This window comes from Rhodococcus sp. A14 (assembly GCF_011603105.1).
In the GTDB taxonomy this organism is placed as follows: Bacteria; Actinomycetota; Actinomycetes; order Mycobacteriales; family Mycobacteriaceae; genus Rhodococcus_F; species Rhodococcus_F opacus.
In genome coordinates this window covers 1-40634 of the sequence record NZ_JAAOQS010000085.1, presented here as the reverse complement: position 1 = coordinate 40634, position 40634 = coordinate 1, and the positions used below count along the sequence as shown (strand labels likewise).

Below are 40634 nucleotides of genomic sequence, written 5' to 3'. Positions count from 1 at the left end.
ACCGACACCCGGCCGGAGTCCATTCGGGCGCCCTCGTTGAAGGTCATGTGTCGTCGCTTTCTCGTGAGTTTTCCGGTGCGTGCCGATCGAGCCTCGCACGTGAAGCGGGTATGCGTTTCCGCTCACGCACGGTGTCTCCGTAGGATCTCAGCCAACGAAGTAGCTTGCCCCATGTTTCGAAAGGAATCCCGTGCTGCGCACACATCTCGCCGGTTCATTGCGAGCCGAGCAGGCCCAGCAGACCGTAACCCTCACCGGTTGGGTTGCCAGGCGTCGTGATCACGGCGGGGTGATCTTCATCGATCTACGTGACGCGTCGGGTGTCTCCCAGGTGGTGTTCCGGGAGGGCGCCGCCGCCGAGCAGGCTCACCGTCTGCGCGCGGAGTACTGCGTCAAGGTGACCGGTGTGGTCGAGGTGCGTCCCGAGGGCAACCAGAACTTCGAGATCCCCACCGGGGCCATCGAGGTCAACGTCACCGATCTCGAGGTCCTCAACGAGAGCGCGCCGCTGCCGTTCCAGCTGGACGATCAGGCCGGTGAGGAAGCGCGCCTGAAGTACCGCTACCTGGACCTGCGCCGTGAGGGACCCGGTCACGCCATCCGGTTGCGGTCCAAGGTCAACGCCGCGGCGCGCGCCGTGCTCGCGCATCACGAGTTCGTCGAGGTCGAGACACCCACGTTGACGCGGTCGACGCCGGAGGGCGCCCGCGACTTCCTGGTTCCCGCGCGACTGCAGCCGGGCAGCTTCTACGCGTTGCCGCAGAGCCCGCAGCTGTTCAAGCAGCTGCTCATGGTCGGTGGCATCGAGCGCTACTACCAGATCGCGCGCTGCTACCGCGACGAGGACTTCCGCGCGGACCGCCAGCCCGAGTTCACTCAGCTCGACATCGAGATGAGCTTCGTCAACCAGGACGACGTCATCCTCCTCGCCGAGGAGGTGCTGTCGTCGCTGTGGAAGCTGGTCGGGCACGAGATCAAGACGCCGATCGCGCGGATGACCTACGCGGAGGCGATGCGACGCTACGGCTCCGACAAGCCGGACCTGCGTTTCGGTGTCGAACTGGTGGAGTGCGCCGAGTTCTTCAAGGACACCACGTTCCGGGTCTTCCAGCAGGAATACGTCGGCGCTGTGGTCATGCCCGGCGGTGCGAGCCAGCCGCGTAAGCAGCTCGACGCCTGGCAGGAATGGGCGAAGCAGCGCGGGGCCAAGGGCCTGGCGTACGTGCTCGTCGGCGAGGACGGCACGCTCGGCGGACCGGTGGCCAAGAACCTCACCGACGCCGAACGCGAGGGGCTCGCCGCGCACGTCGGCGCGAAGCCGGGCGACTGCATCTTCTTCGCCGCCGGCGCCACCAAGTCGTCCCGTGCGCTGCTCGGCGCCGCGCGTGGCGAGATCGCCCGCAAGCAGAACCTCATCGACCCGGACGCGTGGGCGTTCGTGTGGATCGTCGACGCACCGCTGTTCGAGCCGACCGCGGACGCCACCGCGAGCGGCGACGTCGCGCTCGGCTACAGCGCCTGGACGGCGGTGCACCACGCGTTCACCTCGCCCAAGCCGGAGTCTTTCGACACGTTCGACACCGACCCGGGTTCCGCGCTGGCGTACGCCTACGACATCGTCTGCAACGGCAACGAGATCGGTGGCGGCAGTATCCGTATCCACCGCAAGGACATTCAGGAGCGAGTGTTCAAGGTGATGGGCATCTCCCACGAGGAGGCCGAGGAGAAGTTCGGCTTTCTGCTCGACGCGTTCGCTTTCGGCGCCCCGCCGCACGGCGGCATCGCGTTCGGCTGGGACCGCATCACCGCCCTGCTGGCCGGTGTCGACTCGATCCGTGAGGTCATCGCGTTCCCGAAGTCGGGCGGCGGCGTCGATCCCCTGACCAGTGCTCCGGCTCCGATCACCGCGCAGCAGCGCAAGGAGTCCGGGGTGGACGCCAAGCCGGAGCCGAAGGGCGAGGCCGCGGCGGCCAAGCTCGACGCACCCGCAGCCAAGTAGGCGGGCCCGCCGGCGCGATCTGCCGGCGGGACTCGATTGACCGGACGATGCGGAACAGCCGGGGGACACCATGTTGCACCTGCGAGTGATCTGTCCGGCCGAGCGCACCGAGGACGTCCTCGGTGTGCTCGCCGCGGAGCCTGGCGCCACCCACGTGGTGGTGCTGCGCGCCGCCGCGATCGACCCCGCCGGTGACGCGATCCAGACCGACGTGGCCCGCGAGGCCGCGAACGACGTGATCGACGCGCTCGAGGCCCTGGGAATCGACCGCACCGGTGCGATCACGGTGGAGCCCGTCGACACGGTGCTGTCGAAATCCGCACACGACGCGGAGAAGGCGGCTCCGGGTGATCCCGCGGACAGCGTCGTGTGGGAGGAACTGGTCAGCCGGACGCGCGAGGAGTCGACCCTCAACGGCACGTTCCTCGCGTTCCTCACCATCGCCTGCCTGCTGGCCGCGGTGGGGGTGGTGACCGACTCGCCGATCACTGTCGTCGGGGCCATGGTGGTGGGGCCGGAGTTCGGTCCGCTCGCCGCACTCGCCGTCGCGCTGATGAGGCGCAAGCTCGGTCTGGCCCGGCGGTCGCTGATCGCCCTGCTCTTCGGTTTCCCGTTCGCGATGGTGGCGACGCTGGTCGCGACGCTGCTGATGGAGCGGGTCGGCTGGATGGAGTTCGAGAGCATCGAGTCCCTCGACCAGGTCGATTTCATCTACCGGGTCGGACCGCTCTCACTGATCGTCGCGCTCCTCGCCGGCGCGGCCGGCATGCTCGCGCTCGTGTCCGCGAAGTCGGCGGCACTCGTCGGGGTCTTCATCTCGGTCACCACCGTTCCCGCGGCGGGATTCGCCGTCGTCGCGGTCACCGTGGGCGAATGGCGCGTCGCGGCGCTGGCGGCGCTCCAACTCGGCGTCAACATGGTGGGCATCGTGATTGCAGGCGTTCTGGTTCTGGCACTGCGATTGCGCAGCGGCGGCGATCCGCGCCGGCTCCTCGAACAGGCACGGAAAGAGCGCTCGCCGGCACAGAGGCGGAGGGCCTGATGATCGTCTCACCGCACGACGGCGCGGGCTACGACGAACTCTTCGACGACGGCGGCGACGTCCGGGAACCGTGGGCGGAGTTGGCGCAGGACTTCACCGGCGGCGGGCCGGACTCCGTCCGCCGCCTGCAGTCCCGCATCCGGCTTCTCGTCGACAATCACGGGATCACCTACAACCCCCTCGACGGGTCGGACGCCCCGACCGCGCCGCCGCGGTGGGAGATCGACGCGGTCCCGCTGATCGTCGCGGCCGAGGAGTGGGAGCAGCTCGCGGCGGGCTTCGTGCAGCGCTCCCGCCTCCTCGACGCGGTCCTCGCCGATCTGTACGGACCGATGGCGCTCGTCCGGAGCGGCGCCGTGCCGGCCCGCACGGTGTTCGGGCACCCGGGTTACGTCCGTGCGGCGCACGGCATCACGGTGCCGGGCCGCCATCAACTGTTCCTGCACGGACTCGACGTCGGCCGCGGGGCGGACGGCACCTTCCACGCGCTGCGCGACCACACGCAGTCCCCGGCAGGCGCCGGCTACGCGATGGCGGACCGCCGCGTCGTCGCCAGGGCGATGCCCGGCATCTACGAGACGGTGGGCCCGCGCCCGCTGTCCTCGTTCGCCCAGTCGATGCGGCTCGCGGCGATCGATGCCGCCCCCGCGGGCACCGAGGACCCCCTGGTCGTGGTCCTCAGCCCTCGTACCCGGTCCGAGGCGGCATTCGATCAGGCGTATCTCGCGACAGTCCTCGGCTTCCCGCTCGTGGAGAGCGCAGACCTGGTCGTCCGCGACGGCCACGTGTGGATGCGCTCCCTCGGCAATCTGGAACGTGTCGACGTCATCGTCCGGCGGGTGGACGCCGACCTCGCCGACCCGCTCGACCTGCGCCCCGACTCCCGGTCCGGCGTGGTCGGGCTCGTCGAGGTGCTGCGCCGGGGAGCGGTGACCGTCGTCAACCCCCTCGGCAGCGGAATCCTCGAGAACCCGGCCCTCACCCGGCTGCTCCCGGACCTGTGCCGTCGTCTCTTCGACGAGGACCTGCTGCTGCCGTCCGTGCCGAGTTTCTGGGGTGGCGACCGGTCGGAGCTGTCGCACATCCTCGCGAATGCCTCGTCGATGGTGCTGCGTGCGGTGCACGGGGGTTCGCCGATCGTGCCCGCCGAGCTCGGTGACGCCGACCGGGACACCCTGCTGGACCGGGTGCGGGCCGAACCCGAGCGGTGGGTCGGGCAGATCGTGCCGGACCCCTCGTATGCGCCCGCGGCCGACGGATCCGGGGACGTCTTCCTCGCACCGGTCGGGATGCGGCTGTTCGGTGTCGCGCAGCAGGTGGGATTCACTCCGATGGCCGGAGGTCTCGGGACGTCCCTCGTTCCCGGGGCCGAGCGCGGGGACCGGCGCCACGCCGGTGCGAAAGACGTCTGGATCCGGCTGGCCCAGCGCACCGCGTCCACCGATCCGGGGGACGGCGCCGACCGGGACGGGGAAGCCCTGCCCACGTATGCGGCGACGACGTCCGATCTGATGACGTCGCCGCGCGCACTGACCGAACTGTTCTGGATGGGCCGGTTCGCCGAGCGCGCCGAGGGTGCGGCGCGCCTGATGACCGCCGTCGGCGAGAAGTACCGCGACTACCGCCTGCGACCGTGGCTCGCGGGCGGGGGAAGCCTCCCGATCCTGCTGGACACGGTCCTGCGGGTCGCCGACGCCGGGAAACGCCCGGAGGGGCCCGGTCACGGCGCCGACTCCGGCTCGGATCCGGCCGCCGACCAGCGACGGGTGCGCTCGGAATTCCGTTCGCTGACGATCGACCCCGACCGGGACGGGTCGCTCGCGCACGCGGTCCGCGGCGTCGAGCAGGCCGCGCGGGCCGTGCGCGGGCAATTGTCGAACGACATCTGGGCCGTCCTCAGTTCCGTCGAACGCGCGCTCGGACAGGTCGCCGCCGACACGGTCGACGACGGGTCCGTGCTGTTCGAGGCGCAGTCCGCGGTGCTCGGCGGGATGCTCGCCCTGTCGGGAGTCGCTGCGGAATCACTGGTCCGGGACACCGGCTGGCACGTCATGGACATCGGCAAACGGATCGAACGGGCATCCACCCTGATCGCGCTGGTGGAGTCCACGCTGCGACGGAAGACGGATCCGGCGACCGAGCGGGCGGTGATCGAATCGCTTCTCGTCGCCACCGAGAGTTCCGTCGTCTACCGCCGCCGCAATCGGAGCATCCGCCCGGCCGCCGTGGCCGAGTTGCTGCTGTTCGACGTGAAGAACCCGCGGTCGCTGGCGTTCCAGCTCGAGGCGCTCCGTGCGAATCTGGCCGCACTGCCGGACGCCTCGGGTGCGTCGCGTGCGGAGCGGCTCGTCGAGGACATGGTCAATACCGTGCGACGCGTCGACCCCGCTCGACTCGAATCGGTGGACGCGAACGGGTCCCGGAAGGAGCTGGGTGGGCTGACGACCACGATGCGCGCACTGCTGAGCGAACTGTCCGACGTGATGCTGAAAGGTCAGCTGTCGCTGCCGGGTGGCACCCAGCCGCTGTGGGGCAGCGGGACGACGTGGAGCGCCTCGCAGGGAGGGGTTCCCGCATGACCGACGCGTCGCCCCGTACGGACGAGGTAGCGGAACGGCCGGTGCTGCGCCGATACAAGATCACCCACCGCACCACGTACACGTACTCGGGGCCGGTGTCCTCGTCGTACGGCCGGGGTTACCTCCTGCCCCGTGACACCGAGGAACAGCGGTGCGTGAGTTCGATCGTCGACATCTCGCCGGTGCCCGCGGACCGCTCCACCGGGTCCGACGTCTACGGCAACCGGGACCTGTACTTCCAGGTGAGCGCGCCGCACGAGGAACTGGTCGTGGCGGCCGAGTCCGAGATCGAGGTGTACGGTCCGGACAAGACCAGGCTCGCCGCCGCACCGGCGAACGCGCCGTGGGAGTTGTCCCGCCCCGTGGGAACCGAGGGGGCGATGGCGCAGCAGTTCGTGCTGGACCTCGAACCCCCCGAGATCAGCGATGCGGTCCGCGAGTACGCGGCGCCGAGTTTCCCGCCGGAACGGCCCCTCGTCGACGCGGTGGTCGATCTCACCACTCGCATCCACCGCGACTTCCAGTACAAGTCGGGCTCGACGTCGATCTCCACGCGTGTCGCGGAGGTGCTGGAGAAGCGGTCGGGGGTGTGCCAGGACTTCGCCCGGCTCGCCATCGCCTGCCTGCGGTCGCGCGGACTCGCGGCCCGGTACGTGTCCGGTTATCTGGCGACGCAGCCGCCGCCCGGCAAGGAACGGATGATCGGCGTCGACGCGACCCACGCCTGGGCGGCCGTGTGGATGCCGGGGGACCGGTGGCTCGCCTTCGACCCCACCAACGACCAGCTGGTCGACGAGCGGTACACCGTGGTCGCGTGGGGTCGGGACTACGCTGACGTGCCGCCGCTGCGGGGTGTCATATACACAGAGGCACGAAACAGCACCATTGCGGTGTCGGTTGACGTGGCGCCGATCGAAGTGCTCGCGCCGGATCAGCCGAAATGCTGAAATTCATCCGGGCTTCCGGTGGAGGACTCGATGATCCGTGTCACTAGCAGGTAAGTTGGTCCGCGATGACTGCAATACTGGCAGACCCCGTTTCAGAGGTAGTTGCCGCAGCCGAGAAGCTGCTCACCCGTCGCACAGGGGCACCCGTGACACTGGTGGATCCCGTGGATCTCGGCGGTAGTGGCCGCACCATCGTGCTTCGTGTGCGCGTGGCGGAGAATCCGTTCTCCCTGCCGCGGACGTTGGTGATCAAGCAGGTCCGTGAGGAGTCCGGGGTGTCCGGCGCGCGGGCCGTCGATCCCGACGATCTCGCCGGCGACAGCCGCAGCGCCTTCCTCCGGGAGGCCGTCTCGTACCAGTTCGCCACGGCGCTGGCGACGGACAGCCGCCCCGGAGCCGAACTGCTCGCCTCCGACCTCGACGCCCGGCTCCTCGTGCTCAGCGACCTCGGGGACGCCACCCCGATCAGCGCCCTCCTCGAGCACTCCGACTCCGACACCGTCACGAACACCTTGATGGCCATGGCCCAGGCACTTGGGCGCATGCACGCGGCCACCGTGGGCCGCGAGGAGGACTTCACCGCGCTGCTGCGCCGCGCCGAGGTGGCGCACTGCGACGACACCGTGGCCGAGCAGGTGGAGCGTGCGGTGCCCGCCGTGCCCGGCCTGCTGTCCGAGATCCTCCGCGTCGACGTCTCGCCGGACCTGACCGATCAGGTGGCGCGTGCCGCGAAGCTATTCGAGAGCGGCCGGTTCCGGGCGTTCAGCCCGTCCGACCTGTGCCCGGACAACATCATCGTCAACGACGAGGGCGTGCGGTTCCTCGACTACGAGTGGGGCGGTTTCCGCGACGCCATGCTCGACATCGCGTACGCGCTGGTCTCGTTCCCCGGCTGCCTGTGCAGCATCGACCTGTCCGAGGACCGGACGCAGGCGATGATCGAGGCCTGGCGCGCGGAGGTCGTGGGGATGTGGCCCGCGCTCGCCGACGACAACGTGCTCGCCGCCCGCATGGTCGAGGCGCAACTGATCTGGGTGTGGCTCAGCACCTACCTGTTCCTGCCGGAGAACCACACGCGGATCGCCGCCGTCCGCGAGCACCACCTGTCCGTGCCGCGGTCCGAGGCGCTGACCCAGCGCTGGGACAAGCTGGCGCGTTCGGCGGATCACGCCGGGAACACGGTGGTCGCTCACCACGCCCGCGTCATCGCCGACAAGATCCGGGGACTGTCCGTCGGCTGACCCGCGGTCCGGCCGGACTGGGTCGGACGGTGCGGTTCCAGTAGCGTCGAACTTGTGAGCGATCTTTTCGGTTCGGATGTCGGCGAGGACGAGTCGGCAGGCCTGTTCGAGACGGCGCAGCCCGACGAGGCGGCGGCCCCGCGATCGATTCCCGGTCCGGTGTCGGTCGACCACCACGCACCGCTGGCCGTGCGCATGCGTCCCCGCACGCTCGGCGAGGTGGTCGGGCAGCAGCATCTCCTGGGCCCCGGTGCGCCGCTGCGACGCCTCGTGGAGGGGTCGGGGGCCGCGTCCGTCCTCCTGTACGGTCCGCCCGGCACGGGCAAGACCACGTTGGCGTCGCTGATCTCGGGGGCCACCGGCCGCCGCTTCGAGGCGCTGTCCGCGCTGTCCGCCGGGGTGAAGGAAGTGCGCGGTGTCATCGAACTGGCACGCCGCCGCCTCCTCGCGGGCGAGCAGACGGTGCTGTTCATCGACGAGGTGCACCGCTTCTCCAAGACCCAGCAGGACGCCCTGCTGGCGGCGGTGGAGAACCGGATAGTGCTGCTCGTGGCCGCCACCACCGAAAACCCCTCGTTCTCCGTGGTGTCCCCGCTGCTGTCCCGCTCGCTCGTCCTGCAACTGCAGTCGCTGACGGCGGACGACATCGAGAACCTCTTGGAGCGGGCCCGCACCGACGAGCGGGGTCTCGGCGGGGAGATCGACATCGCGGGTGACGCGATGGATCATCTGGTGCGCCTCGCGGCCGGCGACGCCCGCCGGGCGCTCACCGCGCTCGAGGCGGCGGCGGGTGCTGCGCTCGACCAGGCCGGTGACGCGGACCGTCCGGTGCTGCTGGACCTCGCGACCGTGGAGGCGAGCGTCGACAAGGCGGCCGTCCGCTACGACCGCGACGGCGATCAGCACTACGACGTGATCAGCGCCTTCATCAAGTCGATCCGCGGCTCGGACGTCGACGCCGCCCTGCACTACCTGGCGCGGATGCTGACCGCGGGCGAGGACCCCCGCTTCATCGCGAGGCGCTTGGTGGTCCATGCCAGCGAGGACATCGGGATGGCCGACCCCACCGCGTTGCAGACGGCGACCGCCGCGGCGCAGGCGGTGCAGCTGATCGGTATGCCCGAGGCCCGCCTGGCCCTCGCGCAGGCCACGATCCACCTCGCGACCGCTCCCAAATCGGGGGCCGTCATCGCCGCGCTCGGCGCCGCGATGGCGGACGTCGCCGCCGGAAACGCCGGACTCGTCCCGCCGCATCTGCGCGACGGCCACTACGCGGGGGCGGCGAAACTCGGCAACGCCGTCGGGTACCGCTATCCCCACGACCACCCCGACGGGGTACTGGCGCAGCAGTATCCGCCGGACGAGCTGGTCGGTGTCGACTACTACCAGCCCACCACTCACGGCGGTGAGCGGGACATCGCGGGGCGCGTGGACAAGTTGCGCGCCATCGTCCGCGGCACGAACCGTCAGGGTGGCCGGTTAAGCTGAATGTGGCCGAACCGCCGGGTGTGCCCGGCTGCCCGGCGACCGCACCCCAGCGGCTGGACCCCGGTTCGACCCTGTAGTTCGACCCATCGTTGCCCTCGAGACAGACAATAAGGATCACTGACGTGCAGACCCACGAGATTCGCCGGCGCTTCCTCGACCATTTCGTCAAGGCAGGCCACACCGAGGTACCCAGCGCCTCGCTGATTCTCGACGATCCGAACCTGCTGTTCGTCAACGCCGGGATGGTGCAGTTCGTGCCGTTCTTCCTCGGCCAGCAGACGCCGCCGTACCCGAGGGCGACCAGTGTCCAGAAGTGTGTGCGCACCCTCGACATCGAGAATGTGGGCATCACCACACGGCACAACACGTTCTTCCAGATGGCAGGCAACTTCTCGTTCGGCGACTACTTCAAGCGCGACGCGATCAAGCACGCGTGGTCGCTGCTGACCTCGAGCGTCGACGACGGGGGTTACGGCTTCGATCCCGAGCGCATCTGGGTGACGGTCTACCTCGACGACGACGAGGCCCGCGACATCTGGCGCGACGAGGTCGGCGTTCCCGAATCGCGAATCCAGCGCCGCGGCATGGCCGACAACTACTGGTCCATGGGCATTCCCGGCCCCTGCGGCCCGTGCTCGGAGATCTACTACGACCGCGGCCCCGAGTACGGCAAGGAAGGCGGCCCGGAGGCCGACGAGGACCGCTACATCGAGATCTGGAATCTCGTGTTCATGCAGAACGAGCGTGGCCTCGGCATCAGCAAGGACAACTTCGAGATCCTCGGCCCGCTGCCGAAGCAGAACATCGACACCGGCATGGGCGTCGAACGCGTCGCGTTCCTGCTCCAGGGCGTCGACAACGTGTACGAGACCGACCTCGTGCGCCCGGTCATCGCGAAGGCCGAGGAACTGTCGGGCCGCAAGTACGGCGCCGTCCACGACGACGACGTGCGCTTCCGGGTCATCGCCGACCACGCGCGCACCGCCGCGATGCTCATCGCCGACGGCGTGAACCCCGGCAACGACGGGCGCGGCTACGTCCTGCGCCGCCTGCTGCGGCGCATCGTCCGGTCCGCGAAGCTGCTCGGCGCCGACAAGCCCAGCATGCGTGAGTTCATCACCGTCGTCCGCGACACGATGGCACCGTCGTACCCCGTCCTCGACACCGACTTCGGCCGCATCGAGACGGTCGCGGTGGGGGAGGAGACCGCGTTCCTCAAGACCCTCACGTCCGGCTCGAAGCTGTTCGAAGGCGCCGCCGAGTCGGTGAAGGCGTCCGGCAAGTCGACGATCGGCGGCGACCAGGCGTTCGCGCTCCACGACACGTACGGTTTCCCGATCGACCTGACCCTGGAGATGGCCGCCGAAGCCGGCCTGACCGTCGACGAGGAGGGCTTCCGCACGCTGATGGCGGAACAGCGGCAGCGCGCGAAGGACGACGCCCAGGCCCGTAAGCACGCGCACGCCGACCTGACCGTCTACAAGGAACTCCTCGACCGCGGACCCACCGAGTTCACCGGATTCCACGAATTGGTCTCCGAGGCACACGTTCTCGCGCTGATCTCGCAGGGGCAGCGGGTCCCCGTCGCGACGGCCGGCCAGGACGTCGAGGTCATCCTCGACCGCAGCCCCCTGTACGCGGAGGCGGGTGGACAGATCGCCGACCTCGGTACCCTCACCGGCCCGGGACTGCGGGTGAAGGTCAACGATGTCCAGAAGATCGCCAAGAAGCTGTGGGTCCACAAGGTGACCGTGCAGGAGGGTCAGCTCACCGAGGGCGACGTCGTGCTCGCGCAGGTCGACGCCGCGTGGCGCAAGGGTGCCACCCAGGGGCACTCCGGCACGCACATGGTGCACGCCGCGCTGCGACAGGTCCTCGGCCCCAACGCGGTTCAGGCCGGCTCGCTGAACAAGCCGGGCTACCTGCGTTTCGACTTCTCCTGGCAGGGCGCGCTGACGGAAGCGCAGAAGCAGGACATCGAGGTCGTCGCGAACGAGGCGGTGGCCGCCGACTACTCGGTGAACACATTCGTCACCGACCTCGACAAGGCGAAGTCGATGGGCGCGATGGCGCTGTTCGGCGAGAACTACGGCGACGAGGTGCGGGTAGTCGAGATCGGCGGACCGTTCTCGATGGAGCTGTGTGGTGGAACTCACGTGGGCAGCTCCTCGCAGATCGGCAACGTCACACTGCTCGGTGAGCAGTCCGTCGGTTCCGGTGTGCGCCGCGTCGAGGCCTACGTCGGGCTCGATTCGTACCGTTACCTGGCCAAGGAGCGCGCGCTCCTCGCCGGTCTGTCGTCGTCGCTGAAGGTGCCCTCGGAAGAAGTGCCTGCCCGCGTCGAGGCGCTGGTGGAGCGACTTCGGGTGGCGGAGAAGGAACTCGAGCAGACCCGTGCGCAGGCGGTTCTCGCCGCGGCGGGCACGTTCGTCGACAAGGCGCAGCGGGTCGGGCCGGTGCTGCTGGTCGCGGACTCCGCCCCGGCCGGTGTCGGCGGCAACGACCTGCGTGGGCTCGTCACAGACATCCGCGGCCGGTTCGGCACCCAGCCCGCCGTGGTCGTGCTGCTCGGCGACGTCGACGGCAAGGTTCCGTTCGTGGTGGCCGTGAACAAGGCGGCTCAGGAACTCGGCGTGGTGGCCGGCGACCTCGTGAAGGGATTCGGTCCGAAGATCGGCGGCCGCGGAGGCGGAAAGGCCGACATGGCACAGGGTTCCGGTTCCGACACCAGCGGAATTGCGGCCGCCCTCGACGCTGTCCGGGGACAAGTGGCGGACAAGGTGGGGAGCCAGTAGCGGTGGATCACGCGGAACAGGGTCCGGATCGACCGGGAGTCGACGACCCTGGGCGTGGTCGGCGCATCGGCATCGATGTGGGCAGCGTCCGGATCGGCGTCGCGTCGAGCGACCCCGACGGGATCCTCGCCACCCCCGTGGAGACGGTGCCCCGGTCCAAGGAGCGGGGACCCGACGCGCCGGATATCCGGCGCATTGCCGACATTGTCGAGGAATACGAGGCCGTGGAGGTTATCGTCGGTCTGCCGCAGACCTTGCGGGGTGAACGGGGGAAGGCCGCCTCGATCGCTACTGTGTTCGCGAAGCGATTGCGAAGGAAGGTCGACCCGGTACCGGTGCGGATGGCGGACGAACGTCTGACGACCGTCACTGCCGCGCGGGCGCTTCGCGAGAGCGGTGTCAGTGCGAGGGGCCAGCGTCCTGTGATCGACCAGGCTGCGGCGGTGGCGATCTTGCAGGGATGGTTGGACGAGCGGAGCAGGTCGGTGAATGCAGGGGATTCAGGTGGGGACGTGCAGCTACCGGAGGGAGGCCAGTGAGCAATCATCGGCGACCCGTAGGTGAGCGACCCGAATTCCAGTACGTCCCCCGCGAACCCCGACGGCACCGCTACCTCGACGAGGACGACGACCAGGTCGACTACGCGCCGCCCGCCGAGGACGACGACGTCGTCACCACGGGGCGCCACGCGGTGGTGTACGACGACCGTCACGTCGACGAACCCCACGCCGACTACACGGAACCGGTGTACGAGCAGTCCGCGTACGAGAACCCGGTATACGAGCAGCCGTTCGATCCCGAGCCCGTCTACGAGGACGGATACGGTCCCCGTTCGTACGGCGACGCCCACGCCTACCGGGCACCGGCAGTCGACGCCCGCGCGTACGACGAGCCCGCCTACGCCGACGAGCCGGTGCATGTCGACGAGCAGTACGAGGCCCACACCTATCCCGACGACCGCTACGACACACCGCCCGACGAGCCCGATGTCGCGTTCGCGGAGGCCGAGACGCAGATAATCTCGGCGATCCCCGAGGAGATCCCACCGACGCGCGCCCACGCCCGCACGCAGGCCCGCCGCCGCAAACAGGCCAAGGGCCGCGCACGCCGAGGAAAACTGTTCGGCGCCCTCGCGGCCGCGACGGTCCTGATAGTGCTGGTCGGCATCGTGTTCGTCGGCGGCAAGATGTTCTTCGGCGGTCCCGACGCCCCCGCGGACTACGCGGGTCCGGGTGGTCCCGAAGTGGTCGTGCAGGTCCATCCGGGCGACACCGCCGAGGAGATCGCCTCCACTCTGGCCGAGCGGGACGTCGTCGCCAGCGGATCCGCCTTCTTCAACGCCGCAGTCCAGAGCAACGCGATGAACTCGGTGCAACCCGGCTTCTACAGCCTCTCGACCCAGATCCCGGCAGATGATGCCGTGCAAGAACTGGTCGACCCTGCCTCCCGCGTCGGGCAGATGATCATCTCCGAGGGCAGGCAACTCCACGACACCACCGATGTGCAGACGGGGGCCAAGAAGAAGGGGATCTACACCCTGATCTCCGAGGCTAGTTGCATCGGTGAGGCCGGCCAGGAGCAGTGCATCGGTTACGACGACCTCAACGCCGCCGGTGCGGGCGACCTGTCCGCGCTCGGGGTTCCCGACTGGGCGAAGGACGCGGTCGCCGGTGTTCCGGACCGCGATCGTCAGCTCGAGGGACTGATCGCCGCGGGCAGCTGGGATTTCGATCCGACCGCCGGCCCCGCCGCCATACTCCAGAGGCTGGTCACCGAGAGTTCCGCGAGCTACGAGAAGACCGGCATCCTCACCGCGGGCAACCAGGTCGGCCTCACGCCGTACAAGATGCTGATCGCGGCGTCACTGGTGGAGCGGGAGGCGATGCCGGACGACTTCTCGAAGGTCGCTCGCGTCATCCTCAACCGGCTCGCCGTCAACCAGGCGCTGCAGTTCGACTCGACGGTCAACTACGCGCTCGACACCACCGAACTGGCCACCACCGACGCCGACCGCGCACAGGTGACACCCTGGAACACGTACGCCAGCCCCGGGCTGCCCGCGACGCCGATCTCCTCGCCGAGCATCGGAGCGTTGCAGGCCGTCGAACAACCGGCGCCGGGCGACTGGATCTACTTCGTGACGGTCGATTCGAAGGGCACGACCCTGTTCACGAAGAGTTACGACGAACACCTGGCCAACATCGACCAGGCCCTGAACAACGGGATTCTCAACAGTGGACGATGAAGTGGTGACCGCACGCAAAGCTGCGGTGCTGGGCAGCCCGATCGCGCATTCGCGCTCGCCGCAACTGCACCTCGCGGCGTACCGGGCGCTCGGTCTCACCGGGTGGACGTACGACCGGATCGAGTGCGACGGGGAGCGGCTGCCCGGCCTGGTGTCCGGGCTCGGCCCGGAATGGGTCGGTCTGTCCGTCACGATGCCGGGCAAGATCGCCGCACTCGAATTCGCGTCCGAGCGCACCGAACGGGCGGTGGCGATCGGCTCGGCGAACACCCTCGTCCGTTTCGAGGGTGGCTGGCGTGCCGACTGCACCGATGTCGACGGGGTCAGCGGTGCGCTCACCGCGGGTGGTGTCGGAACCATCGCGGGCGGCGAGGCGGTCGTCGTCGGCGCCGGGGGAACGGCGAGGCCCGCGCTCGTGGCGCTCGCCGACATGGGCGTGAAATCGGTGACCGTGGTGGCACGGGACGCGGGTCGCGCGGCAGGTGCACTGGGGTGCGCGGAATCGGTGGGGCTCGACGTCCGGTTGCTCGGCTTCGACAGCCCGGAACTCGGTGCCCGGTGCGCGGCGGCGTCCGCGCTCGTCAGCACCGTTCCGTCCGCCGCGATCACCGAGTACGCGGACATTCTCGGGCGGGCGCCGTTCGTGCTCGACGCGATCTACGACCCGTGGCCGACCCCGCTGGCCGCGGCGGTCGAGGCGGCCGGGGGAACCGTCGTCGGCGGGCTCTCGATGCTCCTGCACCAGGCGTTCGGGCAGGTGGAGCAGTTTACCGGTCGCCCGGCGCCGCGCGAGGCGATGGCAGCCGCTCTGGGCTAGTTGTCCACAGGCCGGACCGCCGTCCACAGGTCGGTTGTCGTGCCAGGTCACGGTGATCGACACCGTGACCCGGTCACGCATGCTGCTCGGTATGTGGTGGCTGATCGCGGCGAGTGTGGTGGCAGGTGCGGGTGTGGGATGGGCAGCCCGGTTGACGTCCGGCCTGTTCGTGGGAAGGGTGCGGCCGGGCTGGTGCGAGGCGGTGTGCGCCGTCGGCGTCGCCGTCACGGTGTGGGCCTGCTCCGCCGCATCCGCCCCGTGGGTGCTGCCGTGTGCGCTGGCGTTCTGGTGGTGGTGTGTGAGTCTCGCCGCCACCGACCTGTGTGCGCGGAGGCTGCCGAACCTACTGACCCTGCCCGGATTCCTCGCGATCGTCGTCGGCGGTGCCGCGACCGGATCCGCGGCCGCCGCCGTGATCGGCGGGTTCCTGCTGGCGGCCGCGTATCTCGCCCTGTACCTGGGCGCACCTGGTGCGGTCGGTGCGGGTGACGTGAAACTCGCACTCGGAGTCGGCGCGGCCGCCGGGCTGGCCGGGGGAGAGGCCTGGGTGCTCGCGGCCGGGCTCGCGCCGGCGCTCACAGCGCTGGCGGGCGGCATCGTCCTCGCCGTCCGGCGTTCGCCGTCGCCGCTCCCGCACGGCCCCGCCATGTGTGCCGCGACACTGGTTGCGCTGTTCGCCGCGCACGTCGCCTGAGCGGGTCCGCGCCCGGCACGCGGTTGGGAGGACCACCGTCACTGCCGGGCGCGGCGACATGGAAGGATATTGGGCGTGCTGCGCTGGATAACTGCCGGAGAATCCCATGGTCCCGCCCTCGTCGCGATGCTCGAGGGGATGGTCGCGGGCGTCGAAGTGACGTCCGAGGACATCTCGACCCAACTCGCGCGACGCCGCCTCGGCTACGGCCGCGGTGCGCGGATGAAGTTCGAGGCCGACAAGGTCACCATCGTCGGTGGTGTGCGCCACGGGCGGACGCTCGGCGGTCCGATCGCCGTCGAGGTGGGCAATACGGAGTGGCCCAAGTGGGAAACCATCATGTCCGCGGACCCGGTGGACGCCGAACTGCTCGCCGATCAGGCGCGGAATGCGCCGCTCACCCGTCCGCGCCCCGGTCACGCCGACTACTCGGGCATGCTCAAGTACGGATTCGACGACGCCCGCCCGGTTCTCGAACGCGCGAGTGCACGCGAGACCGCGGCCCGGGTCGCGGCCGCGACGTTCGCCCGTAGCTTCCTCCGCCAGGTGTTCGGCGTCGAGGTGCTGTCCCACGTGATCTCCATCGGCGCGTCCGACCCGTACGTCGGCCCCGAACCCACCGGGTCGGATCTGGCGGCGATCGATGCCAGCCCGGTACGCGCCTTCGACAAGGCCGCCGAGGAATCGATGATCGCCGAGATCGAAGCCGCCAAGCGTGACGGCGACACCCTCGGCGGGGTCGTCGAGGTCGTCATCCACGGCCTCCCCGTGGGTCTCGGATCGTTCATCAGCGGCGCGGACCGCCTCGACGCCCGTCTCGCGTCCGCTCTGATGGGAATCCAGGCCATCAAGGGTGTCGAGGTCGGCGACGGCTTCGAGACCGCGCGCCGTCGCGGCAGCCAGGCGCACGACGAGATGCGTCCGGGCCCGGACGGAATCCTGCGTTCGACCAACCGCGCGGGCGGTCTCGAGGGTGGCATGACCAACGGGGAGGCGCTCCGTGTTCGCGCGGCGATGAAGCCGATCTCGACGGTTCCGCGCGCACTGGCCACCGTCGACATGTCGACCGGTGAGGAGGCCGTGGCCATTCACCAGCGGTCCGACGTGTGCGCGGTGCCCGCCGCCGGTGTCGTGGCCGAGGCGATGGTCGCGTTGGTCGTCGCCCAGGCGGCACTCGAGAAGTTCGGGGGCGACTCGGTTGCCGAGACGACCGCCAACTACGAGCGCTACGCGTCGGGCGTCGCAGCCCGGCTCGCGCGATGACCAGCCGGTCTGCCGTCGCATCGGGGCGGTGACGGATGATGGCACCGAAAGCCGTGCTCGTCGGCCCCCCGGGGGCGGGTAAGTCCACGATCGGGCGGCGCCTCGCGCAGGCCCTGGACCTTCCGTTGTTCGACACCGACGTGGCGGTCGAGGAAGAGGCGGGACGCACGATCGCCGAGATCTTCGTCCAGGAGGGCGAACCCGCCTTCCGTGCGCTCGAGGAAGAGATCGTCCGGAAGGCCATCGAGAGCCACGAGGGGATCGTGTCGCTCGGCGGTGGATCCATCCTCTCCGAGCGCACCCGGGAATTGCTGAAGGGCCACACCGTGATCTATCTCGAGATCAGCGTGGCCGAGGGGCTCAAGCGCACGGGGACCAACACCGCGCGCCCCCTTCTCGCCGGTGGCGACCCCCGCCAGAAGTACACCGAGTTGATGCGCAAGCGCCGACCGCTGTACCGGCAGGTGGCGTCCATCCGGATACGCACGGACGGTCGGAGTCCCGCTCGTGTGGTGCAGCAGCTGGTGGCGAAACTCGCCGAGTGATCGGCGACCCCGGCGGAACAGAGACATCCGAGAACCTCGGACAAGACGGAGCGGAGCAGCAGACAGTGACCGAACCGGTACGCGTACAGGTGCAGACGGCGAACCCCTACCCGGTCATCATCGGGCGCGGATTGCTCGGCGAGCTGGTGGACGAACTCACCGGCACGAGGACGGTGGCGATCTTCCATCAGCCGCCGCTGGCGGAGACGGCGGAGGCGGTGCGCGCGGCGCTCGCCGAAAAGGGAATCGATGCGCACCGCATCGAGATTCCGGACGCGGAGGACGGCAAGGATCTGGCTGTGGCCGGCTTCTGCTGGGAGGTCCTCGGCCGGATCGGGCTGACCCGCAGCGACGCCGTGGTCAGCCTGGGCGGCGGCGCGGCCACCGACCTCGCCGGGTTCGTCGCGGCGACGTGGATGCGCGGTGTGCGCGTGATCCACGTGCCCACGACGTTGCTCGCGATGGTGGATGCGGCGGTCGGCGGCAAGACCGGCATCAACACCGAGGCCGGCAAGAACCTGGTGGGTTCCTTCCACGAGCCGTCGGCGGTGCTGATCGACCTGGCGACGCTCGAGACGGTGCCACGCAACGAGATCGTCGCCGGGATGGCGGAGGTCGTGAAGACCGGCTTCATCGCCGACCCGGTGATCCTGGATCTCATCGAGAAGGACCCCGAAGCCGCTCTCGACCCCACGGGAACCGTTCTGCCCGAACTGATCCGGCGGTCCGTGGAGGTCAAGGCCAAGGTCGTTGCCGCCGATCTGCGCGAGTCCGATCTGCGCGAGATCCTCAACTACGGGCACACCCTCGGGCATGCGATCGAGCGGCGTGAGCGCTACCGCTGGCGCCACGGTGCGGCGGTCGCCGTCGGGCTCGTCTTCGCGGCCGAGCTGGGGCGTCTGGCGGGACGACTGGACGACGCGACGGCGGATCGGCACCGCACCATCCTGGAACTGGTGGGTCTGCCCACCACGTACGACGCGGACGCGTTCGGCCAGTTGGTCGAGGGAATGCAGACCGACAAGAAGAACCGGGCGGGCGTCCTGCGGTTCGTCGTGCTCGACGGGCTCGCGAAGCCCGGACGGCTCGAGGGTCCGGATCCGTCTCTGCTCGTGGCCGCGTACTCCGCGGTGGCGCGGGAGGAGAAGCCGGGCACCGGCGGTGGCGTCCTGCTGTGACGTAGCGGCACGAAAGCGAGAGGCGGCGGTGTGAGCGAGTGCGCTCACACCGCCGCGTCGTCTGTCGGTGTGGTGAAGCCGAGGGCTGTTACTCGCCGCGGCGAGGGTCGTCGGTGGTGCGCTTCCCGAGGTCGACAGGATCCTGCCACCCGGTGTCCCCGCCCTGCGGCTGATCGAGGTCGGACGTGTCCTCGCGGTAGTTGTGCACCGGTTCGAACACGGCCGTGTCGGCGTCGGACCCGGCGTAACCGGTGTCCGCGGTCTGCTCGTAGGCCTGGCCGGGGTAGTTCTGTCCGTAGCCCTCGTCGTCGGCGACGGCTGCTGCTGCGGTTCCCCCCGCTGCGGCCCCTGCGGCCGTTCCGGCACCGTGCACCGCCGGCCGACGTTCGCTGCGGTCCTTCTCCGTCTTCCTGGACTCGCGGCTGACGAAGAACCGGCCGAGGAACACGGCGAGCATGGCCGGCACGAAGATCAGCAGGACCGTGAACGCGGCCCCGGACGTGATCTCGAAGAAGAACGAGTTCTGGGTGACGTTGAGGGACGGAATCAGGTTGGCCAGCCAGCTCCCTACACCCGCGACGATGCCGCCGAGCAGGGCCGCTTTCAACCACAGCATCGTCAGGTCGGCGCCGTCCTCCGGCTCGGGGTTCCGGCGACGGTCCCGGATGCCGTCGATGCCGGCCCAGATCAGTGCCACGAACACGACGATCAGCAGTGCGAGCCATCTCAGAGCGGAACCCTGGAGGGGCCACTGTGTGATCGACACACCGAGGATCACACGAACGAAAACATGTATCAGGGCCATGCCGAGGCCGCGTACCACCCACGCATTCATGGGCACAGCGTAACGAGCGGGTTTTCACCCGTGTGGTCTAACCCACACGGGCGCGCTCTGGAACCTGTTCTCGCCACCGGACGGGTGCCGTCGATCCGCGCCCTCCGGGTGACGATTTGCCGGTACGTTTGACGACATGCCTGCTGATCATGGTTCGCGGCGCGCAGCGCTGCGCGCGGCCCTCGCCGCCCGGGATCTCGACGCGCTTCTGGTGACGAATCTGGTGAACATCCGCTATCTCACCGGGTTCACCGGATCCAACGCCGCCCTGCTCGTGCACGCCGCCGACGCCGAGGGCGCCGAGGAGCGCACCGTCATCTGCACCGACGGCCGCTATCTCACGCAGGTCGGGGAACAGGTTCCCGATCTGCGGGCCGAGATCGCCCGCGCCAGCGCCGCGCACCTCATCGAATCGGTGGGGCGGCGGAGTCCGTCCTCGCTGGCGTTCGAGAGTCACGTGGTCACGGTGGACGAGTTCGCGGCCTGGTCGGTGCTCGCGCCGGACGCGCGGCTCGATCCCGTTCCGGGTCTCGTCGAGGAACTGCGGATGGTGAAGGACGATTTCGAGGTCGGTTTGCTGCGGGCGGCGTGCCTGGCCGCCGACTCCGCGCTCGCCGAGCTGATCGAGCGTGGGGGCCTGCGCCCCGGGCGTACCGAGAAGGAGGTGGGCCGGGAACTCGAGGCGCTGATGCTCGCGCACGGTGCCGACGGCATCTCGTTCGAGACCATCGTCGCGGCGGGCGCCAACTCGGCGATCCCGCACCATCGCCCGACCGAGGCGGTGCTCGCCGGCGGTGATTTCGTGAAGCTGGACTTCGGTGCCGAGGTCGGCGGGTACCACTCGGACATGACCAGAACGTATGTCCTGGGGCAGGCCGCCGACTGGCAACGGGACGTGTATGCGCTGGTCGCGCGGTCGCAGGAGGCTGGACGGCACGCGCTGCGCCCGGGGGCAGAGGTGTCCGCCGTGGACGGTGCTGCCCGCCGGGTCATCGAGGACGCGGGCTACGGGGAACTGTTCCTGCACGGGCTCGGACACGGCGTCGGCCTGGAGATCCACGAAGCTCCGGGAATCGGCAAGCTGGGCACCGGTACACTTCTGGACGGTGCGGCGGTGACCGTCGAGCCGGGCGTGTACTTCTCCGGGCGCGGAGGCGTGCGGATCGAGGACACGCTCGTGGTTCGTGAGCAGGGACCGGAGCTGCTCACACTCACCACCAAAGACCTGACTGTCGTGTAGACGGTTTCGACCTTATCGAGGAGACGCGAAGCAAGTGGCTTCCACTAGTGATTTCAAGAACGGCCTGGTCCTGCAGATCGAGGGCCAGCTGTGGACGATTACCGAGTTCCAGCACGTGAAGCCCGGCAAGGGTCCCGCGTTCGTGCGCACCAAGTTGAAGAACGTGCTCTCGGGCAAGGTCGTCGACAAGACGTTCAACGCCGGCGTCAAGGTGGACACGGCCACGGTCGACCGCCGCGACATGACGTACCTGTACCACGACGGCACCGACTACATCTTCATGGACGGCGACACGTACGACCAGATCTCGATCAGCGAGGCCACGGTGGGCGACGGTGCCCGCTTCATGCTCGAGAACATGGCCGTGCAGGTTGCGACGCACGAAGACGTTCCGCTGTTCGTGGAACTGCCCGTCACCGTCGAACTGGTGGTCCAGCACACCGATCCCGGTCTGCAGGGCGACCGCTCCACCGGTGGCACCAAGCCGGCCACCCTCGAGACCGGAGCCGAGATCAACGTTCCGCTGTTCATCAACACCGGCGACAAGCTGAAGGTCGATTCCCGCGACGGCAACTACCTCGGGCGTGTGAATTCCTGAGTGTCCGGTACGCATAAGAAACTCGGCGCACGGCACAAGGCCCGCAAGCGCGCCGTCGATTTCCTCTTCGAGGCCGAGGCGCGAGATCTCGATCCGGTCGATCTCGCGACCGAACGCGCGGACCTGTCCGGTAAGGACGATTCCGTGGCACCGGTCGCTCCGTACACCGTCACCGTGGTGACCGGGGTCGCGGAGAACCTGGACCGCATCGACGAGGTGATCTCGTCCCACCTGCAGGACTGGACGCTCGAGCGGCTGCCCGCCGTCGACCGCGCCATCCTGCGCATCGCCGTGTGGGAGCTGTTCCACGCCACCGACGTGCCTCCGGTCGTGGCCGTGGACGAGGCGGTGGAGCTGGCCAAACAGCTGTCCACCGACGAGTCGCCGGGGTTCGTGAACGGCATCCTCGGTCAGGTCGTGCTGGTGGCCCCGCAGGTGCGGTCGGCTGCGGCCGCGACGTCGCGGCGCGCCGAGACCGCCGGCGGCGAGTCGACCGACGCAGGCTCGTAAGTTCGTGTCCCGCTGCGGGCCCGCGACCACGGGCCCGCAGGTCAGGGGTCCGGGCCTGGCGCAGTCGACGCGCTGATAAGCTGTCCGCGTCAGGCATCCTTTAACGATCCGTCCAGTGAGGCGGAGAAGGAGGTCGTTGTATGCGCGTGCCCGAAGGGTCTCGCCCCGCCGGGGAACCGGCGGATTCAACACCAGAGTCGTCCCCGTCCGTCGAACCCGCACGCGAGCTGCTGTCCGCAGCCGATGTGGGACGGACCATTGCGCGAATCGCGCACCAGATCATCGAGAAGACCGCGCTGGACGCCGCCGACGGTGACGCGCCGCGTGTCGTCTTGATCGGCATCCCCACCCGGGGCACGACGCTCGCAGCGCGCCTCGCCGGGAAGGTCGAAGAGTTCTCCGGGGTGCGCCCAGCGGTCGGCTCCCTCGACATCACCCTGTACCGCGACGACCTGCGCACCAAACCGCACCGCCCCCTCGAGCGCACGTCGGTGCCCGAGGGCGGTGTCGACAACACTCTGGTCGTGCTGGTCGACGACGTGCTGTTCTCCGGCCGCACCGTCCGCTCGGCACTCGACGCCCTCCGTGACCTCGGGCGGCCGCGCGCCGTTCAGCTGGCCGTCCTCGTCGACCGCGGTCACCGCGAACTGCCGCTGCGCGCCGACTACGTGGGCAAGAACGTGCCCACCGCCCGCACCGAGGACGTCAAGGTGCTCCTGAGCGAACACGACGGCCGCGACGCGGTCATGATCTCCGGGGGGAAGAGCTAAGTGAAGCACCTGTTGTCGATCGCGGACCTGACACGGGAATTGGCTGTCGAACTCCTCGACGAGGCCGAACGCTTCGAACAAGCCCTCCTCGGACGTGAGGTGCGGAAGCTCCCGACGCTGCGCGGCCGGACGGTCATGACCGTGTTCTTCGAGAATTCGACCCGGACCCGCGTGTCGTTCGAGGTCGCCGGGAAGTGGATGAGCGCGGACGTCATCAACGTCAGCGCCTCGAGTTCGTCGGTGTCCAAGGGCGAATCCCTCCGGGACACGGCGATGACGCTGCGCGCCGCCGGCGCCGACGCTCTGATCGTGCGCCACCCCGCGTCGGGTGCGGCCCACCAGATCGCGAAGTGGACCGGGTATCAGGACGACGGCGGCCCGGCGGTCGTCAACGCTGGCGACGGTACCCATGAACATCCCACCCAGGCGCTGCTCGACGCGCTCACACTGCGTCAGCGTCTCGGCGACATCGAGGGCAAGCGCATCGCCATCGTCGGCGACATCCTGCACAGCCGGGTCGCGCGGTCGAACGCACTGCTGCTGTCGATGCTCGGCGCCGAGGTGGTCCTCGTCGCGCCGCCCACGTTGCTCCCCGTGGGGGTGTCCACCTGGCCGGTGTCGGTGGCGCATTCGCTGGACGCGGAGCTTCCCGGCCTCGACGCCGTCCTCGTGCTGCGTGTGCAGGCGGAACGGATGAACGGTGGGTTCTTCCCGTCCCAGCGGGAGTACTCGATCAATTACGGCCTGTCGGAGAAGCGGCTCGCGCTGCTTCCCGAGCACGCGGTGGTGCTGCACCCAGGTCCGATGCTGCGCGGCATGGAGATCGCGTCGGCGGTGGCCGATTCGACGAGGACCGCCGTGCTGCAGCAGGTGACCAACGGTGTGCACATGCGGATGGCGGTGCTGTTCCGACTGCTGGTCGGAGCGGAGGAAGTTGCGGGATGAGTGACAGTGCAGTGACAGGAGAGACAGTGCTCATCAAGAACGTGTTGCTGTACGGCGAGGGCGAGCCCACCGACGTTCTGCTCGGTGACGGCGTCATCGTCGCGATCGGCGCGGACGCGGGCAAGGACAGCGCGCCGGACGTCGAGGTGATCGACGCGGCGGGGCAGATCCTGCTCCCCGGTTTCGTCGACCTGCACACGCACCTGCGTGAACCCGGCCGCGAGGACACCGAGACCATCGATTCCGGTTCGGCCGCCGCCGCGCTCGGCGGGTACACCGCGGTGTTCGCGATGGCCAACACCAGCCCGGTCGCCGATTCGGTGGTCGTCACCGATCACGTGTGGCGCCGCGGTCAGGAAGTCGGGCTCGTCGACGTGCACCCCGTCGGCGCCGTCACCGTCGGACTCGAGGGCAAGCAGCTCGCCGAGATGGCCACGATGGCGTCGGGGACCGGCCGGGTGCGGATGTTCTCGGACGACGGCCATTGCGTCTACGACCCGCTGATCATGCGCCGGGCGCTCGAGTACTCGAGTTCGCTCGGGGTGCTCATCGCGCAGCACGCGGAGGAACCGCGGCTGACCGTCGGCGCCGTCGCGCACGAGGGCCCCACCGCCGCCCGGCTCGGGCTCGCGGGCTGGCCGCGCGCCGCCGAGGAGTCGATCGTCGCCCGCGACGCGCTGCTCGCCCGCGACGCCGGGGCGCGGGTGCACATCTGCCACGCCTCCACCGCGGGCACCGTCGAACTGATGAAGTGGGCACGCGGCCAAGGCATTTCGATCACCGCCGAGGTCACCCCGCACCATCTGCTGCTCGACGACTCCAGGCTCGAGACGTATGACGCCGTGAACAAGGTGAATCCGCCCCTGCGGGAGGCGAGCGACGTCGCCGCGCTCCGGGCCGGACTGGCCGAGGGGATCATCGACTGCGTCGCGACCGATCACGCACCGCACGCCGAGCAGGACAAGTGCTGCGAGTTCGCGGCCGCCCGACCCGGAATGCTGGGTCTGGAGACCGCGTTGTCGATCGTCGCGCAGACGATGGTCCGCACGGGCCTGCTCGACTGGCGCGGCGTGGCCCGGGTGATGAGCGAGCGGCCCGCCGAGATCGTCGGGCTCGACGACCAGGGTCGCCCGATCGAGGTCGGCGAGCCCGCCAACCTCGTGCTGATCGACCCGGACGCCGAATGGACGGTCCACGGCCCCGATCTCGCCAGCGTCGCCCACAACACGCCGTACGAGTCGATGACACTGCCGGCGCGGGTGACCACGACGATCCTCCGTGGCCGGATCACCGCGAGCGACGGCCAGGCCCGCGTCCCGGTGCGGAACGGCAGGGGATGACGGTGGAGAGAATTCTGTGGATAGTCGGCCTCGTCGCGTTCTGGGCGCTGGCCATCTTCCTCATGTACATCGGGTGGCGCGGTCGTGCCCGCCGTCAGGCCGACCGGGTCGGGCAACTTCCCCCCGTGCCCGCGCACCTCGGCGAGCAGACGATCGCCCCGGCCACCGGACTGTATGTGGGCAGCACCCTGGCCCCGAGCTGGCAGGACCGGATCGCGGTCGGCGACCTCGGTTTCCGGGCGACGGGGGAAATCTCCCGATACGCGGCCGGGATCCTGCTCGAACGTGACGGGGCGTCGGCGATCTGGATTCCGCAGGACGCGGTCCGCGCCGTGCGCACCGAGCGCGGTCTCGCGGGCAAGGTCATGAGCAAGGACGGCGTCCTGGTGATCCGGTGGGAACTGCCGACGGGCACCGAGATCGACACCGGTTTCCGGAGCGACGACAAGTCCGTGTACCCCGCCTGGGTCAGCGCAGGGGAGCCGGACGGCAAGACAGACAGTGAAGATTCAGCGAATGCGGCGAGCTCTGGTGAGGTCGAGCAGAACGGAGAGAACGCATGAGCGGCTACGACACCGACTCTGCAGTACTGGTCCTCGAGGACGGTCGGATATTCCGGGGCACCACGTTCGGTGCCGTCGGCCAGACCCTCGGTGAGGCTGTCTTCAGCACCGGCATGACCGGCTATCAGGAGACCCTCACCGACCCCAGCTACCACCGCCAGATCGTCGTGGCTACCGCGCCGCAGATCGGCAACACCGGATGGAACGACGAGGACGACGAGTCCGTCGGTCCCACCGGCAGCAGCGCCGAGGCGAAGATCTGGGTCGCCGGGTACGTCGTCCGCGACCCCGCCCGCCGCACCTCCAGCTGGCGCGCCACCGGCTCCCTGCAGGACGAGCTGGTGAAGCAGGGAGTCGTCGGGATCGCCGGCATCGACACCCGCGCACTGGTCCGCCACCTGCGCACCCGCGGCTCCATGCGCGCCGGGGTGTTCTCCGGCGACGCACTGGCCGACACCGACGTGCTGCTCGACCGCGTGAAGAGCCAGCCGTCGATGCTCGGCGCGGATCTCGCCGGTGAGGTCAGCACCACCAGCGGTTACGTCGTCGAGCCGACCGGGGGAGAAGCGCGCTTCACCGTCGCGGCGATCGACCTCGGCATCAAGACCAACACCCCCCGCATGTTCGCCGAGCGCGGCATCCGGGTGCACGTGCTCCCGTCCAACGCGACGCTCGAGCAGATCCTCGACCTGAAGGCCGACGGCGTCTTCCTCTCCAACGGTCCCGGCGACCCGGCGACCGCCGACGGTGCCGTGCACCTCACGAAGGAAGTCATCGGGCAGGGCCTGCCCCTGTTCGGTATCTGCTTCGGCAACCAGATCCTCGGGCGGGCTCTGGGTCTCGGCACCTACAAGATGAAGTTCGGTCACCGGGGCATCAACATCCCGGTTGTCGAACACGAGACGGGACGCATCGCGATCACCGCGCAGAACCACGGGTTCGCGCTCGAGGGCGAGGCCGGGCAGGAGTTCGACACCCCGTTCGGCAAGGCCGTGATCAGCCACACCTGCGCCAACGACGGTGCCGTCGAGGGGGTCCGCCTGCTCGACGGATCCGCCTTCTCGGTGCAGTACCACCCCGAGGCCGCGGCGGGCCCGCACGACGCCGCGTACCTGTTCGACCGCTTCACCAGCCTGCTCGAGGGAGTCAAGAACTAATGCCACGCCGTACAGATCTCTCCCACATCCTGGTGATCGGCTCCGGGCCGATCGTCATCGGCCAGGCCTGTGAGTTCGACTACTCCGGAACCCAGGCCTGCCGGGTGCTGCGCGAGGAGGGCCTGCGGGTCAGCCTCGTCAACTCCAACCCGGCCACGATCATGACCGACCCCGAGTTCGCGGACGCCACGTACGTCGAGCCGATCACCGCCGAGTTCGTCGAGAAGGTCATCGCCCTCGAGGCCGAGAAGGGCCACCCGATCGACGCCGTCCTCGCGACTCTCGGCGGCCAGACGGCCCTGAACACCGCGGTGGCGCTGCACGAGCAGGGCATCCTCGAGAAGTACGACGTGGAGCTGATCGGCGCCGACTTCGACGCCATCCAGCGCGGCGAGGACCGGCAGAAGTTCAAGGACATCGTCGCGAAGGTCGGCGGCGAGTCCGCGCGCTCCCGGGTCTGCTACACGATGGACGAGGTCCGCGACACGGTCGCCGAACTGGGCTTCCCCGTCGTGGTGCGGCCGTCGTTCACGATGGGCGGCCTCGGCTCCGGCATGGCCTACGACGACGAGGACCTGACGCGGATCGCCGGCGGCGGTCTCGCCGCGTCGCCCACCGCCAACGTGCTGATCGAGGAGTCGATCCTCGGGTGGAAGGAATACGAGCTCGAGCTGATGCGCGACGGCCGCGACAACGTCGTGATCGTGTGCTCGATCGAGAACGTCGACCCGGTCGGCGTGCACACCGGTGACTCGATCACCGTCGCCCCCGCCATGACGCTCACGGACCGTGAGTACCAGGCGATGCGCGACCTCTCGATCGACATCCTCCGCGAGGTCGGAGTGGACACCGGTGGCTGCAACATCCAGTTCGCCATGGACCCCACCGATGGGCGCCTCGTCGTCATCGAGATGAACCCGCGCGTGTCGCGGTCCAGTGCGCTCGCGTCCAAGGCGACCGGCTTCCCGATCGCGAAGATCGCCGCGAAGCTCGCCATCGGCTACACCCTGGACGAGATCGTCAACGACATCACCAAGGAAACCCCGGCCTCCTTCGAGCCGACCCTCGACTACGTCGTCGTCAAAGCGCCGCGGTTCGCGTTCGAGAAGTTCCCCGGCGCCGACGACACCCTCACCACCACGATGAAGTCGGTCGGTGAGGCCATGTCCATCGGCCGCAACTTCACCGAGGCGTTCGGCAAGGTGCTGCGCTCGCTGGAGACCAAGCGGGCCGGGTACTGGACCGGACCCGACGTGGAGGCCACCGACCTCGACAGCCTCCTGACGGAACTGAGCATCCCCCGCGACGGCCGCGTCTACGGCCTCGAGAAGGCGTTCGCTCTCGGCGCCACCGTCGAGCAGCTGTTCGACGCCACGAAGATCGACCCGTGGTTCCTCGACCAGATCCTGCAGATCCATGAGCTCGGCGACACGCTGCGTGAGGCGCCCGAGGTGACCGAGCGGGTATTGCGCCGCGCCAAGCACCACGGCCTGTCGGATCGGCAGATCGCGGCCCTGCGCCCCGAGATCGGCGGCGAGGACGCCGTCCGGGCGCTGCGTGAGCAGTGGAACGTCCACCCCGTGTACAAGACGGTCGACACCTGCGCCGCCGAGTTCGAGGCGAAGACGCCGTACCACTACTCCACGTACGAACTCGACCCGGCGGCCGAGTCCGAGGTGGCCCCGCAGACCGAGCGTCCGAAGGTCCTGATCCTCGGCTCCGGGCCGAACCGCATCGGTCAGGGCATCGAGTTCGACTACTCCTGCGTCCACGCCGCACTGACGCTGTCGGAGGCCGGCTACGAGACGGTGATGGTCAACTGCAACCCGGAGACCGTCTCCACCGACTACGACACCGCCGACCGCCTGTACTTCGAGCCGCTCACGTTCGAGGACGTGCTCGAGGTGTACCGGGCGGAGTCGCTGTCGGGCACCGTCGCCGGGGTGATCGTGCAGCTCGGCGGCCAGACCCCGCTGGGCCTGGCGAAGCGGCTGAAGGCTGCGGGTGTGCCGATCGTCGGCACCAGCCCGGAGGCGATCGACCTCGCGGAGGATCGCGGCGAGTTCGGCAAGGTGCTGGTCGAGGCCGGTCTGCCCGCTCCCAAGTTCGGCACCGCCACCACGTTCGCCGGGGCCCGCGAGATCGCGGCCGGTATCGGGTACCCGGTGCTGGTGCGCCCGTCGTACGTCCTCGGTGGCCGCGGCATGGAGATCGTCTACGACGAGGCGTCGCTGGAGAGCTACATCTCCCGCGCCACCGAGATCTCCGACGACCGTCCCGTCCTGGTCGACCGGTTCCTGGAAGACGCCATCGAGATCGACGTCGACGCGCTCTGCGACGGCTCCGAGGTGTACCTCGGCGGTGTGATGGAGCACATCGAGGAGGCCGGCATCCACTCGGGCGACTCGGCCTGTGCGCTGCCGCCGATCACCCTCGGCCGCGCCGACCTCGAGAACGTCCGCCGCTCCACGGAGGCGCTCGCCAAGGGCATCGGCGTCAAGGGCCTGCTCAACGTCCAGTACGCCCTGAAGGACGACATCCTGTACGTCCTGGAGGCGAACCCCCGCGCCAGCCGCACCGTGCCGTTCGTGTCGAAGGCGACGGCGGTGCAGCTCGCCAAGGCCTGCGCCCGCGTCATGCTGGGCGAGTCCATCGCCGATCTGCGTGCGAGCGGTGTGCTCCCGGCCACCGGCGACGGCGGTTCGACCCCGGCGGACGCACCCGTCGCCGTGAAGGAGGCCGTGCTGCCGTTCAACCGGTTCCGGCGCGCCGACGGCACCGGGGTGGACACCCTGCTGAGCCCGGAGATGAAGTCGACCGGCGAGGTCATGGGCATCGACGCCGACTTCGGCACCGCGTTCGCGAAGAGCCAGACGGCCGCGTACGGCTCGCTGCCCACGTCGGGTTCGGTGTTCGTCTCCGTCGCCAACAAGGACAAGCGGTCGCTGATCTTCCCGGTCAAGCGTCTCGCCGACCTGGGCTTCCGGATCCTGGCCACCGAGGGCACCGCGGCGGTTCTCCGCCGGAACGGGATCACCTGCCAGGAGGTGCACAAGCACTCCGGTGAGAAGCTGGAGGCGGGTGAGCGCACCATCGTCGAGATGATCCGCGACGGCGAGGTCGACATGGTGATCAACACGCCGTACGGCAACTCCGGGCCGCGCGTCGACGGCTACGAGATCCGCAGCGCGGCCGTCGCCATGAACATCCCGTGCGTCACCACCGTGCAGGGCGCGTCCGCCGCGGTGCAGGGCATCGAGGCCGCGATCCGCGGCGACATCGGTGTCCAGTCGCTCCAGGCGCTGCACGAGCGGCTGCGGTCGCCCGCCGTGGTCGTGGCTCCCGCGACCGGGTCCGCGTCGTCGTGAGCGGACACCATCACCACCACTCCTGGGTGCATCGGCTGACGTCGGCGGTCGAGCACCGGGGGCGGTTGTGCGTCGGGATCGATCCGCATCCGGGCCTGCTCGAGGCGTGGGGGCTGCCCGTCTCCGCCGAGGGGCTGGAGACGTTCGCGGAGATCTGCGTGGAGGCCTTCGTCGGTGAGGTGGCCGTCGTGAAGCCTCAGGTGGCGTTCTTCGAAGCGTACGGCTCCGCCGGGTACGCGGTGCTCGAACGCACCATTTCGGTCCTCAGAGAGGCAGGGACGCTCGTCGTCGCCGATGCCAAGCGCGGGGACATCGGGTCGACGATGGCGGCGTACGCGCAGTCCTGGCTGGGTGCGGAGTCGGCCCTGTCCTCGGATGCGGTGACGGTGTCGCCGTATCTGGGATTCGGGGCGCTCGACCCGGCGCTGTCGCTGGCGGCGGAGCAGGGCCGCGGGCTCTTCGTGCTGGCCCGGACGTCCAATGCCGAGGGCGGCGACCTGCAGGCGGCGCAGACCGCCGGGGGAGTGTCCGTGGCCCAGTCCGTGGTGGACGCGGCGGCCCGGCACAACGACGCGCAACCCGGTCTGGTGGGTCTGGTGGTGGGTGCGACACGCGGACACGGCCTGGATTTGTCGAATTTTTCCGGACCGATTCTCGCGCCCGGTCTCGGCGCCCAGGGCGCGACTCCCGGTGATCTCGCCGACATTTTTCCCGATTCTCGAAAACTGTTGTTGCCGAACAGTTCTCGTGGTGTTCTCGGTGCCGGACCGTCGGTGACGGCACTGCGTGAGGCGGCCGTCACGGTCCGCGACGAGATCGAGTCCGCACTCTCATAGCCCACCCGAATCCGGCTCTGACCTCGGGGGGTGGGTTCGCAATCGGCGCCGGGCGTGAGTACGGTCGCTATCGCTGCTGGTTATCCAGTGGTTTGGACTATTTGCCAACGACGAGACGGAGGAACCGTGGCCCTTCCCCAGTTGACTGATGAGCAGCGCGCTGCTGCTTTGGAGAAGGCAGCTGCTGCCCGCAAGGCCAGGGCTGAGCTCAAGGAGCGCCTGAAGCGTGGTGGCACCGACCTCAAGCAGGTTCTCAAGGACGCCGAGGACGACGAGATCCTGGGCAAGATGAAGGTGTCGGCACTGCTCGAGGCGCTGCCCAAGGTGGGCAAGGTCAAGGCGCAGGAGATCATGACCGAGCTGGAGATCGCTCCGACCCGTCGCCTCCGTGGCCTCGGCGATCGGCAGCGGAAGGCCCTGCTCGCCAGGTTCGACTTCGAGGCCTGAGCACGACAGTGGTAGCTGACGCACAAGTGTCAGAGAGTAAGACCGCAGTGCGGAGGGGTCGGCTGGTAGTACTGGCCGGCCCCTCGGCCGTCGGTAAGTCCAGCGTGGTGCGACTCCTGCGTGAACGGATGCCGGAGCTCGTCTTCAGCGTGTCCGCGACGACGCGCGACCCACGCCCGGGCGAGGTGGACGGCAAGGACTACCGGTTCACCTCTCGCGACGAGTTCCAGCGGATGATCGAATCCGGTGAGCTGCTCGAATGGGCCGAGATCCACGGCGGACTCCAGCTGTCGGGAACCCCGGCCGCACCGGTCCGCCGGGCGATCGAACAGGGCAAACCGGTGCTCGTCGAGGTCGATCTCGCCGGTGCGCGGGCCGTCCGCGCCGCGATGCCGGAGGCGCTGCTCGTCTTCATGGCGCCCCCGAGCTGGGACGTGCTGGTCGAGAGATTGACCGGCCGGGGCACCGAATCCGCCGACGTCGTGGAGCGGCGTCTCGCGACCGCGAGAGTCGAGCTGGAGGCGCAGGACGAGTTCGACGCGGTCATCGTGAACGAGGATGTCAGCCGATCGTGCGACGAGTTGGTATCCTTGTTGGTTGGACGACCGGAACAGTCCGAGTCGACCCACTAGATCTCACATCAACTAGCCAGAACTATTTCAGGAGATACCGAGTGAGCAGCACCCCCGCAGTAGCGTCCGCAACACCCAGCCACGGCGCCCTGCCGGCTTACGACACCCCGCTCGGCATCACCAATCCTCCGATCGACGAGCTTCTCGCTCGCACGTCGTCGAAGTACGCGCTGGTGATCTACGCGGCCAAGCGGGCGCGTCAGATCAACGATTACTACAACCAGCTCGGTGACGGCATCCTCGAGTACGTCGGCCCCCTCGTGGAGCCGGGCCTGCAGGAGAAGCCGCTGTCCATCGCGCTGCGTGAGATCCACGCCGATCTTCTCGAGCACACCGAAGGCGAGTGAGCGGAGGATCTGCCGTGCCTGAACAGGCAGCGGGCCCGGTCTCCGGGCACGTGACGGATTCACCGGAACCGGTTCCCGCGGGGGCAGCGCGCAAGCGGATCGTGGTCGGTGTCGGCGGCGGCATCGCCGCGTACAAGAGCTGTGCCGTCATTCGGGCCTTCACGGAGGCCGGGCATCATGTGCGGGTCATCCCGACGGAGTCCGCGCTCGAGTTCGTCGGCAAGGCGACGTTCGAGGCGCTGTCGGGCAACCCCGTGCACACGGGTGTGTTCACCGACGTTCCGCAGGTTCCGCATGTTCGTCTCGGGCAGGAAGCGGATCTCGTCGTCATCGCGCCCGCCACCGCCGACCTCATGGCGCGCGCTGTGGCGGGACGCGCCGACGACCTCCTCACCGCGACGCTGCTCACCGCGCGATGTCCCGTGGTGTTCGCTCCCGCGATGCACACGGAGATGTGGGAGCACCCGGCCACCGTCGCGAACGTCGCCACGCTCCGCGCACGCGGCGTGACCGTCATCGAACCCGCATCCGGCCGCCTCACGGGCAAGGACACCGGCGCAGGCCGGCTGCCGGAACCCGACGAGATCGTCGGGTTGGCGTCGTTGCTGGTCGAGCGTCCCGACGCGCTGCCCCGTGATCTCGAGGGCCGGCGGGTCCTCGTGTCCGCGGGCGGCACCCGTGAACCGCTCGACCCGGTGCGGTTCCTCGGTAACCGCAGTTCGGGCAAGCAGGGCTACGCGATCGCCCGGCTCGCCGTGCAGCGCGGGGCCGAGGTCACCCTCGTCTCCGGCTACACCGCCGGCCTCGCCGACCCGGCCGCCGTCGACGTGGTGCACGTCCGCACGGCGGAAGACATGCGGGTGGCGGTCGCCAAGCACGCGCCCGGATTCGACGCCGTGATCATGGCCGCGGCAGTGGCCGATTTCCGGCCGTCGACGACGGTGGCGAGCAAGATCAAGAAGGGTGCGGGCGAGCCCGACTCGATCGCACTCACCAAGAACGAGGACATCCTCGCCGGCCTGGTGCAGTCCCGGCGGGACGGCGAGATCCCGTCGAAGACCGTGATCGTCGGATTCGCGGCCGAGACGGGCGACGCCGACGGCGACGTCCTCACGTACGCGCGGGCCAAGCTCGCGCGTAAGGGCTGCGACCTCCTCGTCGTCAACGCGGTCGGCGAGGGCAAGGCGTTCGAGGTCGACCACAACGACGGGTGGCTGCTCGGAGCCGACGGTTCCGAGTCCGCGCTCGAGCACGGATCGAAGGCGTTGATGGCGAGCCGGGTGCTCGACGCCGTCGACCAGCTGTTCCGGACGCTCTGACGGAACATCCGGCAGAGTTTCGGTGATTCGAAAGGTGTCACTCCCGCCGGGGTGGCGCTAGGGTCGTTCGCGGTATTACGCAGCTAAGCTGTTTTCAAGTGCTGTTCAGGACAACTGTCGAGAGGGAATTCTGTGAGCCAGTCCGGTAGTCGGCTATTCACCAGTGAGTCTGTGACCGAGGGGCACCCGGACAAGATTTGTGATGCGATCAGCGACTCCATCCTCGACGCGCTCCTCACCGACGACCCGCGCGCCCGCGTCGCCGTCGAGACACTCGTGACCACCGGACAGGTCCACGTCGCCGGCGAGGTCACGACCACCGCCTACGCCGACATCCCCAAGATCGTGCGCGACACCGTGCTCGAGATCGGGTACGACTCCTCGGCCAAGGGCTTCGACGGCAACTCCTGCGGCGTCAACGTCGCGATCGGCGCACAGTCCCCGGAGATCGCCCAGGGCGTCGACCACTCGCACGAGGTCCGCACCGGCGAACTGAGCGACGACGAAATCGACCGTCAGGGCGCAGGCGACCAGGGACTGATGTTCGGGTTCGCCACCACCGACACCCCGGAACTGATGCCGCTGCCGATCGCGCTGGCGCACCGCCTGTCGCGTCGTCTCACCGAGGTCCGCAAGTCCGGTGTCCTGCCGTACCTGCGCCCGGACGGCAAGACCCAGGTCACCATCGAATACGACGGCGACAAGGCTGTTCGCCTCGACACCGTGGTCATCTCGACGCAGCACGCCGCGGACATCGACCTCGACAACCTGCTGACCCCGGATCTGCGGGAAAAGGTTCTCGGATCGGTTCTCGCCGAAATCGACATGCCCGAACTCGACGTCTCGGACATCCGCCTGCTCGTCAACCCGACGGGCAAGTTCGTGCTCGGCGGCCCGATGGGTGACGCCGGCCTGACCGGTCGCAAGATCATCGTCGACACCTACGGCGGCATGGCCCGCCACGGTGGCGGCGCGTTCTCCGGCAAGGACCCCTCGAAGGTCGACCGGTCGGCGGCCTACGCCATGCGCTGGGTGGCCAAGAACGCGGTCGCGGCAGGCCTCGCGGACCGGATCGAGGTCCAGGTGGCGTACGCGATCGGCAAGGCGGCGCCGGTGGGTCTGTTCGTCGAGACGTTCGGTACCGAGAAGACGGATCCGGCGCGGATCCAGCAGGCGATCACCGAAACGTTCGACCTGCGACCCGGCGCCATCATCCGCGATCTCGACCTGCTGCGTCCGATCTACGCGCAGACCGCGGCCTACGGTCACTTCGGTCGCACCGACATCGACCTCCCGTGGGAGAGCATCGACCGGGCGGAGAAGCTGCGGGCAGCCGCAGGCCTCTGATCGGTAGTCACGGCGCGGCGGGCGCCGCTGCGGTAGGGGCCGCGGAGTGAGCGCGGAAAAGGTTGCGGCAGAAGTAGATCCGGTTGCCCGGGTGCTGCCGCTGCTTCCGCTTGCCCACCTCGACCGCGAATTCGACTATCTCGTTCCGAAGGACCTCGACGAGCAGGCGCAGCCCGGGGTCCGGGTGCGCATCCGGTTCGCCGGACGTCTCGTCGACGGGTTCGTCGTCTCCCGGAACGCGACCAGCGACCATCAGGGCCGTTTCGGCTGGCTCGAACGGGTGATCTCGCCCGAGCGGGTCCTGACCGAGGAGATCACCCGGGTGGTCGACCTCGTCGCCGGCCGATACGCGGGGACCCGCGCGGACGTCCTGCGACTCGCGATCCCGCCGAGACACGCCCGCGCGGAGTCCGAGGCCGCGTCCGAACCCTCCGAGGTGCCGGACATCGCGATCGAGACCGGCGAGTGGGACCGGTACGTCCACGGTGGCGCTTTCCTGACCGCACTGTCGGCGGAGCGTGCCCCGCGCGCGGTCTGGCAGGCACTCCCCGGCGAGGACTGGCCGGCGCGTCTCGCGGAACTGTCGGGGCTCGTGGCCGCCACCGGGGCGAGCACCGTCGTCGTCGTGCCCGATCAGCGCGATCTCGACCGCGTGGTCGCGGCGGTGGAGAAGCTGCTGGGCAAGGACGCGGTCGTCGGACTCGCCGCCGGTCTCGGTCCGGCCCTGCGCTACAGGCGCTGGCTGGCGGCGCTGCGCGGAACGGCAAAGGTCGTCGTCGGGACCCGGAGTTCGGTGTTCGCGCCGACGCCGCGCACCGGGCTGATCGTGGTCTGGGACGACGGGGACGACAACCATTCCGAGCCGCGCGCACCGTATCCGCACGCCCGCGAGGTGGCGCTGCTCCGCGCGTACGCCAGTGGCTGCGCGGTGGTACTGGCCGGACACGCGCGCACCGCGGAGGCGCAGGCGCTGGTCGACTCGGGGTGGGCGCACGACCTCGTGGCCTCCCGAGACTCGGTGCGGGCGGCCGCCCCGAAGATCACCGCACTCGCGGACAGCGACCACGCCCTGGCCCGCGATCCCGGCGCACGCGCCGCCCGGCTGCCCGCGATCGCGTTCGCGGCTGCCCGGGAGGCGCTCGGCGCCGGCCGCGGAGTGCTGGTCCAGGTGCCCCGGCGCGGCTACGTGCCCAGCCTCGCGTGCGGCAAGTGCCGGGCGCCCGCGCGATGCCGACGATGCAACGGACCTCTCGCGCTGCCGTCCGCGGCCGGCCCGGACGGGGCGGGGACCCCCGCGTGCCGGTGGTGTGGCGTCGCCGACGCCGCACACCGCTGCCACGCGTGCGGCGCGAAGGCGCTGCGGGCCGTCGTGGTCGGTGCCGGACGGACCGCCGAGGAACTGGGACGCGCGTTTCCCGGGGTCGCCGTCCGGATGTCGGGGGGCACGGACGTCGTCGACGAGGTGAAGGAGGGACCCACCCTCGTGGTGTCGACGGTCGGGGCCGAACCGGTGATGCCGGGCGGCTACGGCGCGGCGTTGCTGCTCGACGGCTGGGCGCTGCTGGGCCGTCCCGACCTGCGCGCCGCCGAGGAGACGCTGCGGCGGTGGATGACGGCGTCGTCACTCGTACGCCCGTTCGCCGAGGGCGGTCAGGTGGTCGTGGTCGCCGATTCGGGGATTCCGACCGTGCAGGCGTTGGTTCGCTGGGATCCGGTCGGTCACGCCCGTGCGCAGTACGAGGAGCGGGCGGAGGTCGGATTTCCGCCCGCCATCCACCTCGCGGCGATCGACGGCAGCGCGAAGGCGATCGCCGACCTCCTGGAGCTCGCCGATCTGCCGGCGAATGCGGAATTGCTGGGCCCGGTCGAGTTGCCGGCGGGGGAGCGGCTGCCGTTCACCGGCGACGCGCCGGAGCCGGCGGACGTGGAGCGGATGCTGATCCGGGTGCCCCGTGGCGAGGGAAAGCCGCTGGCCAAAGCGCTGGGAGAGGCGCAGTCGGTGCGCAGCGCGCGTAAGGACTCGCAGCCTGCCCGGGTCCAGATCGACCCCATTCGGATCGGCTAGTTCCGCCCCCCGGGGGACACAAAAGGAATGGCAAGGAGGTAATCCACTCCCTGCCACCTTCACCATATAACGCACCGGGGGCCTTGCGGCAAGACCCCGGTCGTGCCGCAGAATCTCCCACCGAAGCCAGAACCTGCGGAAATCAGTTCGCGGCGTATGTGGGGGTCTTCGTGATTGACGTGATCGTTGCCGGCGGCGGACCGACCGGCCTGATGCTGGCCTGCGAGTTGCGGCTGCACGGCGTGCAGGTGCTCGTGCTGGAGAAGGAGGCCGAGCCGACCAGGCATGTCCGGTCGCTGGGCCTGCACGTGCGCAGCGTCGAGGTGATGGACCAGCGCGGTCTGCTGGAGCGATTCCTCGCGCTCGGCAAGCAGTACCCCGTCGGCGGCTTCTTCGCCGGTATCAGCAAGCCGCGGCCCGACCGGCTGGACACCGCACATCCGTACATCCTCGGCATCCCGCAGCCCGTCACCGAGCGCCTGCTGATCGAGCACGCCACCGAACTCGGCGTCGAGATCCGGCGTGGCTGCGAACTGGTCGGGCTGAGCCAGAACGAGGACCGGGTGACCGCCCTGCCGACCGACGGCACACAGCTGCGCGCGCGCTACCTCGTCGGTTGCGACGGCGGTCGCAGCACGGTGCGCAAGCTGCTGGGCGTCGGCTTCCCCGGCGAGCCGACCCGGGTCGAGTCGCTCCTGGGCGAGATGGAGGTGGCCGCGCCACCGGAGACGCTGGCCGCCGTGGTGGCCGAGGTCCGCAAAACCCACAAGGGGTTCGGCGCCGGGCCCTCCGGGGACGGGGTGTACCGCGTCGTCGTGCCCGCCGAGGGGGTGGCCGAGGACCGGTCGGTCCCGCCGACCCTCGAGGAGTTCAAGCAACAGCTGCGGGTGTTCGCCGGCACTGACTTCGGCGTGCACTCACCGCGGTGGCTGTCCCGCTTCGGCGACGCCACCCGGCTGGCCGAGCGCTACCGGGTCGGCCGGGTGTTGCTGGCCGGCGACGCGGCGCACGTCCACCCACCGCTGGGCGGGCAGGGCCTCAACCTCGGCGTCCAGGACGCGTTCAATCTGGGCTGGAAACTGGCCGCCGAGATCAACGGCTGGGCACCGGAGGGGCTGCTGGACAGCTACCACACCGAACGGCACCCGATAGCCGCCGACGTGCTGAACAACACCCGCGTGCAGTCCGAGCTGCTGTCCACCGAGCCGGGTCCCCAGGCGGTGCGCCGGCTGCTGTCGGAACTGATGGACGTCGAGGAGGTGAACCGGTACCTGACCGAGAAAGTCACCGCGATCGGTGTCCGCTACGACTTCGGTGAGGGGCACGAACTGCTCGGCCGACGGCTGCGCGACATCGGGCTGAAGCGGGGACGCCTCTACGAGCTGATGCATGGTGGCCGCGGATTGCTGCTCGACCAGGCCGGCCGGCTTTCGGTGGCGGGCTGGGCAGACCGGGTCGACCACGTCGTCGACGTCAGCGAGGAACTGGACGTGCCCGCGGTGCTGCTGCGGCCGGACGGCTACGTGGCATGGGTCGGGGGAGACCAGCAGGATCTGGTCGGCCAACTGCCCAGGTGGTTCGGCGCGGCCGCCGGCTGAGCGCGAACACCTCCGGCCACAGCGCCCTTCGGGTACGGGGCCGACTTGACGACCGTACCAGAAGGGGCCTTGTCGAGTTCTGATTGACGATATATCGTTGATGCATCAGCGATACAGAAGGAGGCTGATGATGGAAGACTTCCATTTCGAACACAGGGGTCCCCGACGGGACCGATTCACACGCGAACGGACGGGACGGCCCGAGGGGCCCCACCGTCACGGACACCGGCGAGGCCGCTTCGGCCCCGAGGGCGATCCCGGCTTCGGTCCGGGAATGCACTTCGGGCGCGGACGCGGACGGGGTGGCAGGGGACGGCGCGGCGATGTCCGCTCCGCGATCCTGCTGCTGCTCACCGAGGAGCCGATGCACGGCTACGAGCTGATTCAGCAGATCGTCGAACGCAGCGACGGGGTGTGGAAGCCCAGTCCCGGTTCGATCTACCCCGCGCTGTCACAGCTCGAGGACGAGGGTCTGGTGCTCATCGAAAAGGTGGCGGGCCGCAAGACCGCACGCCTGACGGACGAGGGCAAGGCCTTCGTCGAAGCGAACAAGACCGAACTCGGCACCCCGTGGGACGACGTGCGGGAGAGTGTCGGCCAGCCCGCCGAGGACCTGCGGGGTCTGATCGGGTTGCTGATGGGTGCCGCGGGTCAGGTCGCCGCGGTCGGTGACGACGACCAGGTCCGGCGTGCCGGCGAGATCCTCACCGACGCGCGGCGCGCGATGTATCGCCTTCTCGCCGAAGACGATCAGAGCGAAGCCGGTAAGGATGACACCGACTCCTAGGGCGCCACGGCTCACCGCGGGCCCGCCGACTCGACGCGACAGCGCGTGCACATTCTGGGAAGGTTCACAGAAATGTCACGGCGAAGTCGGGAGAGATCATGAGGTTTCGGGGTGCCGGTGCGGTCGTCACGGGTGTCGTCCTGCTGATGTCCGGCGCAGTGTCCACCGCCCACGCGGACGACGCCTCACCGCCCCAGCCCGTCGTGCCCACCACGGCCGGGCTTCCTCAGAACGGCCGTAGTGCCGCCGCCGCGTATGCGCACGAGCACCCGGACAGCGCACCCGCGGGATCGAACGACTTCTCCTGCACACCCTCCCCGGACCACCCGGAGCCGGTGGTGCTCGCGCACGGCACCGACGCAAGCGCCTACGCGGACTGGGCCGCCCTGTCGCCCATGCTCGCCGCGGACGGCTACTGCGTGTTCGCGCTCAACTACGGCGGAGCGCCGGGTGCCGATTCCTACGGCACCGAGGACATCGTCGCGAGCGCGGAGGAGTTCGGCCGGTTCGTCGACCGGGTCCGCGACGCGACCGGCGCCGACAAGGTCGACACCGTCGGATACTCGCAGGGTGCCAACGTCACGCGGTACTACGTCAACAAGCTCGGCGGCGCCCCGTTCGTCGACGACTGGGTCGGACTGGCGTCGCCCAGCTACGGGGGAGTGATGTACGGCCTCGTTCCGATCGTGCAGGCACTTCCCGGCGGACCTGACTTCGCCCGCACGGTGACGTCGGTGGCCGTCAGCCAGCAGATGCAGGGCTCGCCGTTCATGAACGCCCTCAACGCGGGCGGTGACACCGTGCCCGGCGTCGCGTACACGACCATCGGGTCCCGGTACGACGAAATGATCCAGCCGTACACGAACATGGCGCTCCGCGGCGCCGGGGTCGACAACATCCTGATTCAGGATCGATGCCCCCAGGACGGCACCGGACATTTCCAGGCGCCCTACGATCCGTTCGCGCTCGACCTCGTCCGTGCGGCACTCGACCCGGACGCGACTCTGCTGGCTCGCTGCGAGTTCGTCCCGGTCGGCGCGGGTATTCCGCAGGTAATTCTCGACAGCAACAGATAGACCCACAACGAAGCGGGGAGC

Annotated in this window: 34 protein-coding genes; 33 read left to right on the top strand and 1 reads right to left on the bottom strand. The window is 69.4% G+C overall.

What is annotated here, in order from left to right:
* Nucleotides 1–190: 190 nt before the first annotated feature.
* The 14 genes from aspS (at nt 191) to aroB (ending at nt 18833) form a co-directional block, all read left to right on the top strand.
* Nucleotides 191–1999, top strand: coding sequence for an aspartate--tRNA ligase (aspS, locus tag G9373_RS32800; RefSeq protein ID WP_005574242.1), 1809 nt, complete (start codon nt 191–193; stop codon nt 1997–1999).
* Between the two features lie 70 nt (nt 2000–2069).
* Nucleotides 2070–3041 (top strand): DUF389 domain-containing protein, encoded by a 972-nt coding sequence (locus G9373_RS32795; RefSeq protein ID WP_005574240.1) that lies wholly within the window; start codon nt 2070–2072, stop codon nt 3039–3041.
* Nucleotides 3041–5620, top strand: a complete 2580-nt coding sequence (locus G9373_RS32790; RefSeq protein ID WP_054247871.1) for a circularly permuted type 2 ATP-grasp protein — start codon at nt 3041–3043, stop codon at nt 5618–5620. The genes G9373_RS32795 and G9373_RS32790 overlap by 1 nt, the downstream gene beginning before the upstream one ends.
* A complete protein-coding gene (locus G9373_RS32785; RefSeq protein ID WP_005573021.1) occupies nt 5617–6567 on the top strand; it encodes a transglutaminase family protein in 951 nt (316 codons plus the stop codon). Before G9373_RS32790 ends, G9373_RS32785 begins: the two co-directional genes overlap by 4 nt.
* A gap of 65 nt (nt 6568–6632) precedes the next feature.
* Entirely contained in the window at nt 6633–7808 is a 1176-nt protein-coding gene (locus tag G9373_RS32780; protein WP_039950487.1) for a kinase, read from the top strand.
* Nucleotides 7809–7862: 54 nt separating this feature from the next.
* On the top strand, nt 7863–9296 hold the full coding sequence (locus G9373_RS32775; protein WP_133986653.1) for a replication-associated recombination protein A: 1434 nt from the start codon (nt 7863–7865) through the stop codon (nt 9294–9296).
* Between the two features lie 122 nt (nt 9297–9418).
* Nucleotides 9419–12091 carry an alanine--tRNA ligase gene (alaS, locus tag G9373_RS32770; protein WP_133986654.1) on the top strand — a complete coding sequence of 891 codons (2673 nt, stop codon included), beginning with the start codon at nt 9419–9421 and terminating at the stop codon, nt 12089–12091.
* Nucleotides 12092–12093: 2 nt separating this feature from the next.
* The gene (ruvX, locus tag G9373_RS32765; protein WP_039950486.1) at nt 12094–12630 is read left to right on the top strand and encodes a Holliday junction resolvase RuvX; all 537 of its coding nucleotides are present in this window, start codon (nt 12094–12096) and stop codon (nt 12628–12630) included.
* Complete coding sequence (locus G9373_RS32760) at nt 12627–14336, top strand: endolytic transglycosylase MltG (RefSeq protein ID WP_167118902.1); 1710 nt, start codon at nt 12627–12629, stop codon at nt 14334–14336. The genes ruvX and G9373_RS32760 overlap by 4 nt, the downstream gene beginning before the upstream one ends.
* Nucleotides 14326–15153 carry a shikimate dehydrogenase gene (locus G9373_RS32755; RefSeq protein ID WP_054248842.1) on the top strand — a complete coding sequence of 276 codons (828 nt, stop codon included), beginning with the start codon at nt 14326–14328 and terminating at the stop codon, nt 15151–15153. The genes G9373_RS32760 and G9373_RS32755 overlap by 11 nt, the downstream gene beginning before the upstream one ends.
* Nucleotides 15154–15187: 34 nt before the next feature.
* On the top strand, nt 15188–15847 hold the full coding sequence (locus G9373_RS32750) for an A24 family peptidase (RefSeq protein WP_064080204.1): 660 nt from the start codon (nt 15188–15190) through the stop codon (nt 15845–15847).
* A gap of 75 nt (nt 15848–15922) precedes the next feature.
* Entirely contained in the window at nt 15923–17110 is a 1188-nt protein-coding gene (gene aroC, locus G9373_RS32745; RefSeq protein WP_005262318.1) for a chorismate synthase, read from the top strand.
* A gap of 38 nt (nt 17111–17148) precedes the next feature.
* Nucleotides 17149–17655, top strand: coding sequence for a shikimate kinase (locus G9373_RS32740; RefSeq protein WP_005241678.1), 507 nt, complete (start codon nt 17149–17151; stop codon nt 17653–17655).
* 65 nt (nt 17656–17720) lie between these two features.
* The gene (gene aroB, locus G9373_RS32735; RefSeq protein ID WP_007295895.1) at nt 17721–18833 is read left to right on the top strand and encodes a 3-dehydroquinate synthase; all 1113 of its coding nucleotides are present in this window, start codon (nt 17721–17723) and stop codon (nt 18831–18833) included.
* A gap of 88 nt (nt 18834–18921) precedes the next feature.
* On the opposite strand, the gene G9373_RS32730 is transcribed toward aroB, so the two are convergent.
* Nucleotides 18922–19668: a B-4DMT family transporter gene (locus G9373_RS32730; RefSeq protein WP_005572579.1), complete on the bottom strand. Its 747-nt coding sequence runs from the start codon at nt 19666–19668 to the stop codon at nt 18922–18924.
* Between the two features lie 136 nt (nt 19669–19804).
* On the opposite strand from G9373_RS32730, the gene G9373_RS32725 reads away from it, so the two are divergent.
* The 19 genes from G9373_RS32725 to G9373_RS32635 all read left to right on the top strand — a co-directional run bounded on the left by G9373_RS32725 (nt 19805) and on the right by G9373_RS32635 (nt 40613).
* Entirely contained in the window at nt 19805–20908 is a 1104-nt protein-coding gene (locus tag G9373_RS32725; RefSeq protein ID WP_005572578.1) for an aminopeptidase P family protein, read from the top strand.
* Nucleotides 20909–20942: 34 nt separating this feature from the next.
* Complete coding sequence (gene efp / locus G9373_RS32720) at nt 20943–21506, top strand: elongation factor P (RefSeq protein ID WP_005241702.1); 564 nt, start codon at nt 20943–20945, stop codon at nt 21504–21506.
* Nucleotides 21507–22016 (top strand): transcription antitermination factor NusB, encoded by a 510-nt coding sequence (gene nusB, locus G9373_RS32715; RefSeq protein WP_005241711.1) that lies wholly within the window; start codon nt 21507–21509, stop codon nt 22014–22016. It begins immediately after the preceding gene.
* 140 nt (nt 22017–22156) lie between these two features.
* Nucleotides 22157–22786, top strand: a complete 630-nt coding sequence (pyrR, locus tag G9373_RS32710; protein ID WP_005572577.1) for a bifunctional pyr operon transcriptional regulator/uracil phosphoribosyltransferase PyrR — start codon at nt 22157–22159, stop codon at nt 22784–22786.
* Nucleotides 22787–23731 (top strand): aspartate carbamoyltransferase catalytic subunit, encoded by a 945-nt coding sequence (locus tag G9373_RS32705; RefSeq protein WP_133986655.1) that lies wholly within the window; start codon nt 22787–22789, stop codon nt 23729–23731.
* A complete protein-coding gene (locus G9373_RS32700) occupies nt 23728–25071 on the top strand; it encodes a dihydroorotase (RefSeq protein ID WP_064080202.1) in 1344 nt (447 codons plus the stop codon). Before G9373_RS32705 ends, G9373_RS32700 begins: the two co-directional genes overlap by 4 nt.
* Entirely contained in the window at nt 25068–25634 is a 567-nt protein-coding gene (locus G9373_RS32695; protein WP_005569136.1) for a hypothetical protein, read from the top strand. Before G9373_RS32700 ends, G9373_RS32695 begins: the two co-directional genes overlap by 4 nt.
* Nucleotides 25631–26791 (top strand): glutamine-hydrolyzing carbamoyl-phosphate synthase small subunit, encoded by a 1161-nt coding sequence (gene carA, locus G9373_RS32690; protein ID WP_005569135.1) that lies wholly within the window; start codon nt 25631–25633, stop codon nt 26789–26791. Before G9373_RS32695 ends, carA begins: the two co-directional genes overlap by 4 nt.
* The gene (gene carB, locus G9373_RS32685) at nt 26791–30159 is read left to right on the top strand and encodes a carbamoyl-phosphate synthase large subunit (protein WP_133986656.1); all 3369 of its coding nucleotides are present in this window, start codon (nt 26791–26793) and stop codon (nt 30157–30159) included. The genes carA and carB overlap by 1 nt, the downstream gene beginning before the upstream one ends.
* The gene (gene pyrF, locus G9373_RS32680) at nt 30156–30995 is read left to right on the top strand and encodes an orotidine-5'-phosphate decarboxylase (protein WP_043790962.1); all 840 of its coding nucleotides are present in this window, start codon (nt 30156–30158) and stop codon (nt 30993–30995) included. Before carB ends, pyrF begins: the two co-directional genes overlap by 4 nt.
* 126 nt (nt 30996–31121) lie before the next feature.
* Entirely contained in the window at nt 31122–31442 is a 321-nt protein-coding gene (gene mihF, locus G9373_RS32675; RefSeq protein WP_005262298.1) for an integration host factor, actinobacterial type, read from the top strand.
* An 8-nt stretch (nt 31443–31450) separates the two neighbouring features.
* Entirely contained in the window at nt 31451–32074 is a 624-nt protein-coding gene (gmk, locus tag G9373_RS32670; protein WP_043790960.1) for a guanylate kinase, read from the top strand.
* A 41-nt stretch (nt 32075–32115) separates the two neighbouring features.
* Entirely contained in the window at nt 32116–32421 is a 306-nt protein-coding gene (gene rpoZ, locus G9373_RS32665) for a DNA-directed RNA polymerase subunit omega (RefSeq protein ID WP_005569129.1), read from the top strand.
* Nucleotides 32422–32435: 14 nt separating this feature from the next.
* On the top strand, nt 32436–33740 hold the full coding sequence (coaBC, locus tag G9373_RS32660) for a bifunctional phosphopantothenoylcysteine decarboxylase/phosphopantothenate--cysteine ligase CoaBC (protein WP_005262296.1): 1305 nt from the start codon (nt 32436–32438) through the stop codon (nt 33738–33740).
* Nucleotides 33741–33872: 132 nt separating this feature from the next.
* On the top strand, nt 33873–35087 hold the full coding sequence (metK, locus tag G9373_RS32655; protein WP_005241739.1) for a methionine adenosyltransferase: 1215 nt from the start codon (nt 33873–33875) through the stop codon (nt 35085–35087).
* Nucleotides 35088–35133: 46 nt separating this feature from the next.
* Nucleotides 35134–37152, top strand: a complete 2019-nt coding sequence (locus tag G9373_RS32650) for a primosomal protein N' (protein ID WP_133986657.1) — start codon at nt 35134–35136, stop codon at nt 37150–37152.
* Nucleotides 37153–37322: 170 nt separating this feature from the next.
* Nucleotides 37323–38750, top strand: a complete 1428-nt coding sequence (rox, locus tag G9373_RS32645) for a rifampin monooxygenase (RefSeq protein ID WP_133986658.1) — start codon at nt 37323–37325, stop codon at nt 38748–38750.
* Between the two features lie 130 nt (nt 38751–38880).
* Nucleotides 38881–39537 (top strand): PadR family transcriptional regulator, encoded by a 657-nt coding sequence (locus G9373_RS32640; RefSeq protein ID WP_054248884.1) that lies wholly within the window; start codon nt 38881–38883, stop codon nt 39535–39537.
* Nucleotides 39538–39635: 98 nt separating this feature from the next.
* Complete coding sequence (locus G9373_RS32635; RefSeq protein WP_133986659.1) at nt 39636–40613, top strand: alpha/beta fold hydrolase; 978 nt, start codon at nt 39636–39638, stop codon at nt 40611–40613.
* The last annotated feature ends 21 nt before the right edge of the window (nt 40614–40634 follow it).

Coding starts and splice junctions, on each gene's coding strand:
- G9373_RS32740 (WP_005241678.1), top strand. CDS start 17,149: ATGGCACCGAAAGCCGTGCTCGTCGGCCCCCCGGGGGCGGGTAAGTCC.
- G9373_RS32790 (WP_054247871.1), top strand. CDS start 3,041: ATGATCGTCTCACCGCACGACGGCGCGGGCTACGACGAACTCTTCGAC.
- G9373_RS32780 (WP_039950487.1), top strand. CDS start 6,633: ATGACTGCAATACTGGCAGACCCCGTTTCAGAGGTAGTTGCCGCAGCC.
- G9373_RS32725 (WP_005572578.1), top strand. CDS start 19,805: ATGCCTGCTGATCATGGTTCGCGGCGCGCAGCGCTGCGCGCGGCCCTC.
- G9373_RS32785 (WP_005573021.1), top strand. CDS start 5,617: ATGACCGACGCGTCGCCCCGTACGGACGAGGTAGCGGAACGGCCGGTG.
- G9373_RS32700 (WP_064080202.1), top strand. CDS start 23,728: ATGAGTGACAGTGCAGTGACAGGAGAGACAGTGCTCATCAAGAACGTG.
- carA (WP_005569135.1), top strand. CDS start 25,631: ATGAGCGGCTACGACACCGACTCTGCAGTACTGGTCCTCGAGGACGGT.
- G9373_RS32635 (WP_133986659.1), top strand. CDS start 39,636: ATGAGGTTTCGGGGTGCCGGTGCGGTCGTCACGGGTGTCGTCCTGCTG.
- G9373_RS32795 (WP_005574240.1), top strand. CDS start 2,070: ATGTTGCACCTGCGAGTGATCTGTCCGGCCGAGCGCACCGAGGACGTC.
- G9373_RS32730 (WP_005572579.1), bottom strand. CDS start 19,668: ATGAATGCGTGGGTGGTACGCGGCCTCGGCATGGCCCTGATACATGTT.
- G9373_RS32640 (WP_054248884.1), top strand. CDS start 38,881: ATGGAAGACTTCCATTTCGAACACAGGGGTCCCCGACGGGACCGATTC.
- pyrR (WP_005572577.1), top strand. CDS start 22,157: ATGCGCGTGCCCGAAGGGTCTCGCCCCGCCGGGGAACCGGCGGATTCA.
- carB (WP_133986656.1), top strand. CDS start 26,791: ATGCCACGCCGTACAGATCTCTCCCACATCCTGGTGATCGGCTCCGGG.
- G9373_RS32695 (WP_005569136.1), top strand. CDS start 25,068: ATGACGGTGGAGAGAATTCTGTGGATAGTCGGCCTCGTCGCGTTCTGG.